Origin of the sequence: Fibrobacter sp., assembly GCF_017551775.1 — a bacterium.
GTDB lineage: Bacteria > Fibrobacterota > Fibrobacteria > Fibrobacterales > Fibrobacteraceae > Fibrobacter.
The window spans coordinates 1-57,671 of sequence record NZ_JAFZKX010000079.1; the positions used below are offsets into that span (position 1 = coordinate 1).

Sequence of the window (57,671 nt, forward strand, 5' to 3'; positions counted from 1 at the left end):
AGCGGCGGACTGAATCGTAATGCCGCGTTCGCGTTCAAGTTCCATGGAGTCCATCGTGGCACCGACGCCGTCTTTACCACGAACTTCGTGGATAGCGTGGATACGCTTTGTGAAGTAGAGGATACGTTCGGTAAGGGTAGTCTTACCGGAGTCGATGTGAGCAGAAATACCAATATTTCTGTGCTTTTCAATGTTTTTCATATTTTGTTCCACTAATGGAGTTGATGTTTTTTGAAGTTTGCGCCCAAATGTAGAAAATTTCAGGGGGTATTCAAGGGGCTATAGGCCGCTTTGGGGGCGTTTTGCCCGTCTGAAAACCACGTTTGTGACAATTATGGCGACAAAGGCTATGGCAATCCAGTAAAAATAGCTGGTGCTGGTCATCCAGGGGCCGTAATTCATAAAGAATCGTTGGGCTACCGGAGTGAAAAACTCCCCTTGTTCGAGATTCTCGGCGAAGCCCTCCACGTTGACGGGCATGTAGAAATGCGAAAGGATGAGCTGCGAGATTACGGTAAAGATTGCCGCCTTGGGGGCGAGGTTGGCCTTGTCGAGGGAAAAACCGAGCGGGACAAGCAGGAGCGGCAGGAAGGGGGCTATATGCCTTCCCTCGCTGTCCAGCGCAAGAAATATGAAAAAGAGCAGCACCAGGGCGTGTCCTGGCGATCTTCCCATGAATTCCTTGACGAAATCCCTGGCGAAAATGAGGATAAGTACGGGCAGGAGCCCCCAGTAGACGATATGGCCGGCGAGCGTGATGAGGGGGTACTTGAGGGGTCTTGCGATGACCTGGAACAGGAAGAGCTTCCCATCGAAGAAGAATTCCTCGTTCGCGAGCGTTCGCAGTACCGCGGAAATGGCTACGATGCAGAGGGCGATGCCGATGGCCGGCCGCAGGCGGAATGATTTAAAAAAGTCGGTTGGGGCGTAGGGGAATGGCGGCAATTTTTGTAGGGTGGCGACGGACCAGCCGCAGCCGACGATGGCGACTAGGCTGAAAATAATAAGACTGAGCCTGGGACTGGTGAGCAGGAGCCCGTTTAGACTTGCCTCTTTGTGCAGAATGAACGAAAAAGCGACGAGTGCGAGGGCGGGTATGACGTATGCGAAGGGGAGCAGCCCGAAAAATCTTGCCCTGAAAGGTCCGGGCGCACTTGCCACATTGCCTTTGTGCTGGAAGAGGATTAGCGGAACCATCACGTAGGTGACGGTGGGCCAGGTTACAAGGCCGAGGAGGGAGATGGCGAAGGCCGTGGCGTTTTTCCCGGTTAGTAGGGCGTAATACGATACTAAGGCGATGGTGACGGCGAAGGCATCTGTCTGGAAAGCCTCGAAACTGTAGTCCTTGAGAACAGAAAAGTTGAAAAAGAACAGCGAAAAGAGGATGGCCTTCGTGACTGGATTCCATTCTTGCAACTTGGCCAACTTGAAGAAAAATAGAATCTGGATGGCGAGGTTCAAGAAATGGAGGATTATCATCCCGGCCATCATGTGGGCGTTGGTGAGCGGGACGCCAGCCAGCTTATATACCAGGTTCATGAGGCAGAACGGGAAGATGCGCTGAATGCGGAAGCTGTCGTAGCCGACGGTGAAGAACTCTGTAGAGAAGTTCCGGAATACCTCGCGGTAGAATACACCGTCGAAACCGGCCCCGTCGTTTACGGGAATCTGCTCCATGTAAAACGAGAAGGCGAATAATGCCAATAACAAAAGCACCAGAAACGTGGGAACGCGCTGGCGAAGAACTTGTTTTGACAGGGGAATTAGGAAGTTCACTTAGTCGTTTGTGGATGTGGTATTGCTGCCGGCATCGACATTTTCGGCTTCGCTGGCTTCGGGGGTGGAGTCCTGGTCTACGAGCGCCTTGAAGTAGGTAATCGCGGTCTTGCCGACTTCGGTCGTGTCGTAGTAGGCGTAGGCCCCGTTCCCGATGGCCCCGATGGCGGGGATGGCCCGCAGGAGCGTCTTGCTCACGAAGGTGGACGAAATCTTGATGCCGATTTTCTCGACAATCTTCCGGAGGGCGGTCGTCGACAGCTTCTGGACGGCGATTCGGCTCCCGGTGCGGACGGCGAGGTCCCTCAGGAGCGATGCCGCGCTGTGCCGGAACAGGCACCAGACCATGGCTTCACGACTAAGCAGCGCGAGCTTGCCGTAAGTGGCGGCGATGTCGGCGACGAGCTGCGCCTGGATGCGCCAGATGGCTGCAATGTCGGGAATGGCGGTGAGGATGCCCGTGAAACCCGCCGGGATGGACAGCGTGGCGCTGACCGCGGCCGACTTGAGCGATGCCTGCTGGACAAGCAACTTCACCCTGTCTTCGGGGGTGTTCGTCGGGTTGTGGAGCGAGTCCGGAATATCCGTGATGAGGTCGAAAATGATGTTTACGGCCTTATCCTTCAGTTTTTCCATGTTTTCGTTCTTGCAATCGGACATACGCGACTCCTTGTTTCGGTGGCCGTAGGGCTACCTTTTAGAATATAATAAATCGGATTAGCAAAAAAACAGTCCTATTGGAGTATGTTTTATATATTCCGAAAGTATTCGGTAGCCTACGTGGAATAATCCCCATTCCGATAATCCGGTTTGGAATACGTATTTTGACTACATGCGCAAGAATTAGAACAAAATCTTGGCGAACTTGCCGGTGATGCCTGCGAAGGCTTCTCCGCTGTAATCGGCGATGGGGAAGTTGAGCCGACGCCCGTCCATGAACATCTTGAGCGCTTCGTTTATCCAGGTTCTGTCGCAGGTGAGTTTGTCGAAAACGAGCTCGGTCCCCTTGTCGCCGTCCTCGAAACTGTAGTAGGCCCTGAACAGGGTATCCTGCGATTCCCCGCGGAGGAGAATCTTCACGTTCGCGATCCGGGATTCGGAGTCGATGAATACGTCCTGAATGGAACCGAAACGCTGGACGGTCTCGTTCTTGCGAATGACGGATTCTACGACCCTGTCCCGGATGTTGCCTAGAAGCGACATGAGCCTTCGTTACCTCGGAAGAGTCAGGATTTCGATGCCTTCCTTGGTCTTCACGACGGTGTGTTCCCACTGAGCGGAGAGGCTACCGTCGCGGGTCACGGCGGTCCATCCGTCGCTGAGCGTCTTGGTGCCCGGACGGCCCACGTTGATCATGGGTTCGACCGTAAAGACGTTGCCGACTTCGATGAACGGGCAGCGCTCGCTGTTGCGGAAGTGGAGAACCGTAGGCTCCTCGTGGAACCCGCGCCCGATGCCGTGGCCGCAGTAGTCTTCCACGACGCTGAAACCGTGTTCGTCGGCGATATCCTGGATGGCGCAGCCGATGTCGCTCCAACGTGCACCGCGTTCACCGGCGGCGCGAATGCCTTCTTCCATGCAGAACTTGGCTGTGTCGACGAGCTCCTGCGCTATGTCAGAAACCTTGCCTACGCAGAACATGGCGGATGTGTCGCCGTGGTAGCCCGACAGGATGGTCGTGATGTCGATGTTCACGATATCGCCGTCCTTGAGGACCGTCTTAGCATTGGGGATGCCGTGGCACACGACTTCGTTGATGCTGATGCAGGCGTACCGCGGGTAGCCGTGGTAGCCCATGCAGGCGGAGATACCCTTGTGGTTGCGGGTGTAGTCGCCGATGAATTCGTCAATTTCGAGTGTCGAGACACCGGGCTTGCACATTTCGCCTGCACGGATGAGAGTTTCGGCGGCAAGTGCGCCGGCGTCGCGTATAAGTTCGATTTCCTTAGCGGATTTTACTTTGATCTTTGCCATTTTATGCCTTCTTCCAAGCGTAGCGGTCGATGAGGTATGCGAGCAGCATCTGGTCTTCGACCGGGCCGTTCGCGAGTTCCTTCACGAGCGGGAGCATGCGGCTGATGCGTTCGGTGGCCTTCTGCCCGCCGAAGTGGTTCCTTTCCTGTTCGAGGCTCACGCGGGTGCGTTCGCTAACCTTCTTCGCAATTTCTTCGTTCGTGAGCGGATCCATCTTGATGAAGTTGATGCCGAAGTCCGCGGCTGTCTGGCGGATTTCGATTTCTTCGACCGGCGTGATGAGCGAAATGCAGAGGCCGCTCCTGCCCGCACGTGCGGTACGTCCGCTGCGGTGCACATAGACTTCGTGGTCGGCCGGGTGGTCGTAGACGATCACGTGGGTCACGTGGTCCACGTCGATACCGCGGGCTGCGACGTCGGTGCAGATGAGGATGCGGAGCTTCTTTTCGCGGAAGGCGTTGAGCGTCTTCTCGCGCATGGACTGCGCCACGTCTCCGGAGAGGGCGCCGACCTTGAAGCCGTAACCCGAAAGCACCTGCTCGAGGTAGCTCACGTCGCTTTTCTTGTTGCAGAAAATCATGCAGCTGTCGGGATTGTAGTACTCGAGTACCTTGATGGTCATGGAATCCTTGTCCATCACGTCGCAGGGGTACCAGCGGTGTTCCAGGTTGTTCGCGATGACCTTGTCGTAGCTCAGCGAGAGGAATTCTGCGCTCGGGCGCTGGAATTCGCGGGCGAGGCTCTTCACCGTCTGCGGAATGGTCGCGCTGAACATCGTGCACGAAATCATTTTCGGCAGGTACTTGCGGATTTTCTGCATGTCGGGATAGAAGCCCATCGAGAGCATTTCGTCTGCTTCGTCGAGCACGAGGTCGCGGATGTCGAGGAAGTCGACGTTGCCACGCTGTACGTGGTCCATGAGGCGACCCGGGGTAGCGACGATGATGTGGACGCCGTTCTTGAGCGCCTTGAGCTGCGGTTCGTAACTCACGCCACCGAAGATGGCGACCGAGCGGATGCCAGTGCCCTTCGAAAGCTTTTCAATTTCGTCTTGCACCTGAATGCAGAGCTCGCGGGTGGGGACCAGAATGAGCGCCTGCGGGTAGATGTGGTCGCGCACGATGACCTGCAGGAGCGGGAGAACGTATGCGCCTGTCTTGCCCGAGCCCGTCTTGGACTGCACCAGCATATCGCGGGCGGCAAGCATGTAGGGGATGGTTTTCCTCTGGACCGGCATCAGCTGGGTCCAGCCGTGTTCCGCGAGAACCTTCTTCTGTTCTTCGGGGAGCATGTCGAATGTGTAGTCAGGAAGCTTGTGTTCCGGTTCTATAATATGGACCGGTGTGAGAAACGGATTTACTTCTTCTTTCTTCTCTTCAATATTATTTTCACTCATAGTGCGTGCAAATTTAGAAAAATGGTGAGAGCCGCGATAAAACAATTTATTGTTTTAGCATGGCCGAGCCTAGCTAAATGCGTGCAAATTGAGTGCCGCAGGTAATGTTTACATTATCTATGGCCGAAATGCAGCCGCATGGCATCGTAGATGCCCAATGCACTCCAAAGGAGTGCCATTTAGAAAAAAAAACGGCCTTGACGGCCGTGCGATGCTAGAGGGTCCAGTGGTATTCCAGGCCGACACTGGCGAACCAGTCGATGGTGGAACCGCCGATAATTGATGGGGCTGCGGCCGCATCGGGGGTCGGGTCTACGTACATGTCGCGCCCGCGGCTCGATATGCCCGTGCGCAAGGCTATGCCGTAGTGCTTGAGGAATACGAACTGCGCGCCTCCGCCGATAAGCCCGCCCTTGTAGGCGCTTTCGAAACGGATGCGCACATTGTAGGCTTTCGATGGCTTTTCGACTTCATCCTTCAGCGCGATGTCTTCGACGTAGAAACTGTATTGGAATCCGAGGAATGCGAACAGGTCGATGTCGAGCCATTTCGTGATGGTGTACGACCTTGCGAACATAGCGTTGAGTCCGACTTCATGCTGGTAGAAGTTCCAGTGGTCGAGTTCCTCGTACACGGTGTCGGTTTCGTCCGTCTTTACGCGGTGCTTGGCAAAGCGGTAGATGAGTTCGAGTCCGATGAACCCGTACCAGATTCCGCCCAGGTGGACGGAGAGAAGCGGGTCTTCGTCTTCGATGAAGTTCCAGAGGCTCACAGAGTCCTTCGTAATCCTGTAGTTCCTCACCTTGCTTTTGGTGTGGCTCTCGGTCCAGTCGTCGGGCGTGAGCGGAATGTGCGCTTGCGAGTATCCGATTGAAACTCCAGCCCAAGCACGGAAATTCGGGACTTCCTGGTAGAACTCGTCGGGCTCGTCGAGCTGCTTCTTGCGTTCTTCCTTCGAAAGCCTGCGCTTTGTTTTTCCCGAGAAGAATGTCGATGCGATTTCGTCACCGAGGGCGATCTTGTCGTTCGTCTTGGTAACGCGTCCCGTGACTTTCGGATTGGTGGAGGTCTCGTCGAATATCGCTACGTTTACCGTGTTCCCGTTGTCGGCGAGGTAGAGCACGATGTTGTCTTCGAGCTGCTGCACTTTCGCCATGAGCGCGGGGTGGCGGATGTGCAGGTGTTCTTCGTCCAGTTCCGGGTCGATGTTCCTCTGCAGCCATTTCGCATAGTGCATGGCGGTCGTATCGCGTTCCCATTCACCGAAAACGCGGCACCTTGGGGTTCCTATTCCCGAATTCGTCCTCTTGAGCGAAAGGCAGAGCTCTTTCGGGTCAATCGGATTCTCGCCGTCCGGTGTCCAGATGAGGATGTCTGGGTTTTCCCACAAAACAGGATGCTTGTTGAAATAGATGTCGCCAGCAAGGACGCTCACCGCAAGCGAAATAATCAGGAGTATCGCGAAGGAGGCTCGATTCATCAGCGGACTCCTTCGTAGAGGTGAATGCGGATTTTCTTTGCCGCCTCGGTCACTGCGGCCTTCAAGTCATCCATCGTGATTTTCGTAATCGGATGCTGGATTTCGTCTACGGCGCTGAACAGCGGTCGCTGGTTGACATTGTCCCAGAGCGTGTACGAAAGCACGATGCTCAGGTTGTTCGACGTCTTTTTCGCGGAACTTTCCTGGCGGATGAGTTCGTAGTCGTAGAACACCTCGCGGTTGATGTCGGTGCCGAGGATGAATTCGTGCAGGATGAGTATGTGCGGGGGAACGTTTCCTCCGTCCGTGACGCTCACGCCCTGCTCGGGGAAGTGCCCCTTGATGAACACGCGGTCGTCTATTTTCTGGCTTTCTTCCGGAAAGCGCAGAATGGCGGCGTCGGGAATCTTTCGGAGTCCGGGATAGGCGCGTTTCATCTCGTCCAGGAATACCTGTTCGCAGAACTTAGTCGCTTCGTTCTGTACATTCAGCGAGTCGAAGCCGAGCTTCTTCGCGAACCATTTCGATCGGGTCAAAACGAATGCGTTTTCCGTGCCGGTAATGGACAACGAACTGTAGGGGACCTGCTTGTAGAGCGGATGGCTTTTCGTCCAATGGTACGAAGGCCCGCATCCGGTAAGAATGCAGGCAATCGCGCAGACGATGCCAATCTTCCTGAACAATGTGTCCCCTTTTTGGCCTAGGTTACTGGGCGCCCCATTTTTCGCGGTAGGCGTACACCTTCTCGAGGATGCCTTCGGGCGCGTTGATTGCCTTGCGGTTTTCTTCGCTCTCGAGGAACGCGATGATGTCGTTGATATTAATGATGGAGTGGGCCTCGATGCCGTATTCGTCCTGCACGGTCTGGAGCGCGGACTTGCCGTTCTCGAGCTTTTCCTTGCGGTCGACCGAGATGAGCAACCCGATGACATTCGCGTTTTCGATCTGGGAAAGCGCCTGCATCGTTTCGTTCACGCTGGTACCCGCGGTAATCACGTCCTCGATAATCACGACGTTAGTCTTTTCGGAATACTTGTAGCCGACAAGCGAGCCGCCTTCGCCGTGGTCCTTCACTTCCTTGCGGTTGTAGGTGAACGTAAGGTTCTGGGCGTACACGTCGGAAAGCTTCATCGCGGTGGCGGCGCAGAGCGGAATGCCCTTGTAGGCCGGACCGTAGAGGTTCTGGGCCTTGCCGTCGAAATGTTCCATGAAGGCGCTCGCGTAATATTCGGCGAGCTTGGAAAGCGTGGCGCCCGTGCGGAACTCTCCGGTATTGATGAAGTACGGGGTTTCGCGACCGCTCTTGGTCACGAAGTTGCCGAACTTGAGGGCGCCTGCCTCGACAAGAAAATGCACGAAAGATTCTTTTGCGTTCATATTGATTAAAAACTTGAGGTTGTGGGTTGTTGCCTGGATGCTTTCGGGCTCGTTACGATGCTCCGAACAGCATGGCGAAGATGTTCGAGAACAGGTTGTAGTTCTCGGTCAGCACTTCGATGGCAAGGAGGATGGCGAAGACTGCGACACACAGTCCGATGTAGAAGAAGAACGACTTCTTGAAGCCCTTGATCTTGATTTTGAAGATGACCCAGGCGATGACGCTCAGCAGTGCGCTGAAAGTCCATGCGGCAACAGCGCCGAGGGAAATACCCGGAATCAGGCTGATGGCGAACGTGAGGGCGATACCCGGCAGGAAGTAGAAGATGATGCACAGCACGCACAGGAGCGCGAACCCGACATAGTGGGCAAACCCGCGTTCCTTCTGGATGATGATTTGCGGCTCCTCGCTTTCCTGCGTCGCATAATCCATTTGAACCCTAGCCGCTTCTTCTGCTGCAGCGTTTGCGGCGTTCTGGGCCTCTTCGGCTGCGGCATCTGCTGCGGTCATGGGTTGCTCGATGGGTGTGTTATCCGGAGTGGGGATAAAGTCGTTGCCGTTCTGGAATTCGTCGTTCATGGTTACTCCTACAAGATAAATGTTCTACCGGCGTAAACGAATACGCGGTGTTCAAGCCACAGCTTGAGCGCCTGCGAAAGCGTCCTCTTCTCGATGTCCTTGCCGAGTTCTACGAGTTCGTCGATGCTCGCCGTTTCGGGCACGCGCTGGATATCCTGGCAGATGATGGGCCCCTGGTCCAGGTCCTCGGTGGCGAAATGCGCAGTTGCGCCGATAATCTTCACACCCTTGTGCCATGCCTGGTGGTAGGGCTTTGCGCCCTTGAACGCGGGGAGGAACCCGTGGTGGATATTGATGATGCGGTACTTGAATTCCTCGGTGAAGGATTCGCTCAGAATCTGCATGTAGCGGGCGAGGACGACCGTGTCGGTGCGGGTTTCGGCGATGATTTCGCGGAAACGGTTCTCGGGAATGCTCTTGTCGGGGTTGCTCGGCACGTAGTAGAACGGCACGCCGAAGGTGCCGCCCACGGGGCCCAGGTCGGGGTGGTTGCCCACGATGCAGCTGAATTCGCAGGGGAGGTCTCCGTCACGGCGCTTCAGCAGCAGGTCGTACAGGCAGTGGTCCGTCTTCGATACGAAAATAGCCACGCGTTCAGTCTTGGAGGTGTCAAAAAGTTTCCAGTTCAACTGAAGGTGCGGTGCAAGCGTCTCGAGGTGCTTGTTGACCTCGCCGATGTCACTTGCTTCAAGTTCAAAAACAGCGCGGAGGAAAAATGTCTCGATGTCCTTGGCCGTATGCTGCTGGAGGTCGACGATATTTGCGCCAGCCTTCGCGAGCACCTGGGTCGTACCGGCGATAAGCCCTTTCTGGTCGGGGCAGTGAATTTGCAGTATGTAACGTGTTGTTGCCATGCTTAAAATGTAGATAATTGTGATGGACGGGCTTTGTCGTGTAATGAAAAAATGCTAACATTGTTCGTGATATCAACAAAGGAAGGCTGAGAATGATCTGTTCCAAGAAGAAGGTTTTTGCGTTTGTCGCTCTTGTGGGAGTGGCCGCTTTTGCCGCCCCGCCCAAGACGTGGGATGCTATTTACAAGGCCGAGGGTGAAGGCGATTACACGTCGGTCAAGGTTGTCGGTAACATCCGCATGGGCAAGTACACCAACTATAAAGAAATACAGCCCGTATCGTTCAAGGTGGACGATGGCTTGTTCTCGTTCTCCGCATCGGGAAACATGGTGGTGCCCGCCGAAAAGATTGAGAAGGAACACTTCTATAGTCAGTGCAATACCACGAAGGAAGCTTGGGTTTCGTACTTCAACAAGCCCATGACATTCGGGAAGGAAGAAAAAATCGTGAACATCGCGGGTGTCGACCTTGCCTGCGGTGACGATGTCTATGCGCTTTCCGACCTGCGCATCAAGTTCACCAACCCGAAGGCGCAGGAGTACTGGGCCGCGAATCTCGAAGGGTACGAAAAGTACAAGCGCCAGCAGGTGGCGGAACTCCGCCGTGCCGAGCAGCAGCATCATGCCGAAATCCGCAGCATGTCGAGTTCGTTTACCGACCCGCGCGACGGCCAGGTGTACCGTACCATCAAGGTGGAGGGCCGCGAATGGTTTGCCCAGAACGTGAACTACAATGTGCCGGGTCATTCCTGGTGCTATGAAGACAAGGAAAATTACTGCACTCGTAGCGGAAAGCTCTATGACCTCGAAGGCGCCCGCCAGGCTTGCCCCGAGGGTTGGCACCTTCCGCGTGACCGCGAATGGATGGACATGCTTGTCGGGCTTACCAAGTGCTACGAGGGCGTGGACAAGTGCGGCAAGTTTGCCGAGAAAATGAAGGCCACGACTGGTTGGCATGGCGGAGGCGGTACCGATGAATACGGATTCTCCGTCTATTCTTCGGGCTATCGCAAGGTTATCGGAAAATCCACCGTTCGTTACGAGGACATGGGCGAGTACGCCGGTTTCTGGAGCGCGCAGAATGGCCGCAACGAAACCATCTGGCTCTGGTCCATGGGCCGCATGAGCGACCAGATGGTGCGCCAGCTCGTGCCGAACAATTCGAAGAACAACGCCTATTCCGTCCGTTGCATCAACGGAAACTAATTTGTACTGATTATGATTATCCGTCCCCGTCGCCTGCGCAAGAATGAAACCATCCGCGACATGGTTGCCGAAACAGCAGTGAATCCCGATTCCCTCGTGTACCCGATGTTCGTGGTCGAGGGGGAGGGCATCAAGGAAGAAATTCCGTCGATGCCCGGGCAGTACCGTTTCAGCATAGACGAAATCCTTAAGGAACTCGAATCTTGCGTCACTTTGGGAATCAAGTCCATCCTCCTGTTCGGTATACCCGATTCCAAGGACGATATGGCGACATCCGCTTACGACGACGATGGCATCGTGCAGCGTGCGGTTCGTTCCATAAAGGCGAAATTCCCTGCGCTTTGCGTGATTACCGATGTCTGCCTCTGTGAATACATGAGCCACGGACATTGCGGCATCGTGAAGGATGGCGACGTGGATAACGACCCGACGCTCGAACTCCTCGCGCTGGCCGCACTTTCGCATGCGCGCGCGGGTGCCGACATGGTGGCGCCTTCCGACATGATGGATGGCCGCGTGGCTGCGATCCGTACCAAGCTGGATGCGAACGGGTTCTCGAATACGCCCATCATGGCGTACAGCGCGAAGTATGCAAGCGCCTATTACGGGCCGTTCCGCGATGCGGCCGATTCCGCACCGCATTTCGGAAACCGCAAAACCTACCAGATGGACGTTCGAAACGCACGCGAGGCTCAGCGCGAGGTGGAACTCGACATCGAAGAAGGTGCCGATATCGTGATGGTGAAGCCTGGGCTTGCTTTCCTCGACATCTTGCGTCAGACCGCGGAAATCAGCAGTGTTCCTGTGGCTGTCTATAATGTCAGTGGGGAATATTCCATGGTGAAGGCCGCCGCAAAAATGGGCTGGATTGACGAAAACGCCATTATTCGCGAAAATCTGCTGGCGATGAAACGTGCCGGAGCCGATATCATCATCACCTACCACGCGAAAGAAGTTCTGGAGAAAGGCCTGCTGAAATAAATCAGCATGTTTGTTTTATAATAATACAATACAAAAGCAAAACACTGTATTGCGAAACGCAATACAGTGTTTTTATATTGTGTGTTTGTTAATTTGTTTTTACGTATAAGTGAAGTCTTTTTGTAAGAATTAAAACTATTATAGACAAAGTTTATTGATAATGGTTTGAATTTATACGATTTTCGCAATATAATGAACATCCAACTAAGTATAACCGAACAATGCAACCTCCGCTGTAGTTATTGCTATTACAAAGAATCGCATGCGAAACGCAATGCCGTAATGAGCGATGATGTCATGGAGGCGACCGTTTCGTTGGCGGTACAAAGGTGCGTTGAACAGAAACAGACGACTTTTAATATCACTTTTTTTGGTGGCGAACCGCTTTTGCGGGTGGATTTCATCAAGAAGACGGTAAAATTTGCAAAGGACCTGATTAAGAGCCGTAGGGCGGAACTGCCGCGAGATTTTGCACTAACCTTTGCCGTCAACACGAATGGAACCCTCTTTACCGATGAAATCGTGAGGTTCCTGAAAAGGGAGAAGTTCACCATCTATCTTTCTGTTGATGGCCCGGAAAAGAAACACAATATATCACGGAAAACTGTGGACGGGAAGGGGAGTTTCAAGGCGATAAAGCCCTTCATCCCTGCTATGGCGGATTTGAACGCTGTCGTGTTGATGGTCGTTACGCGCTTGCACGTTCGCGGATTGGCGAATTCCGTAAAGTGGATGTTCGGGCAGGGCTTCAAGCGTGTTTCGACATGCGTGGATTTCGACGGCTCCTGGAGCAGCGAAGATTTCGATGCGCTTGTAGTTGAATACGAAAAGCTGGCGAGATTCTGGTACAATGCCAAAAGGAAGGGCTCGGATATTTATTTGGGCACCATTCAGGACAAGGTCACGATGTGTTTTATGGGTATACGCCAAAAGCTTTATACGTGTTATATGAACCCAGATTCGCTTGCTGTTGCTGCTAATGGGAATACCTTCCCTTGTACTCGGTTTATCTCCAGCCAGAACGGCGCTCCGTATATTACGGGAAACGTGTTCGATATGCGTAGCGGAATCTACAAGGGCGTTTTGCCGAGAGATGTTCGCCGTTTCATGGAAAAAGACAGGAAAGAATGTGACGGGTGCGCGATTCGTCAACGTTGCCTTGCGCATGAATGCGGGTGCACCTCCTTTTATACGACAGGAACGTTGGACAAGGTTTCTCCGGAAGTCTGTACCCACGAACGGATCTTGTGCGCAATTTGCGATGAATATGCGGCAAGGCTGCAACGGATTTATGGTCCGGAAAGTGTTCTTTAATTAACCGTAAACCTAAACAAAGAGGAAAGAATGGCAAAAATACATGAAAAAACACTGTTGAAAAAGAGCCGTGTGGCTAAGAGAATCGTTACCGATCCGGCAAAGATGATTACAGCTGCTGAAGCCGAAAAGGTTCGTCATATAATCATAATCATCGATGATTTTTATGAATTGCTGAAAAAGAAGAAAGGCTGGCCTGGTGATCCGGTGCAGCCGGGTACGGTCATGAACAAGGCCAGAAGGCAGATGGTTACGTCGATGAAGCAGCTCAGGAAGGCTTCTGTGAGGATGGAGGCTGTAATCAATAGGGATATCAATAGAAGAAAGTAGAAGATACTTTCTCTTCTGAAAACCTGATAAAGATCCTTCCTTCGGGAAGGATTTATTTTGCATGAAAGAATTCTTGTGTAAAATTTTGATTGTAAAGTGGACGGAAAAGTATTGAAAAGAATACATATACAACGCAATGTATTGTTATCTCTTACTTGTTAATTTGTTTTTACAGATAAAATAAAATGTTTTATAATAATTAAATGTATTATAAATAAAGTTTCCAACAATATCTAAAGTTATTCGATTTTTTGCATAATGAATGTTGAATTGAGTATTACCGAACAATGCAACCTCCGTTGCAGCTATTGCTATTATAGAGAAACCCATGCGAAGCGCTGTGCCGTAATGAGCGATGAAGTTATGGAAGCGACTGTTCGGCTTGCTGTGAAAAGGTCTATAGAACAACAAGATTCATTCCTCAACATTACTTTTTTTGGTGGCGAACCCCTTCTGCGAATGGATTTCATCAAGAAATCCGTAAAATTTGCAAAAGAGTTGGTCAAGCAGAATGCGGGAAAACTGAAAAAAAAGTTCATGCTTCATTTTACTGTCAATACGAATGGCACCTTGTTGACGGATGAAATTATAAAATACTTGAAAAAAGAACGATTTGGGGTGTCTTTATCCTTGGATGGTCCCGAAAAGAAGCATAATATTTCGAGAGTGACCAAAGACGGCAAGGGAAGCTTTGGGGCTATCAAGCCTTTTATTCCGACGTTGGTGGAAATGGGGGCTCAGGTTATAAGTGTTGTGACTCAACAACACATTAAAGGTCTGGCTAATTCTATTAAGTGGCTTTTTAAGCAGGGGTTTAAGGATGTGGGCGTAGCCCAAGATTTTAACGGCAAATGGACTGGTGAAAATTTTGACGATTTGATTGTGGAATACGAAAAATTGGCACGTTTTTGGTATCGTTCTAAGAAAGAGGGATCTAGCATTCATTTAAGCTTGATTCAGGACAAAGTGTTGATGAATGTCATGGGAATGCGTCAAAAGGAATTCGGATGCTTTATAAATTCTCGTACTCTCGTTGTGGCTGCTGATGGAAATGTATTCCCCTGTACGCGCTTTATTTCTACCCAGAAGAACGCTCCCTATGTTATTGGAAACATTTTTGATGAAGAGAGCGATGTTTATAAGGGCGTATTTCCACCGAAAATCAATCGTTTTGTAAAGAACGATAGGAAGGAATGTGATGGCTGCGCAATTCAATACCGCTGTCTTGCGCATGAATGCGGGTGTACTGCGTTCTATTCAACAGGATCGCTTGATAAAATTTCCCCAGAAGTTTGTACGCATGAAAGGATTCTTTGTGCAATTTGTGACGAGTATGCCTCAAAGCTTCTTCGTGAGACTTCTCTAGAGTATTTGCTTTAATCAACCCCAAATAAACCCTAAACAAAGAGGATAAAATGGCTAAAACAACCCCCAAAAAAAGTGAAACAAAGATTGCTGTAGAACGTCAGAAAGCAGCGTCAGCAATCTTTACTAAAAAAGAATATCTCTGGATTAGAGACTTCGGCGAAATTTTGCCCCCTTGGTTTATTCGTGGTATTCCTGCTCCTGAAATTATTACGAATTTCCAAATGACCGCAGTTCAAAGGAAGCAGTTTAAGACCATGAGTGCCAATATCAAGAAACAAGCCAAGGCACTCACCCAAAACATTCAGAGGGTTGCCACTCTTGCAGCGAAAGTTGAAAAAAATGCGGCAAAAGTTTCTAATGCAAAAGTTGCTAAGAAGTAATTTTTTCCTTGAAACAACAAAAGGTCTTTCCTTAGGGGAGGGCCTTTTTTTTATTTTTTAGTCATGAATCATTCTGTTAGCGAAAAACTTTTTGCAGAAGCCAAGAACTTGATGCCGGGTGGCGTGAATAGCCCGGTGCGCGCCTACGGCAATGTCGGTGCGACTCCTCCGTTTATAGCCCGCGCGAAGGGCTGCCACATATATGATGTGGATGGCAACGATTATATCGATTACGTGGGCAGCTGGGGCCCGATGCTCCTGGGTCATGCCCACGATGCGGTTATCAACGCCGTTGCCGAAACGGCGAAGAACGGCCTTAGCTTTGGCGCTCCGTGCGGACTTGAATCGGAACTTGCAAAACTCGTGATGAGCCTTGTGCCGAGCGTGGAGATGATTCGCATGGTGAACAGCGGCACCGAGGCGACGATGAGCGCCATCCGTGCGGCCCGCGGGTTTACCGGTCGCGACAAGATTGTGAAATTCGAGGGTTGCTATCACGGCCATAGCGATAGCCTGCTCATCAAGGCGGGCTCGGGAATGCTCACTACGGGCAAGCCGAGCAGCAAGGGCGTTCCGGCGGACCTTGCGAAGTACACGCTCACGCTCCAGTACAACGACGTGGCGGGCGTGAAGGAGCTCTTCGACAAGATTGGCGACGAGATTGCCGGTGTCATCGTGGAACCGGTGGCGGGGAATATGGGCGTCGTGCCCGCGAAACCCGAATTCCTGCAAACGCTTTCTGCGGAAACCAAGAAGCACGGTGCGCTCCTGATCGTGGACGAGGTCATGACGGGCTTCCGCGTGGGTATCCACTGCGCGCAGGGCCTGTACGGCATCAAGCCCGACCTCACGACCTTCGGGAAGATTATCGGCGGCGGCATGCCCGTCGGTGCGTACGGCGGTCGTCTTGACGTTATGCAACAGATTGCGCCGCTCGGCGGTATTTACCAGGCGGGGACGCTTTCCGGTAACCCGGTCGCTATGGCGGCGGGGTTAACGACGATGCGTGAACTGGGCGCGCATCCCGAATACTACGTGCATGCGGAAGCGATGACCACGCGCCTGCTCGATGGCCTCAAGGATGCGGCCGCCTCCGCGGGTATCGCGATTTCTACGAACCAGGTGGGCTCCATGGGCTGCATCTTCTTTACCGAAGGCCCTGTGGAATGCTTCGCCGATGTGCAGAAGTCCGACCTGGAACTGTTCCGCAGGTATTTACTCGGGATGCTCGACGAGGGCATCTATCTGGCACCGAGCCAGTTCGAGGCAATCTTCGTGAGTGCCGCACATACGGAAAGCGACATCGACCGTACCGTCGATGCCGCCAGGAAAGTTTTCAAGACGCTTTAATTACCAACGTCACCCTGAACTTGTTACCGGGATGTCACCCTGACGCAGGTCAGGGTCAGCAGTTCTCTTCTGGCTAAGAATGCCGATCTTGACTTTCGTCAGGATGACTCTGGGCAGGGGCAGTCGAAGTTTCTGCATTCTCGGCATTCTCCGCTTTCTGCGCTTCGGCATCCTTGTCGCGGATGGTGGCGCGGCGAATCTTTCCGCTGATGGTCTTGGGCAGTTCCGAAACGAAGTCGATGATGCGCGGGCTCTTGTAAGAGGCCGCGACCTTCTTCGTGAACAGCTGGATTTCCTTCGCCAATTCCTTGGACGCTTCGTAGCCCTTCTGCAACACGATGGTCGCCTTCACGGCCTGCCCGCGGTCCTTGTCCTCGACGCCCGTAACCGCCACTTCAAGGACGGCGGGGTGCTTGTGGAGCACTTCTTCCACTTCGAAGGGGCTGATGCGGTAACCCGAACTCTTGATGAGGTCGTCGGTGCGGCCTACGAACCAGTAGTAACCGTCCTTGTCGCGAGTGGCCGTATCGCCCGTATGGTAGACTCCGCCCTCGAAAACCTTCTCGGTGCGTTCTTCGTCGCGGTAGTATCCGCCGAACATTCCGAAGGGCTTGCCTTGGTCAATCTTGATGATGAGTTCACCGACCTCGTCGACTCCGCACGGTTCTCCGTCGGCGTTCACGATTTCCATGCTGTATCCCGGGGAGGGCTTTCCCATGGAACCCGGTCGCGGCTCGGTGTACCCGAAGTTGCCCGTAGTGAGCGTAAGTTCTGTCTGGCCGTAACCTTCCTGCATGCGCAGGCCCGTCTGTTCGTAGAACCTATTGTAGATGTCCAGGTTCAGGGCTTCGCCTGCCGTGGTGCAGTGCTTGAGGTTCGAAAGGTCGTACTTGCTGATTCCGTGCTGCAGAATGTAGCGGTACACGGTGGGCGGGGCGCAGAATGTGGTCACCTTGTATTCGGCCATCTTCTCCAGGAGCTTGCCCGGGATGAACACCTTCATGTCGTAGGTGAACACGGCAGAACCGGCAATCCACTGCCCGTAAATCTTTCCCCACAGGGCCTTGGCCCATCCGGTCTCGGCGACGGTGAGGTGCCTGCCGCCGTCCACCACGTGCTGCCAGTACTTGGCGGTGACGATGTGACCGAGCGGGTAGGTGAATGTGTGGGCCACCATCTTCGGGTTCGAACTCGTGCCGCTCGTGAAGTAGACGACCATGATGTCGTCGTTCGAGATGGCGTCTTCGCCGGAGGGGCGTTCGAACTTGGCGGGGTAGATTTCGTAGTCGTCGTAGAAGCTAATCCAATTCTGGCGTGCGGTCAGGCCGACGGTCACGAGCTTTTCGACGGAGGGGCTCTTCGTCTTGGCCTTGTCCACTTCCTTCTGGAGGGCGGGCTCGTCGTAGGTCACGACCATTTTCACGTCGGCGGCCTTGAATCGGTATTCCAGGTCTTCGGCGGCGAGCATGTTCGTTGCCGGGATGGCGATAGCGCCTATGCGGTGGAGTGCCAGCAAGAAGAACCAGAATTCGTAGCGGCGGCGCAAAATGAGCATCACGCGGTCGCCCTTCTTGATTCCCTGGTCCTTGAGGAAGTTCGCCGTGCGCTGGGAAGCGAGCGAGAGGTCCTTAAAGGTGAAGATATGGCTTTCGTCGTTGTCGTCGCACCAGACCAGAGCTTCGCGCTTGGGTTCGTTCTTGGCGTATTCGTCAACGACGTCGTAAGCGAAGTTGAAGTTGTCCGGGATAGAAATCTTGAAGTTCTGGTAGAGATCTTCGTAAGATTCGTAATCGGTGCGGGCTAGAAACTTGTTCAGCAGCATGTGTCAATCCGGTTGTTTCGGGGCTTACAGATCCCGGTACATGATTTTTTCGCGCATGGTAGATGTGTAGCGTACCATGTTCAAAATGCGCTTTTCTCCGATGGTCCTGAAGTCCTTGTCGTGGAATACCAGACGATGGACTCCGCCCGGGAGGAGCATCCTGAGGCAAGCGTAGGTCTGCGCGATTCCGAGCAACGCTGCCGGGATGATGGAAAAACTGTGCGTGCCGGAATTCGTCTTCTTGATTTTCCCGTTGACCTTCTGATAAATGCCGTGGTAGTCTTCGTAGTAATCGAAGATTTCGAGCGCCTGCTTTTTCAGGTGCTTGTTTCCGAACCAAATCGGGGGGATGAATCCGGAGGGCTCTCCGGTCCCGTGCGCCTTCCAGAGGGCGAGGCTCCTCTTGAGGAGAGCCTGCGTGAAGCGCTCGTTGAGGCCGGCGAATTCAGCCTCGTTGTTAGAAATCCACAGGGCGATTTTGCCGAAGATGTTGCGCTTGATGGTAAGGTCCGCGCGGTGGCGTGCGCCGTGGAGCATGATTTCGTAGCCGTCCTGCACAAACTTTTCGAGTTCTTCGCGGAACTGTTCCGCCTCGGATTCCGGTGCGGCACCGAACGAGGGGATCACGGCGATACTGATGGGGGAGCCGGCGGCTTCCGCAATCTTGCGGATTTGCACGCTGGCGCGCTTGTAGTTCAGAACGCTAAAGCTGTGGTAGCAGATGATGAATTTTTTCTTTTTCTGGAAAGAAGCCTCGGCTGCCTGGATGTCTGCAATGTCCTTGTTGTGTTCCATAAGGGCCTACTTGTTGTCGCGGTTAGAGATGTAGCACTCTTCCTCGAGTTTCTGTGAGATGAAAAGATGATAGAAGAAAAAGAGGATTACCGTGAGGACGGAAATCCTTATCCACGATTTGAACAGCCAGTCGGACATATGGAACTCCTTGGTTCGGTGCGGTACAACGCCCGCACTCTACCCGAAAAATACAATAATTGCCCCGAAAAGGGCAAAAGAATTACGCTAAACCCCGTATTTCTTTATGACGACCACGCCGTTGTGCCCGCCAAAACCGAGGGAGGCAGAGACGGCCACGTCGATATTGCCTTCGATACCCTTGTTCGGCACGTAGTCGAGGTCGCATTCCTCGTCTGGGTTGTCGAGGTTGATGGTGGCGGGGTAGAACGAGTTCTTTACGGCGAGAGTGCTGATGATGGCCTCAATGACGCCCGCGGCGCCGACGCAGTGGCCGGTCATGCTCTTGGTGCTCGATACCTTGATCTTGTAGGCGTGTTCGCCGAGCGCAATCTTGAGCATCTGGGTCTCGGTAAGGTCGTTCAGGTGCGTGGAGGTGCCATGCGCATTGTAATAGTCCACGTCGGTGGGGGCGATGCCGGCATCCTTCATGGCGCGGACCATGGCCTTTGCGCAGGTCTCTCCACCCGGGCGCGGGCTCGTGATGTGGTAGGCGTCGGCGGATGCGCCGTAACCGGCCAGTTCCGCATAGATCTTGGCGCCGCGGGCCTTCGCGTGCTCGAGTTCCTCGAGGACGAGTACGGCACCGCCTTCGCCCATGACAAAGCCGCTACGGTCTTTGTCGAACGGGCGCGACGCCTTCTCGGGGGCGTCGTTGAACTTGTCGGTGAGGGCGTGCATGCCCGCAAAGCTCTTGATGGAGTATTCGGTAATCCCGCTTTCGGAACCGCCGGCGAGGCACACGTCGATTCTGCCCGAGCGGATGGCGTCCAGGGCGACCCCGATGGCGTCGGTGCCGGAGGCACAGGCGGTGCAGATGGTGTGGGCGAGTCCCGTAATCCCGAGGGCGATGGAGACGTTCGCGCAGGCCTCGTTCGGGATGAGTTCCGGCATGGCGAGCGGGGAAACCCTGCGCTTGCCGCCTTCTATATATTTATTGTAGGTCTCGTCGAGGATATCCATGCCTGCAAGGCCGTTTCCGGCGACGATGCCGGTGGTGTCTTCGGCGAGCTGTTCGCGGGTGAGGTTCGCATCCTTGACGGCTTCGTTTGCTGCGGCCACCAGGAATTGCGTGAAACGGGCCATGCGGCGGGCTTCCTTCGGGTCGATTCCGTGCTCTTCGGGCTTGAAGTCCTTGACTTCGGCCGCAATCTTTACCGGGCAGTTGCTCGCGTCGAACTGCGTGATGGGGCCGATGCCGCATTTGCCCTGCTGGATGGCTGCCCACAGTTCGGGGACGGACTTGCCTACGGGGCTTACGGCGCCCATGCCGGTGATGACGACTCTTCTTGCATTCATGTTGGCCTCAGTGTTTTTGGTGCCAAAGATAGATTTTTTATCTGCTTTTATCTACAGAATCGTAAAGTTGACAAAGATAATTGTAATGTAAGAAATAAAAAAACATTTGTGAAATACTATAATTTAGTATAGTCCCGTTTGTATTTTTCGAATTATTTTATTATATTTCGTTCTATACGAAACACAAATTAATCACTCTTATACTTCATAAAGGAGAAAACAATGAAAAAGATTCTGCTTGCCTCTATGGTTGGTGCTGTGGCACTTCTCGCGGGCTGCGAAATTGAAGTTCTTGATCCGTCTTGCGAAATCAAGGCTTTGGGCTCGACCGCTATGTGCGTTACCTCCGAGAACAAGAGCTATATCCACGAAGCATGTGAAGATGCCCAGAAGGGCTATCCTCTGAGCGATGGTTATGAAGACTATGGCTGTGCTGGTGGTGCAAAGCAGGTTTGCTCCGGCTACGATAATGGCACTTACTTCACAGTGAACTTCTACTATGAAACCAGGCTTTCTTGTGACGAAGTTCTCCAAGATTTTTTGGATGGTGAAGATGAGTACGGTTTTGATGAGGATGATCCGTACTACATGAAGGCTTTGAAGTTTACTCAGAAGAAGCTCGAAGCCAAGAAGTAATCGAATCTGAATGGTAGTTGGTATGAAAAAAATCGTTCTCGCATCCGTATTTGTCGCCGCGGCGCTTTTTACAGCCTGCGGTGAGGATTCTTCTAGTACGGCTCCGGCCGTAAAGAAATACTCCTGCGACATCAACATCGATGCGGGTATTATTGCCGTGCGCACATGCGTCGAAGCGGAAGACCAAGCCAAGATCAACACTGTTTGCGACGGAGTGAACGCTTTGTTCGCCGATGCAGGCAAGGCTGGCTCGGAATGCTCAGGCAAATCGGTCAAGAAATGTGATGCTGAAAAGGATGGCGTATCCTTTACCGCATATTTCTATGATGATACCTTTGCAGAAGAGTCTTGCGACGACCTCGTCGACCAGGCTACGGCTTTCGGTTTCTAATCAATACCTTGAAAGCGAAAAATTTGACCCGGCTCTGCCGGGTCTTTTTCTTTTTGTATGAACCGAAAAACCACCAGCTAGGTGGTGGTTCTTTTTTTTACGCTTTTCGAATTACTTCAAAATCACGTTCTTTGCACTGAATTTGCCGTTTTGCTTTACGGCCACGACATACCGGCCGTTGGGCACAGCGCCAGAATTCCAATTCACCATATGGATTCCCGGCTGCATGTTGTCCTGGGAAACGGTCGCGACCACATCACCGCGGATGTTCATGATAGAAATGACAACCTTCCCGGCAGACTTGAGTTCAACGGTAACAGCGGAGTGATCAAATCCCTTGATTTCCGGAGTAAGGATCGATCCGGCTGCAACAGGAGCGATTTCGCCAACTGCCGGAGCGGCAACAATGGCTTCAGCACTCTTGGAGAGGGCCTTGCCATTCCAGTGGATATAGCTGAAGTAGGTATCTTCCTTCTTTTCATACATGATGTTAAAATAACGAGAGCGACCTAAAGCGGGAACTTTCCAAGCATTTTTATTATGCTCTTCTATACAATCGTAATGACTCATATTTACTGTTTTGTCTTCAAATACTAGAAATCCATCATTATCTGTAACAGGAGTTCCATTATCATCATATTTCGGGTTGGACTCTATCTGAAATTCGACAACCCATTCTTCTTTATAACACTTTTTGTCATCCTCATCATCTACACGGAATTCGGTATAAACAATATTGTTTATTTTCGGATTGTCGGCAAAGATTCCATAGCTTGCCGAGAACGGATACGCCACGCCACCAGCTCCCCCCTGCACCAAGCAATATTCCAATTTTGCGTCATCATCTATGACACTCGGCCATACCGCTGACGATCCTTTAGGAGCATTTTTATTATTCTTATTTTCCGTATCATGATAACGGGTAAACGGCTTTGATCCCAACGGACAATATCGGCTTGTCCTCAACACAACGTAATCGTAGCGGGCCCTCGGTAGTCGTCCATTGCTAGGAGTCTCAATAACGCAGTATTTAAAATCGACAAAATTGTTAGAGCGAAAGTCTATTCCCGGATGATTATCCTCGCCGCGTGTGACTCCTGAATTATTGTTATGGTCCTCCACATCGAGGGTTATGGTAAACTCTTTTTGACAGCTAGCCTTGTTATCCACCTTTATAACGCCGACAGTAGTCCTCCATAACGAACTCATTGGCGGCAATCCATTTTCAGCTCCCTTCCATTTAATCGTATGGTAAACCACGTCTTTTCCATCTTCGACGATTTTCATAATTCGGTTCTTGATTGATTGATCCTTGATATCATGCCAGTCCCAACCATTTTCATTATTGCTGTCTTCATCGTCTATTTTGACCTGGTTTCGCACAATAGAGCTAGAGGACGAGGGATTGGCGAAAACACCGAATTGTTTCTTGAACGGATACTGGTATTTCGCATTTTTATCCGCAGGCACAAAACAGTATTCTAACTTGGCGTCCTTATTAATAACACTTGGCCAAACATCGAAAGAATTCTTTGGCCTATTTATGTTATTCTTATCCTCCGTATCGTGATAACGGGCAAAAGCCATAGCTCCATTTGGGCATTTGTCGTCCAATCTCAGCACCACGTAATCATAGGGCACCTTGACGAGTTCATCGTAATCAAAGACGCAATAGAAGAAATCTACCTCTTTTTCACCTTTTATCCCTATGGGTTTCTTGTCGTCTCCGGAATATTTCGTAGCGTTGTTGTGGTCTTCCGCATCAAGAGTGAATCTTGCTAGCGGATGCTGATTAGGACATGCTTCAATATCATCGAGCAGAACACCAATTTTTGCAGCAAAACTCATTGATGCCGCCAAAGCGATTAGTAGATATGTTTTTTTCATTTTTTTCCCGTTAAAAAAGAGACATATAATGTAAAAATAAAAATTTAACTATTCATACAATAAGAACAATATATTTGTACTATAAATTTACCGTAAATTAACATTACTTTAAATAAGTTTGCGCAAGAAAACACGTTTTATCTCACGAAACGAAAAAAGTGCCCCGCTGGCAACGTGGGGTCTTTTTTATATTTTAATTGAAACAAAAAGGATTTGTATATGAAAAAATTATTTGGTGTTGTTGCCGTTGCGATGATTCTTTCGGCGTGCAGTGATGGCGATAGCGGTCTCTATTCCTGCGAGACCCGTGCCGAAGGTCATGACGAGCATTTGTGTTATGAATCGACTGAAGAAGACTTTATGGATTGTCGTGAAGATGAAAACATGCATACTTCCTATAAGTACATCTACACGCCTGGTCGGGGATGTCCCAATGGCGCTTTGCGTGTTTGCGATGCTGAATTGGTTCCGGGACATCCTTATACGGTTTATGTTTACAGCAAGGATATTGCCGATATGGGTTGCAGACGGGTTGTTCCGTTTTAATCTGGATTGAGCCTTTAGTGTAGCCCGGCCTTAGTGTTGGGCTTTTTCTATATTTGGGAAAAAAATGAGGTCTATGGCATGATTGTCTCTTGGATGACGACGAATAAGTGTAACTTGACGTGCAAGCACTGCTACCAGGATGCGGGTGAGAACAAGGCGGCTGAACTCACGACCGCCGAGGCGCTCAAGCTCATTGACGAGATTGCCAAGGCCGGATTCAAGATCATGATTTTCAGCGGCGGCGAGCCCATGACCCGCCCCGATATCGTGGAACTGGTGGCGCATGCCTCTAGCAAGGGGCTCCGTCCGGTGTTCGGCACCAACGGCACGCTCATCACGCACGATTTGGCCTTTGAACTCAAGAAGGCGGGCGCCATGGCGATGGGCATCAGCATCGACAGTATCGATCACGACCGCCACAACGATTTCCGCGGTCTCCCGAACGCTTTCGAACTCACGATGATGGGCATCGAGAACTGCAAGGCGGCGGGCCTCCCGTTCCAGATTCATACGACCATCATGGATTGGAACCAGAACGAAATTTTCGACATCATGGACTGGGTCAAGGAAATCGGCGCGGTGAACCACCAGATTTTCTTCCTGATTCCCGTGGGCCGCGGCAAGGAAATTGAAGGTCACGCATTGCGCGTCGCCGAATACGAGGGCCTGCTCCGCAAGATCATGGAAAAGAGCCGCACGCTCGGCATCCCCGTGAAGCCCACCTGCGCCCCGCAGTTCCTCCGCATCGCGGACCAGCTGGATATCAAGACGCGTTACAGCCGCGGTTGCCTCGCCGGTCTCGACTACTGCATCGTGAGCCCCATCGGGAAGGTGCGCCCCTGCGCCTACATGATGGAAGAGGCGGGCGACGTGCACGACACTCCGTTCGACGAAATCTGGGCGAACGCCGAAGTGTTCAAGAAGCTCCGCACCAAGGCCTACGCCGGTGCCTGCGGCAAGTGCAAGTTCAACGACCGCTGCGGCGGTTGCCGCGCCCGTGCCGCCTACTACCACGACGGCGACTTTATGCAAGAAGACTCCTACTGCGCTTACGGACGCGGGCTTAAGTAATTATGTTGTCTTGTCTATTGATTTTTTTGATTTATGTTCTAGTTCCTTATCTGCTTAAATCAAAGAAATTTGTTGAACGGGACAATCTTAAGTGGATTGTTTGGTTAGGATCTTTCCCTGTTTTTGGTGTTATAATTTTTTTTGATTTTTTTGTTGGTGAGAAAGCCTATTGTTATATCAATTTGCCTAATATCTTTGGCTGGCTTGGAATTACGCTAATGTTTTGGCTTATAATGATTCCAATCGTTTTTCTAGGACGGTCTTTTGGAAAACATGTTCCACCTTGGGAAGTTTCGCCAAGTGAAGCTAGTGATAATGCGGGTGACCTTTTCGAGATGGCTTTGAAAATTGGCAAGGAAAAACGTGAAGGGAAGGATACTTCGGAATTGCTGGCCGAATACGAACAAAAGGTGAAAAATTTCGAAGAAACTGGCAGTTTGGTTTCATCGGATGACGCTCAATTTTATGCGGACGATCTTTTCGACATGGCAATGAAAATAGGCAAGGAAAAACGCGAAGGAAAAGATACCTCGAAACAGGAAGCTGAGTATAATCGAAAAGTTGAATCTCTTGAGAAAAATGGCTATCTAGACGAGCATTAGGATTTTTGATTTATGGATAACACGAACGAAGACGAAAAATTCATGCGCATGGCGCTCCGCGAGGCGGAAAAGGCCTTCGATGAGAAGGAAATCCCCATTGGCTGCGTCATCGTGAAGGATGGCGTGGTGCTCGGGAAGGGCCACAATCAAATCGAGATGCTCAAGGACGCCACCGCCCATGCCGAGATTCTGGCTATCGGGACGGCTGCCGGCAAACTTGAAAACTGGCGCCTGGACGGTTGTACTTTGTATGTAACGCTCGAACCATGCCCCATGTGCGCAGGAGCCATCCTCAACAGCCGTGTCTCCCGTGTTGTCTACGGTTCGCCGGATACCCGCTTCGGTGGCTGCGGCACGACTATCGACGTGATTACGAATAACGCCCTCAAGCGCGATGTCGAGGTAGTGGGTGGATTGCTCGCCGACGAGTGCCTGGGCATCTTGAAGGCGTTCTTCCAGCGTATGCGTCTCGAAAAAGGTGACTCGGGTGCAAAAGCCTAGTTTTTTGCCTTAAAAAGCCATTTTTGCCTGCTCAAATCCTTTCTTTTTACTTAAATTTCCAGTATGAGTTTTACCAAGTTTTGCGCCGCCTCTGCCGCGCTGATTTTCCTGTGTTCTTGCGAAAGCAATGACGTTTCCTTGGCATTCAACACCCAGTCTGCCCCCGTTCAAAAATATTTCCTGGAATCGTCCATCGACGCCATGCTCCCGAGCGATTCCGGCGTCACCGTCCCCGAGGCGATGGAGACCCACCTCAAGGTGCAGGCCACGCTTTCTGAACTGGTGGCCTACGACAACGGTTCCGGCCGTTTCGAGATGAAGATTGACTCGGTCGACTACAAGAGCGACAAGCGTACGGTCGAAGATTACCTCTATATTGAGAAGTACCTGCTGACGCAGCACTTCCAGTACAAGATGGCCCCCGATGGCTCCGTGAGCGAACCTGCTGTGGAAGATGTCGCCTTGCAGCCGGGTTCCGAGGAACTCAACCTGCTCAAGCTGTTCATGAAGGTCCAGCCGATTCTCCCCGGCAATCCGGTGAAGGTGGGTGAAACCTGGGAACGCTCGGTCGAAATTCCCGAGACCAACAAGACGACTACGGTCTACAAGTCGTTTACGCTGGAAGAGGTCTATCTGCATGACGGTGTCCAGATGGCGAAGATTGGGATGAACGTCAAGTACCGCGAGGTGGCCGATTCTACCGCCAACGTGCAGATGGAAAGCAAGGGCTTTGTTGTCGGTACGGGTTCCATCCTGTTCGATATGACCCATGGCGTGGTTTCGTCGGTGACGCTCGATCTTTCGGGCCATGTCGATGTGAATGATCTTGTCGCGAACAACGTGATTCCCGATATGCATGTGCTCCAGAAAATCAAGTTACGGAGTGAGTTCTAATGTTCACGCGCGGTTTGAAATTTGCACTTTGCACGACGCTGCTGTTTGCTGCTGCGGCGTTTGCAAGCGAGATGCCGTTCCCGCATCCAGAAAACGGCAGCATCCGCCTTACGGAAAAGGATAGTCCGTATATCCTTGAACAGGGGGTCGTGGTTTCCTCTTCCGATACGCTCTATGTTGAACCCGGCGTTACCGTGCTCATGGGGGAATACGCGAAACTCACGCTTCGCGGCTCCATCCATATCTTGGGTACGGAAGCGAAGCCGGTCGTATTCCGCAGCGCCGATTCAAGCGGCAGCTGGAACGGTCTCCATCTGGTGTCCACGAACCGTCCCTTCGAAATAAAGAACTTTGTCGTGCAGAATGCGTTCCGCAATACGGTGTTCCGCTCGCGCGGAATCTTCGAGAACGTGAATTTCGTGAACAACTACTACGGCCTCTGGGTCGATGATGTCCCCGAGGTTTTCCTTGCGCGTTGCGACTTCGTGCGCAACCGTTTTGCGCTTTCCATCCGCGCGGGCAAGGTCATTTCTGCCGATACCAAGATTTCCGAGAACGTCTACGGGCTCTATCTTGAAGCGGGCGGCGATTACAACGGCGATATTTCTGCTATCAAGGGAAACCTGGAATCGGATGTCCGCAAGGAAGCCGACGAAATGGCGGGTGCAGGCAAGCGCGTGAGCCGGAGTATCTGGCAGCGTATTGAGACTGGTTTCTAAGAGGTTGATGTGGAAGAATCATTCCGTCGATCCATAAGAAAGATGACTGGTGCAAGCATTCGCCTGAATGCCTGCCCGAACAGGTCGTCCATGGTGGCGGATCTTTCCCAGTCCATGATGGTCACCTGGTCTATCGCCTTGTACGAACATCTCGACGCTTTGCTCAACAATCTCGATCCGTCGGTAAGCAATTCGGAACAGATTTCTTATAGCGAGACCGCCTGGAAACTTGCCGATGCGAGTTTCCCGCAGATTATTGCCGACGCGAACAAACTGTATGACGAGTTCCGCGCCAAGTGGATGCAGCGTTTCTCGACGGAAGAGGTCTTGCGGCTTTTGTTGGAAGGCGGTGACTTCTTGGTCCATGACGAAGAGAAGGGCTGGATGCTTGCCGTGAAGAACAACAAGCAGGATGTGAACGCGTTCTATTCCGCGACAATCCACCTGCTGGTTAGCGATGCCGAGCCGCTGTTTGTGCGCATGCATGGCCGCGTAATGCAGTTGCAGGAAAAACTCTGCAAGTACTGGCATGGCGAAAGTGCCGTCGATGCGGTTTCGAAACTGTTGCCCTGCCTGGAATCGTCGCTGCGCGAAAAGGAAAACGCGATGGTCGTTTCCCTGCGCAGTTCCCTGAACGTTCTTGCGAAGAAGCGCTTTGCGGCGGCATTCAATACCAAGGCGCCTGCCCGCTATTACCGCTCTGCGGCTTCCTGCGCAAGGAACGTGGGCCGCTTCTGGAACCCGCACTATGCTTACGAGAACGGGTTCCTTGCCTTCACGGACGATTTCTGCGATTATGCCCGCGACTTGACGCTCCACGTGATTGAATGGTACCACAGCAAGTGGTCGGTTTTTCTCCGCGGGTTCTCCCGTGGTCAGTTGAATTTGTTTGAAACAACGGCCTCTGCCGAGGCTAAAAATTAAGGATAAAAATGAAGAACGCATTTAACTCGATTCTGGTTCTCTCCGTTGTCGGATTGCTCGTATTGATTGCGGGCGCCATCTACTTCGGGGCTCCGCTCTTCGGCTGGATCATCATGGCGGCGATTTTCGCCGTGTTCATCGTTGAACAGTTCAAGCTCCTCGCGAGCCTCAAGCGCATCGCCGAAGAGGACAGCGTTATCGAATCGTGCGAAAGCAGCCGTAAGTTCTCGGTCTCCGGTGACGGCATTGTGGCAAAGCGCCTGAAGCAGGCGCACGAGATGCTCTCGAAGGGAGTGAGGCTCGATTCCCCGATTGCGTTCGAGGTCCTTTCCAACAGTTCCACGGTGGCGGTTCCCCGCAGCTCGGGCGGAACGGTGATTCTGCTCGGCCTTATGGGTACGTTCTTCGGCCTCATGTATTCTGTCGCGACGGCCGGTGTCGCTATCGACAATTCTACGACGCAGGGTACGCTCGATACCATCCAGGTGCTTTTTGGCAACATGAAGGGTATCTTCGGTACTAGCCTCTGTGGCCTTTTCGCGGCTCTCGTGCTCAATGCTTCCCGCGGCATGTTCCTTTCTCGCCGTGACGCCTTTGTCGTCCGTCTCGACGCCCTCACTCTGAGCATGCAGGGTGAATCTGCCGGCGAAAACGAGAAGAGCAGGGATGAACTCGGACGCCTCTTCGATTCCGTCGAAGAAAATCTTCGCAAGGTCGCTGAATCTGTGCAGGCCTCCCTCAACGGTATTGTATCCGAGGTGGGTGAAAAGCTTTCCGGCACTCTTGACAATATGAACGGCTCTGTCGACAAGCTGGGTGATTCCATCGGCGGCAGCATCTCGGATGCATTCAATCCGATGAAGAAGGAAATTGCGTCGCTCGCCGGTTCCGTGGAATCTATTCCGGGCAAGCTCGACGAACGCCTGAATGCTATTTCTGCGGGCTTGAATTCCGGCCTGGAGGGAATCTCTTCCGGCGTGAAGGAAGGCCTTTCGGGTGTTGCCTCGGCTACCGAGAAGGCGATGGAAAGCGCTACGAAAAATGTCGCCGCCGCGGTTTCCGATCAGGTCAGGCAGTCCGACGAACAGTGGAAAAACTTTATGGACAAGCTTGCCGCCGAGACGAGCTCGAACGTGGATGCCCAGAGGGAAGGTCTCGAGACCCTCAAGAATGTGGCGCTCCAGGTGGCGGAGAAGGCGCAGGCGGGTTCCGCGGAGCTTTCGCAGTCCGTTGCCGAAAAACTCAATACGCTTTCTTCCGATATCCTTGCCGCTTTCCAGAAGCTTTCCGATACCTCGGCGGTACTGCTCGAAGCGCAGAAGGCGCTTACCGAAAGCATCGACAACCGTGTGGTGAAGGAGAAGGAAGCGACCGACGCCCTGGGCGGAAACATCGTGCAGACGGCCGAACTCATGCGCGTGAACCAGAGCGAACTCAGTGCGAACCTCGAAATGCTTCGCAGTGCGCTCGAGACCATTCTCGAGAAACTCAGCGGCGATACTTCGGAACACGACGACGAAGAGAATTTTGTCGAGCGCCTCAACCAGTCGCTCGAAGCGTTCCACGAGCGTGCGAGCGAAGTGCTCCTCGAAAATGCGGTCAAGACCCAGGAAATCCTCCTCGAAGTGCTGGAGCAGACGCAGCGTGCCGCCCAGCTCTCCAATCCCAAGGCAGAGGGCTAGTCTATGCGTTTGCGTCGCGAAGAAGGCAGCAATCCGTGGATGGCCTATACCGACCTCGGTATAGCCCTCGTATCGCTGTTCATATTGGCGTTCGTTGCAATGGCGACCTTGAAGGAGCAGAAGGCGGAAGACCTTACCCGAACCGAGGAAGAGGTGCTGAACTGCCAAGAAGAAATGCGCAAGATTGCTACGGAACGCAATGCCCTTTTGGCGAAGAGCCTGCAGACCTCCATCGAAGCGGGCCTTATCGCTCTTGAAGACGGCAAAATCCAGATCCAGGCTTCGTTCCTTTTCCCGACGAACGGCGCAAACCTCACTAAGGAAGGTGTCGGCGTTATCAAGGGAATCAGCAAGGGCTTGCTGGATGCGCTCGATACCGGTGACGTCGTCATGGTGAGCGGCTTTACCGACGATATTCCTTTCAGCTCTTCAACGAATTATACGAACTGGAATCTTTCTACCGAACGCGCCGTGAACGTGGTGAAGACCCTCATCAACCAGGGCTTCCCATCCGACCGCATCTTTGCGGCTGGTTTCGGTGAATTCAGGCCCAAGTATCCCAATGACACCGAGGAACACCGCCGTCTCAACCGCCGCGTGGAAATTGGTGTGACTCCGCTTCGCCTGGGGAGTACCCGCTGATGCAGGAACGCATAGAATCAGTTCACCGTTCGATAGATTCCATACGCAAGTCGGGAACGCTCCCGCATTGGCGCATGGTCTATGCCGAGACGCTCCTGGAGCGTGCGGAGGACTATATCGCGATTGACCGCGAGCCCGAGGCGAACATGGTTCTCGACAAGCTATCCCGCTGGATTGCGACGCATGAACCGCCCGCATCGTCGGGTGCTGTTTCTGACGCCGCGCCCATGGTGTTTTGGAATGCCGAAATGCTCCGGAATGTCGTGGAGCAGGTGCGCGCGACTCTTTCGAAGAAGAAGATGCTTGTCCCCTCGACGGAACGCGAGGCCATCTCGCGCCGTATCGACGAGGTGGAAAAATGGCTGGACGAATCCAAGTTCCAGGAGGCGCACGAGGAACTTCTTTCGCTTCGCAGCGCCCTGATTGCGCGACTCCGCCGTTCTTACAGGGCTCGCATCGCCTCGACCGATTACCGTCACGGCTCGTTTGTACAGCCTGCGGGTACGCTTGTGGGCCCGTACAATTCCCGTCACACGCTCGAAGAGACGTTCCAGGTGATTGGCGAACGCGACCCGATTTGGATTGAAGACTTCCTGGATATTTACAACGACTTGTTCCGTATAGTCGAGCGCCTTGTCCCGCAAGACAAGAAGTGATAACCGAAGTAGATTGGGGTACGTATGGCTTACCGGATGCTGATGCGTTTTATCGGGGAATACGATGATCTCGCTTCCCTGTGGGATGATTTTGTATGCAAGTTCCCGGATGCGGAACTGCCCGATGCCGATTCTGGCGAGTGGTATAGCGTTACCGACGTCATGACCGACGAGTACGAGTGCCGTTTTGAGGAACTCCCTGAGACGGAGCTGCTTGCCATGGATGGCAGCATCTATATCGAAGAGGATTTCCCTGAAGAATACATGGAAGAACTCATGGAAAGGTTCGAACGCGTCTACGGCGTGTTCAAGTGGTCTTCTATGGATGTCGGGGTAGGGTGCGGTGAAAGCGAGGCCTGGGGCGAATTTACCGCGGACTTTGCCGACGATTACTCTGACGAGGCGAACGAAATCTCTGAAGCTGTTCTCGGGTTTTAGTATCGCCCGTCGTCATCTTTGACCGTGCTTGCTCATCTTGCAATGTCATCTCGAACTGCAGTAGTCAAGCAATTTAGCTATTCACATATCGCGGAATCGCAAATCTCCGTGAGCATGCGTTCGTGCGTGCAGACTTCTGCGGATACGCCTTCAAGGCGCCCTGTGGTATAGAACGACGTGCAGGCGCATTCGTGCATGCTGCAGCGGTAACGGATGTCACAGCCTTCGCATTCTGCCTTGTCGCGGGTGAAAAATTCGCGCACCTCGTTACAGGCAATCTCGTCAAATCCGGTAAAAACGTTCCCCTGCAGGTAGGGCGCATTCTCCTTACTGGTTATAAACCGCGAGCAGGGGAAAATGTTCCCGTTGGTCGCCACCCCGATGTTCCCGTCGTACACGTGACAGGAATATTGCCGGAGCCTCTTGCCCGAAAGCAATAGCTTCACCTTGTCTTGGATTGTCCCGAGGAAGAACTTTTCGCCCGCCTTGCGGCATTCAAGCCAGTACTGCGCCATCTCGCGGTATTGTTCGGCAAGCCTTTCGAAATCATCTCCGGTCCATTTGCCGTCGAAGTCTACGGCGGTCGCAATGCTTTTGAAACCTTGTGCGTGCAGCCACTTGATGCTTTCGGCAATCGTGCCGACATGTGCCCGCGTGATGGTGCTGAGGGCGGTGGCTCCGAGTTTCACGAGTCTTGGAATATTCTTTTCGATATCCTTGAAGCTGCCGGTGCCGTTTACAGTACGGCGCGCAATATCCTGGTGGTGTGCGGGGCCGTCGAGCGAAAGGAAAATGGTGAATTTTTCCCTTTCGCAAAAGTCTAGGAATTCTTTGTCGAAAAGCGTGCCGTTTGTGTTGACTACGAAGTCAAGCCGGAAGTCGCGACTGGCGCGCCCCTGCTCAATCGCATCGGCAACCAGCGCCTTCGCGAAGCCGACGGCGTTGTAGATGGCGTCTTTGCGCAACAGCGGTTCTCCGCCGAAAAACGAAACGATGAGGTGCTTTTGCCCGAAGGCAAGCGTGCGCTCGAGTCCCGTACGGATTGCCTGCTCAAGTGTCGCGTCGTCCATGACCGCATGGCGGCTGCCCTGCGTTTTTTTATAATAGCAATAGGAACAGCGCAGGTTGCACTGTTCCGTAAGGCAAAGGATCAGGTTCATGCTTCGATGTCGTCGCGCTCGAAGGTGGTGACCATGCTTGCGCCGTAGCAACCGTTCGGGTTGTCGCACATGTGTATATGGAAGCACCGCGCATCGTTAGGCGGACAGACTTCTTCGAGGTTTTCCGATGAACTGGAGGGATCCCCCCAATCGGTCCATCCGTTGCGCGATGAACTTGACGGCGGAACGATATTGCTGGAGGATTCCGGCGCAATAGCGGAACTCGTCGGGGCTGTCTCCGAACTGCTCGATTCCATAAGGGAAGATATGGCTTCGGCGACGGAGCTGCTGACGGGTTCATGGCTTAGCGGGATATCCACGATCTTGCTGGAACTGCTCGGCGTAACCGTCTCGCTGGACGTTTCGGGGCCGGCAGTTTCGCTTGATGTCGCAGGGGAGGCCGCTTCGCTGGAACTGGTTCCCGTATCCGGCGAGTCGGAGGAAGCGGGAGGAATTACATCTTCGGGGGGCATGTCGCCGCCCAGAGGTTCTTCGCGGCCTGCCGAAGCGGTGTCGTCACAGGCGTTTAGCGAAAATAAAGCCGCCATGCCGAGAGTTGCCGCTATGGCGCTCTTGGTTGCGACGGAAAACTTCTGTTCTCCGGTGATTTTCCTTTTTTCGATTTTCATTGCCACGCTCCTTTAAACTTCCACGTCCGTCCTTTCAAAGGTGGATATCATGCTGAACATCATTCCGCCGCCCGTATCGGGGCAGAGATACATTTGGCCGCCAATGTCCACGGAAGTGCCTCCCGGAGCTCCATGGCATGCATCTTTGAGTTCTTGCTCGGTGGGCTGGCTGGCCGAACTTGCGGGAACGGATTCTGAACTTGTCGGTGCAATTGCAGAACTTTCGGGCGCAATTGTTGAACTTGTCGGTTCTGCGGCGGAGCTGCTTGACTCTAGCGCAGATGAAATGGCTTCCATAAGGGAACTGCTTACGGGTTCGTGGCTCAGCGGAATATCGATGGTCTGGCTGGAACTTGCTGGCCCTTCCGTGAGGCTCGAACTGCTCGGTGCAGTTTCTGCCTGGCTTGAACTGCTAGCTGCTTCAGATGAATTGTTTAAATCGGGAGGGATGTAATCGGGCACGACAATTCCCCCGAGAGGTTCGGGTGAGTCATCTTTTGCCGATGTGCTGTCGTCGCAGGCGTTTAATGTGAATGCTGCCGTTATGCCGAGCGTAGCGGCGATGGCTCTCTTAGCGGCCGTAGAAAGCGGCTTGTTGCCGAAAACCCCTTTTTTTTCGATTTTCATTTTATTTCTCCTTTGCAATAAATATAGGTGTTTTTTTCTTGTAGAGGATAACAAAAAAATGGGCGGCTCCGGTGCGCAAGGCTTTTTTGTTAAATAACCGCTAATGGTTGTGATTTTTTTACAAAGAGCGAGTTTGTTTTATGGGTGTTCTATATGTAAGAGGCAAAAAAGCCTCTTTTTTTGGCCTGATTTGTACCACATCTAAAATGACAAATTATGACTAATAAAAATACAAATGTGTTTGATTGCTTGATTGTTGTAATACATTCGAGACGTGTTTCTTATGCGTTTTTTCAAAATACGAATAACATAATAAAAACATTTATGTAAGCTTGAGGGGTGGTAGGGCGATATAAATTTGAAACAAACTTTATTTGTAAGATATAAGGAGTAAAAATGAATAAGAAAACAACGTTGTGCGTGGCGCTTGGATGTGCGACTGCCTTTGCTGCGACAAATTATGACCTTCTTGGCCGTAGCGGTAGCAAGATGAATTCGCCGATGGTTTACAAGGATGCGAACTATCACAAGGTGAAAAAGAATGGACAGGAAGAGGTCGCTTCGCAGCAGGAAAAGAAGGCTCTGATGAAACTTCCTTCGGGCGTGGTTAACGTTGCTGCTATTGAGGGCGCTTTTAATACAAGGGGTTTTGAGTTTGAGAATGGGTATCCCTTGTGTTATTATTTTAGCACGCATACTTCAAGCGGAATTACCAATTATGGTAATTATAAAACGTTAAACGGTAATGATGGTGGGTCGTATCTCTATGCTTCGAATCCATTCTTTATTCCTATCAATGTAGTGCAAAATTATACACCGAGTGGCTTGCATACTGATGGCAATGCTTCTAACGTATATGGTTGGGACCTTACGGAGCAATATACCAACCCGTCTAATGCGGTGCATTTTTCGAATGTAGAAAGCAATGCCAAGAGATGGGGGATATCGTGGTTTGACGCCTCGGGCTACAGCCAGTGCCAGGAATGTGGCGATGTCGGCATTTATATGGACGTTGATGCTTTCCCTGTCCGAATGGATCCTACAAAGACAGTGAAATATTACGTATATGACGCTAATGATCACATTTTCCCCAACCATGGAACGGAAGTACTCTCGTCAAAGGCGTACAGCATTTTGCAGGCGACTACTAAAAATGCTTCGATTTACATTACGAACACTTTGCCTGCCAATCCGGCTTCCAGGACCCCGCAGGTGTATGTGGGTCTCCATAACCGGAAAAATTCCGCTAATGTAGATCATAATGCGGCGGAATTTTATGGAGCCGAAGCGAGAGACTTGGATAACTACATCTACAATAATCGAACAGTAGAAGTTGTGGCCGCCGGTGATTACTGGATTCGAAACAACAATGGTCAGCTTAATGCGCAGGCTCATGCTGCCAATGCCATTACCGTTGGCGCAATCGATGCCACCAACGGAACCATTGCTAGCTATACGTCGAATAAATCCAAATATTGTATGGCTGGCTTGGGCAATTGCGCTAATGGCTATAATGTAGCGACGGCCTCCGATAAACCGGAAATTTTCAATTACTCTCATTTCTATATGGGAAATGACCGTAAGAGGACTTATACCAATTGGTTTACGCAGGAGCAGGTCCCGTATGAGCGTACTTATGAAGGGACTGAAACTGCTGCTGCCTATACGGCGAACATGGTCGCGGATCTTCTTCGTGCGAATCCGTTCTATCGTTGGCATCCCGAAGTTGTCAAGGCTATGATGATCGCTTCTGGCGATGTCAATATAAACCAGCCGTATCCAAGCCATCTGTCTCCGGTAACGACAAAGATCCCGACTTACAAAAGCGTCGTCTTCAACCGGTTCTCTTACCAGGCGAATCCCTACGACCAGTTCTTCCATGAGTCGCACTATTGGGTTGGCAAAGTAAGTAAGCTGTCGACTCATCGCATAAATAAACGATACGAATTACGATTCTCAGTCCAACGTCCTACGAACAAGAGCAATTTCTCTGCTGCGATTGCGTGGTTGAGCAGTGGAAATGATATTGCCAATTTGGGCAAGATTCCTCAGGATTTTGACCTCTATGTTTATGAAAATACCTCTGCAGATGTGGATGCTATCAATGTGGACGCGCCCGTGGCGAGATCTACTACCGGTTACAGAGCCTTCGAGAAAGTTTCCTTCACGTCAAGCGCTCCGTATTTGACTTTCCGCATTGTGCTGTTCGGTGATGATGACAGATCTGAGAATAATGGACAGATGGTCCTCGGCTTTGATTTGGCTGCGGCTAACTAATTTTTCTGATGTTCCCCTGCTTGCGTAGCGTATTCATCCTTGTGATGATTACCCTTGAGTGGGGGATTTTTTTATTCATACATCATAAAAGATAAAAGTGTTTTTTTGTTGGGTGGGAACAAAAAACAAACTTTGTTTGTATAATACAAGGAGTAATAAATGAAAAAGAAAATAACAGTGTGCGTGGCGCTCGGATGCGCAGCAGCCTTTGCCGCGACAAACTATGACCTTCTTGGCCGTAACGGTAGCAAGATGAATTCACCGATGGTTTACAAGAATGTAGACTATCACAAGGTGAAAAAGAATGAGCAGCAGGAACTTGCGTCTCCGCAAGGGAAAAAAGCGCTGATGAGAAGCCCGACGGGCTTAAACGGGCCCATCGCCATATCGGGCGTTTTCGATACAGAAGGGCTGGCTTATGGCAGGGACGGATCGCCGTATTGTTTTTCTCTGAAAAGATATTATTCCGATCAGTCCCTTGAGTCTATAGATGCATCGGTTAATGCCTATTTGGATATGGCCAACAGCGTCTTTATCCCTGTTAATATGGCAAAAAATGTAACGCCGGCTAATTTGTTTAGTGGTTCCACCCCAATTTCTTACGTAACGCACTATGACGTTTCGGAACAATATGATGGCAGCGCATTCGCTCCCACATCTTATTGGGATGTAGAGTTTGATAATCTACCTAATTCTGCTGGACTTAAGAGAGGGGATATTAGCTGGTGGTTCGACGCCAATTATAACCAGTGTCAGGAATGTGGTGATGTCGGCCTCTATATGGATATCGGTGCGAAGCCTGTCCGGTTGGATCCCTCGAAGACGTTGCAGTATGCCCTATATGAAAGTAATCCTTCTTTTGTCCCCAATCCTGAAAGGGAAGTGATTTCTTCAAAGGCGTATAGCATATTACGTGAGACGACTAAGAATACGGCAATCTATATTACGGGTCAGTTGCCCGAAGGCCCGAAATATAAGAATCCGCAGGTGTATGTTGGCCTTCATAACCGAAAAGATGATTCCGGCATGTCCCAAGAGGCCGCGACCTACTATACTGCCGAGGCTCGGGATCTTGACAACTATATCTATGCGAATCGAACTGTAGATGTGGTGGCTGCCGGTAATCGCAGGATTCGGAACAATCTCGGCCAGCTCACTCCGCAGGGTCATGCGGCCAATGCCATTACGGTCGGGGCTGTTGATGCTGCTAATGGGCAGATTGCAAGCTATACCTCGAATAAATCGAATTATTGCGCCATGGGTATTGGCCATTGCTCCAATGGCCAGTATACAATTGAAGGATCCAGCAAGCCTGAAATTTTCAATTATTCCGAATTCAAGATGCCGGGTGATATGAAGAGAACGTATAACCACTGGTATTCGAATAATTCGCATAATCCGTCCCCGAATTATGACGGAACTGAAGCGGCGGCGACCTATACTGCAAATATGGTGGCGGGACTCCTGAGAGTTAATCCGTTCTACCGTTGGCACCCTGAGGTGGTCAAGGCGTTGTTGCTTAATGCTGGCGAAATCAATATAAATAATCCATATTATTTGTACGATTTCACTCCGGTGACGACGAAAATCCCCTCTTATAAGAGCACCGTCTTTAACCGTTTCCATCATGGAGAATATTTCCACGATTCGCGTTATTGGATTGGCGATTGGCCGAGACTGAGCACGCATATTGTCGCGATGAAATCTGAACTCAGGTTTAGCGTCAAGCGTCCTTCGAATAAGCACAATTTCTCTGCCGCAATCGCATGGTTGAGCAGCGGTAATGATATCGCCTCCATTGGAATGCTTCCGCAGAATTTTGACCTGTACGTCTATGACAATAATTCAAGCGATGTGAATAACATCGATATCAATAACTACAGGGCAATCTCCAACAGCGAAAGAAACGCCTTCGAAAAGGTGACCTTCTGGTCGAACGCACAGTATCTTACGTTCCGTATCGTACTCAAGAGCGAACATACGCGCACCGAGAATCCCAGACAGGCTGTTCTCGGTTTCGACCTGGCTGCGGCCAACTAATATTTTTGATATTCCCCTGCTTATACTGTGTATTCTTCCTTGTGGTGAATGCCCTTGAGTGGGGGATTTTTTTTCAAAAAACTTTACTTGTTATAATATAAGGAGTGACAAATGAAAAAGAAAATAACAGTGTGCGTGGCGCTTGGATGTGTAGCAGCCTTTGCCGCGACAAATTATGACCTTCTTGGCCGTAACGGTAGCAAGATGAATTCACCGATGGTTTACAAGAATGTAGACTATCACAAGGTGAAAAAGAATGAGCAGCAGGAGCTTGCTTCTCCGCAAGAGAAAAAGGCACTGATGAAAAAAAGCCCGACGAGGTTGAATGGGCCCGCCGCTATCGAGGGGGCGTTCAATACAAGTGGACTCCAATATGGTAACGGATCAACTCAATATCCGTTTTATTTAAAAAGGTATTATTCAAATGGAATCACCAACTATGGCTACTATAAACAGCTTGAAGGTTCTAGTAGTGCGTATTTGCCGGTTTCCAACAACGTTTTTATTCCAACAAATATCGTGCGGAATTATACGCCGAGTGGCATGAATAATGATAATCCTGCTATGATTGCGTATGGTTACGACCTTGATGAACAATATTTTGGCAATTTCCAGAATTCCACCTCCTTCCCGGGATTGGAATACAATCTTGCCAAGAAGGGGGACGTTGAGTGGTGGCTTTATAGTTATAATTATAACCAGTGCCAGGAATGTGGAGATGTCGGTATCTATATGGACGTTGATGCATTCCCTGTTCGTCTGAACCCGTCTAAAGTTGTTCGCTATCTCAAAAACGAAAGTGACCATATTTTCGCGAATCAAGAAACAGAAGTGCGTTCGTCAAGGACTTATAGCATACTTCAGGCGACGACTACGACGAGTACTTCGAATAATGCCCCGATTCTTGTCACTAATACCTTGCCACAAAATCCGGCTTCCAGAAGTCCGCAGGTGTATTTGGGCGTCCATAATCGTCCGAACAGTCCCGATCTCTCCAGTGATGCGGCGAAGTATTATGGGGCCGAGGCGAGGGACTTGGATAATTACATCTACGAGAACCGTACTGTAGAAATCGTGGCTGCTGGCGATAACTGGCATTCGTCGACCAATGCTCCGCTTAATGCGCAGGCGCATGCGGTCAATGCCATTACGGTGGGAGCTGTGGATTCGAAGAGCAAGAGGATAACAGACAACACGTCGTATATTACCAAATATTGTAACAAAGGAATGGGAAATTGCCTCGGTTCTGAAAACTACTATGCCGTAGAAGGTGCCGAAAAACCTGAAATTTACAATTACACCAATTTCTATATGGATAATGATAGGAAGAGGACGTATTCTACCTGGTTCATGCACGTGCCCTATGTCTATGAACCCTATTATAGAGGGACGGAATCGGCGGCGACCTATACGGCGGGCATGGTTGCAGGACTCTTGAAGGCGAATCCTTTCTACCGCTGGCATCCCGAAGTTGTCAAGGCGGTGATGCTTAATGCTGGTGAAAACAATATCGCTACTCCGTATCCGCATAATCACACCCCGTTGACGACAAAGGTGCCGACATACAAAAGCGTCGTGTTCAACCGTTTCCACAATAATCAATGGAATGAGAATGGCCCGTTCCATGAATCGCGCTATTGGATAGGCGATTGGGATTGGATGTATACGCACGATAACGACTACCAGGGAGAAATCCGCTTTAGCATCAAGCGCCCGGACAACAAGTACAATTTTTCTGCGGCCCTTGCTTGGTTGGTTAGCGGTGATGACATTGCCCGTTTCGGGATTATCACGCAAGATTTTGATATGTTTGTGTATGAAAATACTTCTTCCGATGTGGATGCAATCAATGTCGATAACTATAAAGCAAACGCATATCCTATCGGAGAGCCTTATGGTAAGGTAGCGTTTACGTCTAGTGCGCCGTACTTTACGATTCGCATCGTGTTCAATTTTGATTACCAGTGGTCTGATAATTACAAACAGGTTGTTTTGGGCTTCGACTTGGCTTCGGTAAATTGATTGCCTTGACAACATGATAAAGAAAACCCCGGAAGCCCATCGGCTTTCGGGGTTTTAATTTTGTTGTGCGAACGGTCGCCCGTGAACGAAAAAAGGCCTCAAGAAACATCTTGAGACCTTTTTTTGGAACTAGTAACTCTGAACTAGTAACTGCGCCTTCGGCGCCTACGTCTTGTCTTCGCCGCGGAGCATGATGACCTTGCCCGTGCGGATGTATTCGACGATTTCGAACTTCTGCAGGAGGCTCTTGAGCGTGTCGACCTTCATGCTGTTTCCGGTAATCTGGATGATCATCGAAGTAGCGGTCATGTCCACGGTATTCGCGTGGAAGTGGTCGCACAGCTGCAGGATTTCGGTACGCTGGTCGGGAGTGCAACGCACCTTGATGAGGGCGAGTTCCTTCTCGACGGCGTCCGTTCCGGTATGGTCCTTCGCCTGCACCACGTCCACGAGCTTTTCGAGCTGCTTGATGATCTGCATCAAGATTTCGGGATTGCCGTGGGCGATGATGTTCATGCGGCTGAAGTTCGGGTCGAGCGTGGGGGAGACCACGAGCGAATCGATGTTGTAGCCACGGCGGGAGAACACGAGGGCGATACGCACGAGCACGCCCGGGCGGTTAGCCACCAACAGACTGATAGAATGAGCTATATCTTTAATCATGGTTATGTCCTCCTATTACGTCGATCCCGTGGGTTTTTCGAGCTGCGCCTTGGGCGGTTCGGTAATCATGGCGGTGAGCGGGGCACCGGCCGGGATCATCGGGAACACGTTGTCTTCCTTTTCGCATTCGCAGTGGATGAGAATCGGGCCTTCGTTGTATTCGAGAGCCTTCTGGATGACGCGTTCGGCATCGGCGGCGCGCTTAATGCGCAGGCCCGGAATGCCGTAGGCTTCGGCGAGCTTCACGAAGTCAGGGTTACCCACCATGTCGACGCTACTGTAGCGGTGGTCATAGAAGAGTTCCTGCCACTGGCGCACCATGCCGAGGTACTTGTTGTCCATCACGAAGATCTTGATGGGGAGCTTGTGGATGGCTGCGGTAGCGAGTTCCGCTTCCGTCATCTGGAAACCACCGTCACCGCTGAAGCTGAGCACCGGCCAGCCGGATTCGTTACCGAAGGCGGCACCGATAGCGGCGGGGAAGCCAAAGCCCATCGTGCCTGCGCCGCCACTGGAGTGGAGCTGGCGCGGGTAATTGATATGGAAGAACTGGGCAACCCACATCTGATGCTGGCCCACGTCGGTCGTGACGATGGCCTTGCCGTCGGTGAGCTTGCTGGCAGTCGCAATCACGTGCTGCATGCGGAGCCCGCCCTGCTTGGGGTAGGTGAGCGGGAAACGCTTCTTCCAGGTCTGGCAAGTCTTGACCCATTCGGCGGTGTCGAGCTTGTGGACCATCGGGAGGAGCTGTTCGAGCACGAGCTTCGCGTCGCCGCACATGAACACATCCGGCTGCAACACCTTGCCTTCTTCGGCGGGGTCGATGTCGATGTGCATCTTGATGGCGTCCTTGCAGAACACTTCGAGCTTACCGGTAATGCGGTCGTCCCAGCGGCTACCGATAGAAAGGATCAAATCGCAGTCGAGCACAGCCTTGTTGGCGTACACGGTGCCGTGCATGCCGAGCATGCCGAGAGAAAGTTCGTGGTCATCGGGGAAGGTGCCGAGGCCGAGCATGGTGCAGCACACCGGGGCGTTCAGCTTTTCAGCGAGTTCGCGCACCTGGCGGCTAGCGCCGCTAATCATGGCGCCGTGGCCCACGAGCAAAAGCGGCTTCTTGGAATTCTTGAGGTATTCGGCGGCCTTCTCGACGCTTTCGGTAGAGGCGTAGGTCGGAATCTTGTAGCCTGGCAAATCCATCTGGTCGGTGAACGGGGCGGTGCAGGGGCCTGCAGTCACGTCCTTCGGCAAGTCGATAAGCACCGGGCCCGGGCGGCCGCTGCGGGCGATGTGGAAGGCTTCCTTCATCACGCGCGGGAGGTCGTTGGAGTTCTTCACCAGGTAAGAGTGCTTGACGGCAGCGAAGGTCATGCCGCTTGTGTCGCATTCCTGGAAGGCATCCTTGCCGAGGTTCGGGGTGGTCGTCTGGGCGGCGAGCACCACGATCGGGCTCGAATCCATGAGGGCTGTATAAATACCGGTGAAAGTGTTGGTGGCGCCCGGACCGCTCGTCACGAGGGCGACGCCGACCTTGCCCGTCTGGCGGGCGTAGCCGTCGGCCATGTGGGTTGCACCCTGTTCGTGGCGGGAGAGGACTACTTTAATATTGGAATCGAGAATTGCGTCGAACATCGGGATGGCGGAACCACCCGGATAGCCGAAAATCGTGTCGATGCCTTCACGCTTGAGGCATTCGATAATCACTTCGGCACCGCTCAGAGTCTTGTTTGCCATAAGTTTTCCTGTTTGCTAATAGGTTGCTTTTTATTGTTTTGGTGAAAATATAGGTGCTTTTTGAAAAAGTGGCAAGATATTTTGTGGTAAAAAATGAAAAATCTTTTGAAAAATTGGATAAAATGTGATTGCAAATAAATTTTCTGCTTAAAAATGTATGACTTTTTGTGGTGTTCTTGATGTTTTTGATTGAAATTAGTTTAAAAAATTGCGATTTTTGACTTGAAGTTTGTGTGTTTTTGATTTCTTGCTTTAGAAAAATGATGGTTTTTAAGGCGGCGAACCCCTTTCGTACGCTTGTCTTGTGCGACTTTTACCTAAAAAGGTATAGTTTTGGCTGATTTTGACCGCTAAATCCGTATTATAGGTAGAAACATAAAAAGGATTGCCTATGCAGGAACATCTTCTTCCACGTGAAAAGCTACAGACCAAGGGCGCAAATGCGCTTTCCAACGAGGAACTCATCGCCCTGATTCTCGGGAGCGGAACCCGCGATTGCGGCGTGTTCGAACTTTCCCGCCACATATCTGATTACCTTTCCTCGGTAACGACGCTCCCTTCTATGGATTCCCTGCGCAAGATCCATGGCCTCGGAATCGTCAAGGCGACGCAGATTCTCGCCTGTCTCGAGCTTTCGAACCGCTATATCTTGAGCGCGAAGGCGGTTTCGGTCGTATCGCCGGAAGACCTGCTTTCACGCCTCGCGAGTCTCAAGTTCGAAGAACGCGAACGCTTTGTCGTGGTGACGCTCAATTCGGCGAATTACGTCATCGATGTTCATGAGGTGACGTCCGGGCTGGTGAACCAGGCCCCCATCCACCCGCGGGAGGCCTTCGTGCCGGCGATTAAGGACAATGCCGTTTCCGTAATCTTCGCGCACAACCATCCTTCGGGATCGACGGAGCCTAGCGAGCAGGACTATGCCATTACGCGTGTACTTTGCGCTGCGGGAAAGGTGCTCCAAATTCCGGTCATTGACCATATTATAGTGGGGAAGGGCGGCTATACCAGCCTGTGTCGCGAAAGTCCCGAGATTTTTGAGAGAAGTTTTTGACATTCTGTGGACTTTTTTAAGCCCGATGTAATGTAAAAAGATGGAAACATAACAAAAAAAAGGCGTTTTTTTGTGTTTTTCGTCGCTTTTTGAAATAATTTGCGAATATAAGCGTCAATATAACTTATATTATGCATAGTTTAGTTTAGGGAAAAACCCCTATTAATTAAGGAGTTCTCTATGAAGAGAGTAGTAACAGGGCTTGCGCTTGCTTTGGCCGTCCAGGCTTTTGCAGACCACCCACAGACCATCAACAAGACTGGTTTTGTTGGTGTTAATAAGACTCAGTCCGCCCAGTCTCTGGGACATTCTAAATTGTCTTTCTATGGATTGTTGGATGGGACGACGGATGTCGAAAATATCGCTCCGGAAGGTGTCACCGAAAGGTATAGAGGGTCTAACGACCAAATTGTGCCCGGAGCTATCCTCCGCAGGGGCATGGTTGAAGATTACATTGCCTTGGGTGCACAGGTCGGTTTTGGCATCGGTCTCTGGCACTACTTTGATTTGGGCGTGGGCATTCCTATCTACTACGACAAGTTCAAGGTGAAAAGCACCGCTTGTCCGCTTGTTATGGATGGGGACGGCAAGCCTATTCAGACAACCGATCCTGAAACTAACGAAACATATCTGTGCCAGAACAATCCTATTAACATTCCGGCCACGGATATCGGTTACATCGGTAATATCAAGGCTGACTTGAAGATTAGGCTTCCGCTTCCCGATGAACAGCCGGTGGACATCGCCGTGTTCGCCGAAGGTAACTTCGGTACGGTGAATACAGAGAAGGATGGTCTCTGGATTCGCGAACCTGAATTCATCAACAAGAATGCCGAAGATCCGGGCAAGCAGGCGGCTCAGGCCTACGGAACCCGTAATACGGTTGTCAAGGCCGGCGGTGCTTTGACCCTCGACTTCGACAAGATTGACGCTCTCCCGGTTCTTATCCATGGTAACGGTGGTTACGTCTACTCCACCAATAAGAACTACCTCTCTTATCCGTATGCATCGGGTGCCCTTGAAATTTACTTCATGGACTTCCTCTCGTTGTTTGCGGAATACTACATGATTTTCCAGTTGCAGGAATACGCCGACCAGGTCAAGCTTGACGTGAAGGATTTGACTGGCGCTATCGTGTTCCACCTGCCGATTGGTCTCGATATCCATCTCGGTGGTTCTTACTCTCTGGGTAGCACGGATCTCGCGAAGTTCACGACCGTGTACTCGATGGAAAACGAATCCCGCCTGTTGGAATACAAGACGACCGTTACTCCTAAGTACAAGGTTTACGGCGGTATCACTTGGAGCGGCTTCCTCCTGGCTCAGGACCGCGACGGTGACGGCGTGACCGACAAGGAAGACAACTGCCCGGACGATTTCGGCCACCGTTTGAACCAGGGCTGCCCGCTCGGCAATCCTGACGTCGACGAAGACGGTGTTTGCGACGCTTGGGTTTCCGAGAAGGGATTCGAAGCTGACTTCAGGGATGTCTGCGAAGGCGTCGATGCTTGCCCGAACGAACAGGGTGAAGGCGATGACGGCTGCCCGCTCGAAGATCCGGACCCGGATGGCGACCATGTGTGCGATCCGTGGGTTGCTAAGAAGAAACTCCAGAAGAAGTTCAAGGACGTGTGTGAAGGCATCGACAGCTGCCCGGCCGAAAAGGGGACTGTTGGCAACAAGGGCTGCCCCGAAGACAATCCGGACCCGGATGCTGACGGCATGTGCTCTCCGTGGGTGACCGACAAGAACAAGCTCGGTGACTACGCGAACGTCTGTAAGGGTTATGACATGTGTCCGGGTGAAGCGGGTCCGAAGGCCAATAAGGGCTGCCCGTGGGATGATCCGGATAGCGATGGCGACGGCCTCTGCGACGAATGGGTGACCCAGAAGAAGATGGGCTTCTACTTCGAAAAGGCTGCCGAAGACGTCAAGATCAAGAACGAATGGTTCATTGAAAAGACCTGTAAGGGTATCGACAAGTGCCCGACCGAATTCGGCCCGGCCAACAACGAAGGTTGCCCGCTCGGCGAACCCGATACCGACAAGGACGGCATCTGTGATGAATGGGTGACGCAGAAGAACATGCTCGACCAGTACGAAGGTATCTGCTCCGGCATCGACAAGTGCCCGACCGAACCTGGTGAAGCCTTCGCTCAGGGCTGCCCGATGGACAACCCGGATATCGACGGCGATAGCCTCTGCGCTCCGTGGGTCACCGAAAAGAAGATGCAGGATCAGTTCAAGGATGTCTGCCACGGCATCGACAAGTGCGCTTCCGAAGCAGGTCCTGAATGGAATAAGGGTTGCCCGGCTGAAAATCCGGACTCCGATGCTGACGGCATGTGCGACGCTTGGGTTGGCAAGCAGAAGATGTTCGACCAGTTCAAGGATGTCTGCACCGGTACTGATCGCTGCCCGGATGAACCCGGTCCGGATTGGAACAAGGGTTGCCCGGCTGAAAACCCGGATGGTGACGGCGACGGCATTTGCGACGCCTGGGTTGGCAAGCAGAAGATGTTCGACCAGTTCAAGGATGTCTGCACCGGTACTGACCGCTGCCCGGATGAACCCGGTCCGGATTGGAACAAGGGCTGCCCGGCCGAAAACCCGGATGGTGACGGCGACGGACTCTGCGACGCCTGGGTTGGCAAGCAGAAGATGTTCGACCAGTTCAAGGATGTATGTAAGGGCACTGACCGTTGCCCGGACGAAGCCGGTCCTGAATGGAACAAGGGCTGCCCGATGGACGACGATCCGGATGCCGATAAGGATGGCGTCTGCTCTGAATGGGTATCCACCAAGAAGCTCCTCGACCAGTTCAAGGATGTCTGCACCGGCCTCGACCGCTGCCCGGATGTTGCGGGTGACGATGGCCACGGCTGTCCGAAGAAGGCCGTCGAAAAGCTCACCGGCGTGACCTTCAAGCCGGGCAAGGCGACCCTCGAATCCAACGCGAAGAACATCCTCAAGGCTGTTGCCAAGAAGCTCAACGAAGACGACAGCTACAAGGAACTGAACATCGTTATCCAGGGCCACACCGACAACAAGGGTAAGGACAAGACGAACCAGAAGCTCTCTGAAAAGCGTGCTCAGGAAGTCATGAAGACCCTCGTGAAGTTCGGCGTGAAGAAGAGCCGTGTCAAGGCCGTTGGTCTCGGCGCTAGCTGCCCGGTCGACGACAACAGCACCGAAGATGGCCGCGAAATGAACCGCCGTATCGAAATGCACTTCGCTACGCCGGAGAACGATGGTACCAAGTGCGAATCTGAATTCGTGCCGTAGTCCTGAGTTAAACTAAAAATTGAATCCCTGCCCTTTGGGTGGGGATTTTTTATATTTGCTTCCATGACAAAACTTGACGAAATTTTGCAGTCCCTCGGGGCGTCGAACCACGACCTGGTCGAGAAACTTCCCGCAAACTTGAACCACAAGATGGTGCAGAAGGCTCGCCTTGGCAAGAAGCCCGTCCCCAAGCACACGCAGGACCTGATTTTGCAGGCGGTGAACATGCTTATGCGCGAAAAGGCTGTCGCCGAAGACAAGGCGGTTAAACAATACAAGCGGGTGGAACTGTTTGCTGATTAAACCCGCTTTGTCACCCTGACGCAGGTCAGGGTCAGCATCATTCTTTAGGCTATTTTATTAAATTACTCATATGCAGCAATACCTAGACTTACTTCGCGATATTCTTGAAAATGGCGTGGACCGTTCCGACCGCACGGGTACGGGAACGCGCTCCGTATTTGGCCGCCAGTGCCGTTACGACCTGTCGCAGGGGTTCCCTTGCCTCACCACAAAGAAACTGCATTTGCGCTCGATTATCCATGAGCTGCTGTGGTTCTTGAAGGGTGACACGAACATCAAGTATTTGCACGACAACAAGGTCACCATCTGGGATGAATGGGCCGACGAGAATGGCGACTTGGGCCCGGTTTATGGTCACCAGTGGCGCAGCTGGCCGACTCCCGACGGTGGCCACATCGACCAGATCCAGAATTTGATCAACAGCCTCAAGAACAATCCCGATTCCCGCAGGCACCTCGTGTGCGCTTGGAACGTTTCTGAAGTCGACAAGATGGCACTGCCGCCTTGTCACTGCCTGTTCCAGTTCTACGTGGGCGGGGTGGGGAAGTCCGGCAAACGCAAACTCAGCTGCCAGCTGTACCAGCGCAGTGCCGACACCTTCCTCGGGGTGCCGTTCAATATCGCGTCTTATGCGCTTTTGACGCTCATGCTCGCACAGGTCTGCGACTACGAACCGGGTGAATTCATCCATACGTTGGGCGATACGCACCTGTATTCAAACCACTTTGAGCAGGCGAAGGAACAGCTCACGCGCAAACCGCGCAAGCTCCCGACCATGAAGCTCAATCCCGAAATCAAGGACCTGTTCGAGTTCAAGTTCGAGGACTTCGAACTCGTGGATTACGACCCGTGGCCGACCATCAAGGCTCCGATCGCTGTTTGATGAACTTGTCATCCTGACGACCAAAGGAGGGATTCATATGACAAACTCAATAAAGGTCAATAAAAAACTAATCTCTGCTATCGTAGCAATTTCTAAGAACAATGTCATCGGGCGTGACGGGCATCTGCCGTGGCACCTGTCTGCGGACCTCAAGCGTTTCAAGGCCATCACGACGGGGCATTCCATAATCCTCGGACGCAAGAACTACGACGATATCGGACGTCCGCTCCCGAACCGCAAGAACTACGTGCTTACGCGCAATGTCGCTTTCAAGGCTCCGGGATGCGTTGTGTGCAACTCGCTCCAGCAGGCAATTAAAGGTGCGCAGGATGACGGCGAGACGGAATGCTTTATTGTTGGCGGTGCTGCCGTTTATCGCGAAGCCATGCCTCTCGTGAAAAAAATGTATGTGACACGCGTTCTTGCCGATGTGGATGGCGATGTGCATTTTCCAGAATGGGGCGAGGGCTGGCGCAAGGTGAGCGAAGAACGCTTTGAAGCCGACGAGAAAAACGACTTCCCGACGGTGTTCGAAGTCTGGGAACGCTAGCGGCGCGCCGCTGCTACAACTTGGAATAACTTTTCCGCAATTTGTAACCCCCGGTTTGCTCGGGGGCGTTTTTTTTGTATAGATTAAACACATGTTGGATTTTAATGTTTTTTACCGTTTGGCTGCTGCGATAGGCATTGGTCTTATCATAGGTATGCAGCGCGAGCACACGTATTCCGACCAGAAGGATAGGCATCCGGCCGGTGTTCGCTCGTTTACGCTTGTGGGCCTTGCCGGCGCCATGACGGCTATGCTTTCGGACCAGATGGGCGGAGTCGCTCCTTTCGTGACGGGTTTCATTGTAATCGGTCTGTTGCTGGTTGCGTCGCACATTTCTTTTGCCATCGCGCACAAGCCGCAGGAAGGCCGCCCCGCTGTCGGGAGTGACGGCGTTACGACGAGTGTCGCGGTGATAGTGGTGTACCTGCTGGGTGCGCTTTCGATGTATGGCCGGCTTCTGGAATCGTGCGTCGTGGTGGTGGTGATGCTCTGGGTGCTTTCGGCTAAGGAACAACTGCATGCCTTTGCGCAGAAACTTTCGAAAGAAGACATTCTTGCGACGGTGAAGTTCGCGGTGATTTCCGCGTTGATATTGCCCTTCTTGCCGAACCAGGCTTATGGCCCGCCCGGGCTGGAAGTCCTGAATCCGCATACGATATGGCTTTTCGTGGTGTTTATTTCGGGCATCGGCTTTGTGGGCTACGTGCTGATAAAACTTGTGGGGCCGGGCAAGGGAATTTGGCTTACCGGCCTTTTGGGCGGGCTTGCCAGCAGTACCGCCCTCACGCTCAACCTGGCGGGCCGCAGTCGCGAGAACGAGGACTACGCCTCGGACTTTACGCTCGGGATTGTGCTCAGTTGGGCGGTGATGTATGTGCGCCTTTATCTTATCTGCATTTTCCTGAGTGGAGCTCTTGCTAAACCTCTATTGCTGCCGCTCTTGCTTCCGGTCGTGCCGGCGCTCGGTTACGCGCTGTTCCTGAAGTTGAGAGAGTTTGGCGACCATCGGCAGAAATCCGCGGACTTCACGAACCCATTCAAGCTTTTGCCCGCCATCAAGTTCGGCGCGGTGTTCACTGGCGTAATGTTTGTCGCGAATGCGGCGCGCGTTTACCTGGGTTCGGGGGCGCTTCTTGCGTGCAGCTTCTTGGGCGGTGCCGCCGAGATGGATGCGGTCGCGTTCTCCGTCATCGACATGAACCTGAAATCGGGCCTCGGCGTGCGTGAACTTGTGCTTGCGCTCCTGTTTGCAAGCCTTGCGAATACGCTTACCAAGGGGGCCCTGGTGTGCTTCCTCGGTGCAAAGTCTATGCGCCGCCCGATAATTCCGGCGGTCGTGCTGATTTGCGCTGTGACTGGTGCCCTTATCGGGTATTACATTTAGGAAAAAACATTTTTTTTCTGCTTTTCTAGTAACTAGTAACTACTGACTAGTAACTCTATTTGCTATATTTACCACGCAAAAGAGGTACTTTATGAAACTTTTGCCAGAAGCTTTGACGTTTGATGACGTCCTACTCGTTCCCGCAGAATCTTCTGTCTTGCCGGCCCAGACCGACGTGAGCACACAGCTCGCCAGCAATATCAAGCTGAACATTCCTATTATCAGTGCCGCCATGGATACCGTTACGACGGCTCCTTTGGCTATTTCGCTTGCTCTGCAGGGCGGTCTCGGCATTATCCACAAGAATATGAGCGTTGAAGACCAAGCTGAAGAAGTCCGCAAGGTCAAGCGCTGGCAGTCCGGTATCGTCACCAATCCGGTGACCCTCGATGCCGATGAGCCGGTATCCGCTGCATTTGAACTCCGCGCCCGCAACAAGGTGAGCGGTTTCCCGATCCTCTCGAAGGGCAAGCTCGTCGGCATGCTCACGAGCCGTGACCTCCGCACCGTTAGCGACATGAACGTGAAGATCCGTTCCGTGATGACGAAGAACCCGGTGACGGCGAGCCCCAAGGTGAGCCTCGCCAAGGCTAAGGAAATTTTGGCCGAAAAGCGTATCGAAAAGCTCCCGCTGGTGGATGCTTCCGGTGCCCTGAAGGGCCTCATCACGATGACCGACATTTTGAAGCGCGAAAACAACCCGAACGCTAGCCTCGACAAGAATGGCCAGTTGCTCGTGGGTGCCGCGGTTAGCACGTCTGCCAATACGCTCGAACGCGTGGCGGCCCTTGTGGATGCCGGTGTGGACCTGTTGATTATCGATACGGCCCATGGTCATCACATTGGTGTGCGTAACATGGTGAAGACCGTTCGCAAGAAATACCCGAAGCTCACGATTTGCGCCGGTAACGTCTGCACGCCGGAAGCTGTTGAAGAACTCGCCAAGTGCGGTGCCAACATCGTCAAGGTGGGTATCGGTCCGGGTTCCATCTGCACGACTCGTATCGTGGCTGGAGTCGGTTATCCGCAGTTCTCCGCCGTGGTGGAATGCGGCAAGGCTGCCCGCAAGGTCGGCGTGAAGATTATTGCCGACGGTGGTCTCAAGTTCTCTGGCGACATCGTGAAGGCTCTCGCCGCCGGTGGTCACGCCGTGATGGTGGGCTCTCTCTTTGCCGGTACCGAAGAAGCTCCGGGTGAAGTCATTCTCGCCGATGGCCGTAGCTACAAGAGCTACCGCGGCATGGGCTCCCTCGGCGCCATGAAGGCCGGTTCTGCTGACCGTTACTTCCAGGGTGGCGTTCAGGAACCGCGCAAGTTCGTTCCGGAAGGCATCGAAGGCCGCGTCCCGTACAAGGGACCGCTCCGCGACACCGTTTACCAGCTCATTGGCGGTATCCATTCTGCAATGGGTTATGCCGGTGCTGCGAACCTCGAAGAACTCTACAAGAAGGCAACGTTCGTCCGCATCACGGGCGCAGGCCTCCGCGAATCGCACCCGCACGACGTGACGATCACGAAGGAAGCCCCGAACTACCGCACGGGCGACTAAGGTCCCTGAGCTTGCCGAAGGGCCGCAAGTAGAATCCTTGTAAAGAAAAGCCCGCGATTCAAGTCGCGGGTTTTCTTGTGGGGTGTTTTTACAGGGAACGTTTGGAACGTGAAATATTAAAAGGAGATTATATGAAGATTGTTAATTTATTTGCAATATCCGTTGTTACATTTTTCTTGATGAATTTTGCCGGTTGTTCTGCCAACCGCCAGTTCCTTGATTCGACGTGGACGCAGAAACCGGCGAAGATGAAGATTCTTTTTACGAAGCCTACCGTTTTGGTTGGAGATGAAAAGATCAATACACCGGAACCGGCTTTGGATTATTTTTGGAGGAATAACGGAGATCCCGAGATACCCGCATCGATGGAAGCAATTTCGGACTGGTTCAAGGTTAAGGTCGACAATGTAATGCAGTTCAATTCGAATGTCCCGAGCGTGGTGGAGAAGGTTTCGAAAAAGAAAATCTCACGTGATACCGAGAATATGGATGGGGTCGAGGTCAATATTCCCAAGGTGGAATCGATGTCAGATAGCTTTGATGTTTATTTGATTCTAGACGAGATTCAGATGAAGGTTTCGAAGGTTGTAAACACGATGACTGTGGGGCCTACCGTAAATCCGGCTACCGGCATGCCTGGGGCTGGAAGCTATCTGACGTTCAAGGGCGAATCTACTAGAATTGATGCGAATTATGTCATTTATGATGTGAAGACAGGAAAACGCCTAGCATACGGGCACCTAGAAGACGATATGTACCATGAAGATGTTGCCGCTGAAACGGGTTGGTACGATAACGTTCGTGATTTGATGCTGAAAATACTGGTCCAGACTCCGGTAACCCGGTTCAAGTAAATTGAAAAGGCCTGTCCATGTGGACGGGCCTTTTGCGTAAGTTTTATGTGCGTTTAGAAGTCCCAGCAATCTTCGTACAGGGGCGTACTGAGGATGCCGAGGGAATCGGCTTCTTTGGCTTTTTCTTCGGCGACGGCCTTGTCCAGGTCGCATTTCCTTTGATTGGGAGCATCTGTTGTCTTGTAGCAATATGCGGGCTTTACGCAGGCTTTCTGCGAGCCGCCTCCGTCACAGCCTATTAGGCAGAAAGCTGCGGCTAAAAAAACGATAGAAAGAATCTTGTCCATGAACATCCTCCTTTTTTCCTATAATCTATAATTATTAAGGGATAAAGCAATACTTTGGACAAAAAAAATTTTCTACATTGTGTATGATGTTTAAGTTTTTGACAAAATGGCTTTTTCTTCCGGCGCTGATAGCCTTGTTTGCGTCTTGCGCCGATGACGAAGAAGGTACTGAGTTCCTGTTCAACCGCGAGGTCATGGAATTGAGCGTCATTCGCGGTTGTGCCGACCAAAATGATACTTCTGCTTGTTATCGCGTGCGTTTCAGCCTGCCTATCAAGAAGGATGACTTGGCCTGTATCCGTGTATGGCTCGATACCACAGTGGTGGACGATACCTCGAAGGCAGTTTCTTCGAAGCAGATAGACAATTCGACGATGTGTCTCGAGTACGATGAGGAGTCGAACAAGCAGGCAGACACGTTAGACCTTACCAAGGAAGTCAAGGAGTTCCTCGACAAGGATTATGACAGTCTCCAGGTTGCGTTCTTCTGTGAATATTCCGATGACGGAGATCCGGGTGCAGTTCAGCGCGTATTCCTGCATTTTAAGGACGACCTGCCGCCTTCGAGCGTGAACATTCCCGATCCCATCACGTGGACTGACGGGGCCGAATTCGAATGGCACCGTTCAACTGACCAGACTGATTTTTACAAACCCGCTGAACTTTCCGGAATTATTTTCGGCTACAACGTCGTCATCTATGCGGAAGACAGCGAGGAAGACTTGAGCAATATCAAGGTTATCCTGACTACGCCGGAAGGTGTCGATTCTACGGGTAAAAAGCTTTACCATCGCCACGCTCGTATAAGGTCTGACAAGGATTCCGTGTGGCTTGATTCTGTACCGCGGAGCGAAAAGAAGAAGAACGTATTGCGCATCGCCGTACTCGACGGCAAGGGGTTCGATTTTGATAACGATTCCTTGAACCGTTACAGCATGGTTATACGTGGACTTCACCCGATGTCGGTGTACACGATTGGCATTGCCGCTTGGGATGCCGTCGGAAACAAGTCGTGCACTGAGTGCCTTTCGGAACCGAAGAACAACAAGCGCTTCGATACGACTGATTCTGTCGCACCTGTCATGGCCACAAAGCTTTACTTTGTCGAGGACACGCTGTTCCCGGGAATGGCCCGCCTCGACAGCAACAACAGGCTCCGCATCTTTTGGAACATAAGCGTGGATCCGTTCGTGGTCGACCATCCGATTAAGTCCGATACGGTGCTCCTCGTCCCGGATACGTGCAAATTCTCCCTGTGCTACGATACGGTCGCCACCTACGTGATTGAGCATTACGATGAGAATGCGAAGGAATGGAAAAAGTTCGATTATGTTATTGGGGATTCTGCGCGTTACGGGAAAAAGTACGAACTCCAGAAAGGAGTCATGACGGAGACGACGAGAGCCGTGACTAGGGATGGCTCGGCTACGGGACTTTTCGTTACGGATACAGTCCGTTGGGTTTCTCCGGGCGATACGATTATTTTCCGCATCCGTTCTAGGGACAAGTCCGGCTATTACTCGACCGCGTTGATCGATACGGTTCGCGTGTCGCCCGGTTCTGCTGCCGCCGATTTGGAATGCCCCGAAGGCTTTGTTCCCGTGTCGCTGAACGATACCACGAAGTTCTGCATGGAACGTTACGAGCACAGGAACGATTCCGGAGAATTTGTCTATAACGTGCTCCATTCCGAAGCTGTAGCCGCTTGTGAGGCTGTATCTGCTTCTGGATTCAAGGTGAGCCTTTGCAAGGAACGCGACTGGGAACTCGTCTGCCTTTCGGGCGGAACGCTTTCGAACGGCGTGCTTGTCGAAGAGTCCGTGAATTCAGCCAAGTCGCTGTTCAGCTACTGCAACGTCGGGACGAACGATTCCGCTTCTGCTGCGGATATTTCCAAGCGCGATTACCGTTGCACGAATACGATGGGTGTGAAGGACCTGCCTGGCCAGTATCAGGAATGGGTTATCGGCAAGTCCGAAGATACGGTGGCCGTGGTGAAGGGGTCTAGCTACAAGGTGTTCAGCGGGCTCGACCGCGAATCGCTCATGCTTTGTACGAACCGCTCGTATCCGTACTTTACGCGTCCTGGTTACACGACGGATTCCGTCTTTATTTACCGCGAAGGAGCGAAGGTCGATACCGCCTTTAAAGCCGATACCTCGCGTACGCTCTACAAGGTCTTGACCAAGAAGGATTTCAAGGACAGCTTGCAGTTCTTCGAAGTTCAGGATGCTTCGGGCAATACCATCGGCGAGGATTATGCGCTCTATTCCGAATATAAGAAGGGTGGAGACGAATGGCTCGATACGCTTTCGAACGGGCTTGTCTACGTGCCGAGTGAAGTCAAGGTCGTGTTCCTCACGGGAAGCAAGGTGGCATACCGCGGCGCTACGGCGTTCTACAAGTCGCCGGCAATATCGTTCCGCTGCTGCGCTTACCCTGAGTAAAGCGCTTACGGCGCAGTTCAAACCGTTTAAACCGGAGTTGCTAGGTACTAGTAACTAAAACCAAAATGCTTGATACCAGAAATTTTTTGTCTGTCGCCGAAACGCTTGCCAAGCAAGCGGGCGACCTCTGTCTTGAAATCCAGAACGATCTGGGCGAGGTGCATTACAAGTCCAAGAAGGATGTGGTGACCCGCGCCGACATTGCGAGCGAAAAACTCATTGTGGAAGGCATCCGCAAGGCTTTTCCGGAACATTCCATCCGTACCGAGGAAGCGGGAATTATCGAGGGTTCCGACCCGCGGTTCCGCTGGATAATCGACCCGGTGGACGGGACCGTGAACTTCAGCCGCGGGATTCCGCTGTGGGGCATCTCCATCGCGCTCCATTTCGAGGGAAAGCCCCTGGTGGCGGCGATCAACCTGCCGAAGCTCGGGGAACTCTATACGGCGGCCCGCGGGCTTGGCGCCTTCATGAACGGGAAGGCGATACATGTGAGTTCCGAATCGGAGTCCGTGCACGCCATCGTCTCGAACGGAGACTTCAATGTGGGCGATGCCGAGAAAATCAATGCGCAGAATTCGCGCAATTTTGCCCGTGAGGCGGTCGCCTTCGAGCGGGTCAAGTGCCTGGGTTCGGCCGTAATCGAGGGCTGTTTTACCGCCTGCGGGCGCATAGACTGCTTTGTGATGACGATGAGCTACCCGTGGGATATCGCCGCCATAGCCCTGATGGTGGAGGAGGCGGGCGGGAAGGCTACCCGCATAGACGGCGCCCCCCTGCAGTTCGTGGATGCGGAACAGGCCGTTTTCAGCAACGGCACGCTTCATGACACCTTGATTGGAACGCTTTCCATGTAAATATTCTTTTCGTGTGCAAACGCGATAAAAGATTTTATATTGTTCCGCGGTGGGATTGTGTGCAAACACACGGAGGTGTTCATGAATTTTAAAAAGAGTTTGATTGCCGCGGTTTCGCTGCTGAGTGTCGTCCCTATGGCCTCTTTTGCGGCCCTTAGCGAGGACGACTTTGTCGAAGCGGCATGGATGACGACCCGTTTTTTTGGTGCACAGCGTTCCGGCCAGGGCCCCAACTGGGTTCTGGATGGCACCAAGCACACGACTAGCTTTACGAAGGACAGCTACAACGGCAAGGATGTTTCCGGTGGCTGGTTCGACTGCGGCGACCACGTGATGTACGGGCAGTCCCAGGGGTACGCCTCTTACATTTTGGCGCTGGGCTATGCCGAATTCCGACAGGGCTTTTACGACCTCTATACCGGTGACTACACCGACTACAAGGAAAGCAATGACTACACCCGAAAGGGCGGCAAGCCCAACGGTGTGCGTGACTTGCTCGAAGAACTCCGCTACGAGGCTGATTTCTGGGCGAAGGCAGCCATCAGCAGTTCCGCGTTTGTCACGGTGAAGGGTGACGGCAATTCCGACCACAAGAAGTGGGTTACGGCGGGCATGATGAGCACGCTCGGTTCGGGCGATGGCGGCGAGCCTCGTTCTATTACCGGCAATGCGAACGACGCTTTTACTCCGGGCATGGCTTCGGCAATGCTTGCCGTGATGGCTCGTGTCGATCCTGATTCTGCGAACAGGAAGAAGTACCTGGAAGCGGCCAAGACGGCCTATGCTTACGCCAAGTCGCACAAGGGCGTGACGACCTCCGGCGGCTTCTACGAATCCACCTGGTGGGACGGCCGCTGGAAGGATGGTCCGTTCCTTGCCGCTCTCGAACTTTACCGTACGACGAAGGACAATACCTACAAGACCGAAGCGGATGAATGGTATTTCGACCTTCAGTTTGTTTCGGGCAGCTATACGCGTCTCAACTATTCCAACGCGGTCCCGCTCTCCGTGGTGATGGC

At 52.2% G+C, this 57,671-nt stretch carries 56 protein-coding genes (1 of these 56 running past the window's edge); 34 read left to right on the top strand and 22 right to left on the bottom strand.

The window, feature by feature from the left end; genetic code table 11:
* The 11 genes from IK012_RS09355 to purU form a co-directional block, all read right to left on the bottom strand.
* The coding region (locus IK012_RS09355; protein WP_290953577.1) for a GTP-binding protein at window positions 1-201 on the bottom strand (201 nt) is incomplete at its 3' end.
* A gap of 78 nt (window positions 202-279) precedes the next feature.
* A complete protein-coding gene (locus IK012_RS09360; protein ID WP_290953579.1) occupies window positions 280-1,704 on the bottom strand; it encodes a hypothetical protein in 1,425 nt (474 codons plus the stop codon).
* A 72-nt stretch (window positions 1,705-1,776) separates the two neighbouring features.
* Window positions 1,777-2,436, bottom strand: coding sequence for an EcsC family protein (locus tag IK012_RS09365; RefSeq protein ID WP_290953581.1), 660 nt, complete (start codon window positions 2,434-2,436; stop codon window positions 1,777-1,779).
* Window positions 2,437-2,619: 183 nt separating this feature from the next.
* Window positions 2,620-2,979 (bottom strand): hypothetical protein, encoded by a 360-nt coding sequence (locus IK012_RS09370; protein WP_290953584.1) that lies wholly within the window; start codon window positions 2,977-2,979, stop codon window positions 2,620-2,622.
* A gap of 9 nt (window positions 2,980-2,988) precedes the next feature.
* The gene (gene map, locus IK012_RS09375) at window positions 2,989-3,750 is read right to left on the bottom strand and encodes a type I methionyl aminopeptidase (RefSeq protein WP_173378371.1); all 762 of its coding nucleotides are present in this window, start codon (window positions 3,748-3,750) and stop codon (window positions 2,989-2,991) included.
* A 1-nt stretch (window position 3,751) separates the two neighbouring features.
* Window positions 3,752-5,146 carry a DEAD/DEAH box helicase gene (locus IK012_RS09380; protein ID WP_290953588.1) on the bottom strand — a complete coding sequence of 465 codons (1,395 nt, stop codon included), beginning with the start codon at window positions 5,144-5,146 and terminating at the stop codon, window positions 3,752-3,754.
* 214 nt (window positions 5,147-5,360) lie between these two features.
* Window positions 5,361-6,626, bottom strand: coding sequence for a hypothetical protein (locus IK012_RS09385; protein ID WP_290953590.1), 1,266 nt, complete (start codon window positions 6,624-6,626; stop codon window positions 5,361-5,363).
* Window positions 6,626-7,309 (bottom strand): hypothetical protein, encoded by a 684-nt coding sequence (locus tag IK012_RS09390; protein ID WP_290953593.1) that lies wholly within the window; start codon window positions 7,307-7,309, stop codon window positions 6,626-6,628. The genes IK012_RS09385 and IK012_RS09390 overlap by 1 nt, the downstream gene beginning before the upstream one ends.
* 22 nt (window positions 7,310-7,331) lie before the next feature.
* Window positions 7,332-8,003 (bottom strand): orotate phosphoribosyltransferase, encoded by a 672-nt coding sequence (pyrE, locus tag IK012_RS09395; RefSeq protein ID WP_173378367.1) that lies wholly within the window; start codon window positions 8,001-8,003, stop codon window positions 7,332-7,334.
* 52 nt (window positions 8,004-8,055) lie between these two features.
* Window positions 8,056-8,583, bottom strand: coding sequence for a hypothetical protein (locus IK012_RS09400; RefSeq protein ID WP_290953597.1), 528 nt, complete (start codon window positions 8,581-8,583; stop codon window positions 8,056-8,058).
* 8 nt (window positions 8,584-8,591) lie between these two features.
* Complete coding sequence (gene purU / locus IK012_RS09405; RefSeq protein WP_173378365.1) at window positions 8,592-9,437, bottom strand: formyltetrahydrofolate deformylase; 846 nt, start codon at window positions 9,435-9,437, stop codon at window positions 8,592-8,594.
* Between the two features lie 92 nt (window positions 9,438-9,529).
* Here purU and IK012_RS09410 point away from each other — a divergent pair, with 92 nt between their 5' ends.
* The 7 genes from IK012_RS09410 (at window position 9,530) to hemL (ending at window position 16,365) form a co-directional block, all read left to right on the top strand.
* Complete coding sequence (locus tag IK012_RS09410) at window positions 9,530-10,642, top strand: fibrobacter succinogenes major paralogous domain-containing protein (RefSeq protein ID WP_290953600.1); 1,113 nt, start codon at window positions 9,530-9,532, stop codon at window positions 10,640-10,642.
* 12 nt (window positions 10,643-10,654) lie between these two features.
* Window positions 10,655-11,623, top strand: a complete 969-nt coding sequence (hemB, locus tag IK012_RS09415; protein ID WP_290953603.1) for a porphobilinogen synthase — start codon at window positions 10,655-10,657, stop codon at window positions 11,621-11,623.
* A gap of 192 nt (window positions 11,624-11,815) precedes the next feature.
* The gene (locus tag IK012_RS09420; RefSeq protein ID WP_290953604.1) at window positions 11,816-12,937 is read left to right on the top strand and encodes a radical SAM protein; all 1,122 of its coding nucleotides are present in this window, start codon (window positions 11,816-11,818) and stop codon (window positions 12,935-12,937) included.
* A 30-nt stretch (window positions 12,938-12,967) separates the two neighbouring features.
* Window positions 12,968-13,267, top strand: a complete 300-nt coding sequence (locus tag IK012_RS09425) for a hypothetical protein (RefSeq protein WP_290953607.1) — start codon at window positions 12,968-12,970, stop codon at window positions 13,265-13,267.
* A gap of 258 nt (window positions 13,268-13,525) precedes the next feature.
* Window positions 13,526-14,647, top strand: a complete 1,122-nt coding sequence (locus tag IK012_RS09430; protein ID WP_290953609.1) for a radical SAM protein — start codon at window positions 13,526-13,528, stop codon at window positions 14,645-14,647.
* 35 nt (window positions 14,648-14,682) lie between these two features.
* Complete coding sequence (locus tag IK012_RS09435) at window positions 14,683-15,015, top strand: hypothetical protein (RefSeq protein WP_290953613.1); 333 nt, start codon at window positions 14,683-14,685, stop codon at window positions 15,013-15,015.
* Between the two features lie 63 nt (window positions 15,016-15,078).
* A complete protein-coding gene (gene hemL, locus IK012_RS09440) occupies window positions 15,079-16,365 on the top strand; it encodes a glutamate-1-semialdehyde 2,1-aminomutase (protein WP_290953615.1) in 1,287 nt (428 codons plus the stop codon).
* A gap of 73 nt (window positions 16,366-16,438) precedes the next feature.
* On the opposite strand, the gene IK012_RS09445 is transcribed toward hemL, so the two are convergent.
* The 4 genes from IK012_RS09445 to fabF all read right to left on the bottom strand — a co-directional run bounded on the left by IK012_RS09445 (window position 16,439) and on the right by fabF (window position 20,458).
* The gene (locus IK012_RS09445; RefSeq protein WP_290953617.1) at window positions 16,439-18,187 is read right to left on the bottom strand and encodes an AMP-binding protein; all 1,749 of its coding nucleotides are present in this window, start codon (window positions 18,185-18,187) and stop codon (window positions 16,439-16,441) included.
* 24 nt (window positions 18,188-18,211) lie between these two features.
* Window positions 18,212-18,982, bottom strand: coding sequence for a polysaccharide deacetylase family protein (locus tag IK012_RS09450; RefSeq protein ID WP_290953619.1), 771 nt, complete (start codon window positions 18,980-18,982; stop codon window positions 18,212-18,214).
* Between the two features lie 6 nt (window positions 18,983-18,988).
* A complete protein-coding gene (locus tag IK012_RS09455; protein WP_290953622.1) occupies window positions 18,989-19,120 on the bottom strand; it encodes a hypothetical protein in 132 nt (43 codons plus the stop codon).
* 87 nt (window positions 19,121-19,207) lie between these two features.
* Window positions 19,208-20,458 carry a beta-ketoacyl-ACP synthase II gene (fabF, locus tag IK012_RS09460; protein WP_173378357.1) on the bottom strand — a complete coding sequence of 417 codons (1,251 nt, stop codon included), beginning with the start codon at window positions 20,456-20,458 and terminating at the stop codon, window positions 19,208-19,210.
* 222 nt (window positions 20,459-20,680) lie between these two features.
* Between fabF and IK012_RS09465 the strand changes: the two genes are divergently transcribed.
* Both IK012_RS09465 and IK012_RS09470 read left to right on the top strand, forming a co-directional pair.
* Complete coding sequence (locus IK012_RS09465) at window positions 20,681-21,094, top strand: hypothetical protein (protein WP_290953625.1); 414 nt, start codon at window positions 20,681-20,683, stop codon at window positions 21,092-21,094.
* A 22-nt stretch (window positions 21,095-21,116) separates the two neighbouring features.
* On the top strand, window positions 21,117-21,485 hold the full coding sequence (locus tag IK012_RS09470) for a hypothetical protein (RefSeq protein WP_290953628.1): 369 nt from the start codon (window positions 21,117-21,119) through the stop codon (window positions 21,483-21,485).
* A gap of 111 nt (window positions 21,486-21,596) precedes the next feature.
* Here IK012_RS09470 and IK012_RS09475 read toward each other — a convergent pair whose 3' ends face one another.
* Window positions 21,597-23,372 (bottom strand): FlgD immunoglobulin-like domain containing protein, encoded by a 1,776-nt coding sequence (locus IK012_RS09475; RefSeq protein WP_290953631.1) that lies wholly within the window; start codon window positions 23,370-23,372, stop codon window positions 21,597-21,599.
* A 219-nt stretch (window positions 23,373-23,591) separates the two neighbouring features.
* On the opposite strand from IK012_RS09475, the gene IK012_RS09480 reads away from it, so the two are divergent.
* The 11 genes from IK012_RS09480 to IK012_RS09530 all read left to right on the top strand — a co-directional run bounded on the left by IK012_RS09480 (window position 23,592) and on the right by IK012_RS09530 (window position 32,047).
* A complete protein-coding gene (locus IK012_RS09480) occupies window positions 23,592-23,918 on the top strand; it encodes a hypothetical protein (protein WP_290953633.1) in 327 nt (108 codons plus the stop codon).
* 78 nt (window positions 23,919-23,996) lie between these two features.
* Window positions 23,997-24,989: a putative heme d1 biosynthesis radical SAM protein NirJ2 gene (nirJ2, locus tag IK012_RS09485; RefSeq protein ID WP_290953636.1), complete on the top strand. Its 993-nt coding sequence runs from the start codon at window positions 23,997-23,999 to the stop codon at window positions 24,987-24,989.
* A gap of 26 nt (window positions 24,990-25,015) precedes the next feature.
* Entirely contained in the window at window positions 25,016-25,591 is a 576-nt protein-coding gene (locus IK012_RS09490) for a hypothetical protein (protein WP_290953637.1), read from the top strand.
* A 12-nt stretch (window positions 25,592-25,603) separates the two neighbouring features.
* Window positions 25,604-26,092: a tRNA adenosine(34) deaminase TadA gene (gene tadA / locus IK012_RS09495; RefSeq protein WP_290953638.1), complete on the top strand. Its 489-nt coding sequence runs from the start codon at window positions 25,604-25,606 to the stop codon at window positions 26,090-26,092.
* 63 nt (window positions 26,093-26,155) lie between these two features.
* Window positions 26,156-26,986, top strand: coding sequence for a hypothetical protein (locus IK012_RS09500; protein ID WP_290953639.1), 831 nt, complete (start codon window positions 26,156-26,158; stop codon window positions 26,984-26,986).
* A gap of 14 nt (window positions 26,987-27,000) precedes the next feature.
* On the top strand, window positions 27,001-27,705 hold the full coding sequence (locus IK012_RS09505; RefSeq protein WP_290953640.1) for a hypothetical protein: 705 nt from the start codon (window positions 27,001-27,003) through the stop codon (window positions 27,703-27,705).
* Window positions 27,706-27,714: 9 nt separating this feature from the next.
* Entirely contained in the window at window positions 27,715-28,629 is a 915-nt protein-coding gene (locus tag IK012_RS09510) for a hypothetical protein (RefSeq protein WP_173384653.1), read from the top strand.
* Between the two features lie 8 nt (window positions 28,630-28,637).
* A complete protein-coding gene (locus tag IK012_RS09515; RefSeq protein WP_290953644.1) occupies window positions 28,638-30,311 on the top strand; it encodes a fimbrial protein in 1,674 nt (557 codons plus the stop codon).
* Window positions 30,312-30,314: 3 nt separating this feature from the next.
* Window positions 30,315-30,953, top strand: coding sequence for an OmpA family protein (locus IK012_RS09520; protein WP_173378346.1), 639 nt, complete (start codon window positions 30,315-30,317; stop codon window positions 30,951-30,953).
* On the top strand, window positions 30,953-31,609 hold the full coding sequence (locus tag IK012_RS09525) for a hypothetical protein (protein ID WP_290953646.1): 657 nt from the start codon (window positions 30,953-30,955) through the stop codon (window positions 31,607-31,609). Before IK012_RS09520 ends, IK012_RS09525 begins: the two co-directional genes overlap by 1 nt.
* 24 nt (window positions 31,610-31,633) lie before the next feature.
* Window positions 31,634-32,047, top strand: a complete 414-nt coding sequence (locus tag IK012_RS09530; protein WP_173378344.1) for a hypothetical protein — start codon at window positions 31,634-31,636, stop codon at window positions 32,045-32,047.
* A gap of 77 nt (window positions 32,048-32,124) precedes the next feature.
* On the opposite strand, the gene IK012_RS09535 is transcribed toward IK012_RS09530, so the two are convergent.
* Genes IK012_RS09535 through IK012_RS09545 form a run of 3 tightly spaced genes read right to left on the bottom strand, consistent with a single transcriptional unit; the run spans window position 32,125 to window position 34,463 of the window.
* Complete coding sequence (locus tag IK012_RS09535; RefSeq protein ID WP_290953651.1) at window positions 32,125-33,207, bottom strand: radical SAM protein; 1,083 nt, start codon at window positions 33,205-33,207, stop codon at window positions 32,125-32,127.
* Window positions 33,204-33,836 carry a hypothetical protein gene (locus tag IK012_RS09540; RefSeq protein WP_290953654.1) on the bottom strand — a complete coding sequence of 211 codons (633 nt, stop codon included), beginning with the start codon at window positions 33,834-33,836 and terminating at the stop codon, window positions 33,204-33,206. The genes IK012_RS09535 and IK012_RS09540 overlap by 4 nt, the downstream gene beginning before the upstream one ends.
* A 12-nt stretch (window positions 33,837-33,848) precedes the next feature.
* Window positions 33,849-34,463 carry a hypothetical protein gene (locus tag IK012_RS09545; protein ID WP_290953656.1) on the bottom strand — a complete coding sequence of 205 codons (615 nt, stop codon included), beginning with the start codon at window positions 34,461-34,463 and terminating at the stop codon, window positions 33,849-33,851.
* A gap of 396 nt (window positions 34,464-34,859) precedes the next feature.
* Between IK012_RS09545 and IK012_RS09550 the strand changes: the two genes are divergently transcribed.
* The 3 genes from IK012_RS09550 (at window position 34,860) to IK012_RS09560 (ending at window position 40,802) form a co-directional block, all read left to right on the top strand.
* Entirely contained in the window at window positions 34,860-36,740 is a 1,881-nt protein-coding gene (locus IK012_RS09550) for a S8 family serine peptidase (protein WP_290953659.1), read from the top strand.
* A 159-nt stretch (window positions 36,741-36,899) separates the two neighbouring features.
* Entirely contained in the window at window positions 36,900-38,780 is a 1,881-nt protein-coding gene (locus tag IK012_RS09555; RefSeq protein WP_290953662.1) for a S8 family serine peptidase, read from the top strand.
* Window positions 38,781-38,891: 111 nt separating this feature from the next.
* Window positions 38,892-40,802, top strand: a complete 1,911-nt coding sequence (locus tag IK012_RS09560) for a S8 family serine peptidase (RefSeq protein ID WP_290953665.1) — start codon at window positions 38,892-38,894, stop codon at window positions 40,800-40,802.
* Window positions 40,803-40,967: 165 nt separating this feature from the next.
* On the opposite strand, the gene ilvN is transcribed toward IK012_RS09560, so the two are convergent.
* Together ilvN and ilvB are read right to left on the bottom strand one after the other, a co-directional pair.
* Window positions 40,968-41,465 (bottom strand): acetolactate synthase small subunit, encoded by a 498-nt coding sequence (gene ilvN / locus IK012_RS09565; protein ID WP_290953668.1) that lies wholly within the window; start codon window positions 41,463-41,465, stop codon window positions 40,968-40,970.
* A 15-nt stretch (window positions 41,466-41,480) separates the two neighbouring features.
* Window positions 41,481-43,199 (bottom strand): biosynthetic-type acetolactate synthase large subunit, encoded by a 1,719-nt coding sequence (ilvB, locus tag IK012_RS09570; RefSeq protein WP_290953671.1) that lies wholly within the window; start codon window positions 43,197-43,199, stop codon window positions 41,481-41,483.
* A 391-nt stretch (window positions 43,200-43,590) separates the two neighbouring features.
* Here ilvB and radC point away from each other — a divergent pair, with 391 nt between their 5' ends.
* From radC to IK012_RS09610, 8 genes are all read left to right on the top strand, one after another.
* Window positions 43,591-44,253, top strand: a complete 663-nt coding sequence (radC, locus tag IK012_RS09575) for a DNA repair protein RadC (RefSeq protein WP_290953674.1) — start codon at window positions 43,591-43,593, stop codon at window positions 44,251-44,253.
* A 180-nt stretch (window positions 44,254-44,433) separates the two neighbouring features.
* Entirely contained in the window at window positions 44,434-47,538 is a 3,105-nt protein-coding gene (locus tag IK012_RS09580) for an OmpA family protein (protein WP_290953677.1), read from the top strand.
* 63 nt (window positions 47,539-47,601) lie between these two features.
* Complete coding sequence (locus IK012_RS09585) at window positions 47,602-47,841, top strand: hypothetical protein (protein WP_290953678.1); 240 nt, start codon at window positions 47,602-47,604, stop codon at window positions 47,839-47,841.
* 70 nt (window positions 47,842-47,911) lie between these two features.
* The gene (locus IK012_RS09590; RefSeq protein WP_290953681.1) at window positions 47,912-48,724 is read left to right on the top strand and encodes a thymidylate synthase; all 813 of its coding nucleotides are present in this window, start codon (window positions 47,912-47,914) and stop codon (window positions 48,722-48,724) included.
* 37 nt (window positions 48,725-48,761) lie between these two features.
* Window positions 48,762-49,274 (top strand): dihydrofolate reductase, encoded by a 513-nt coding sequence (locus IK012_RS09595; RefSeq protein WP_290953684.1) that lies wholly within the window; start codon window positions 48,762-48,764, stop codon window positions 49,272-49,274.
* Window positions 49,275-49,392: 118 nt separating this feature from the next.
* Complete coding sequence (locus IK012_RS09600) at window positions 49,393-50,658, top strand: MgtC/SapB family protein (RefSeq protein WP_290953687.1); 1,266 nt, start codon at window positions 49,393-49,395, stop codon at window positions 50,656-50,658.
* 91 nt (window positions 50,659-50,749) lie between these two features.
* Window positions 50,750-52,207, top strand: a complete 1,458-nt coding sequence (gene guaB, locus IK012_RS09605; protein WP_290953690.1) for an IMP dehydrogenase — start codon at window positions 50,750-50,752, stop codon at window positions 52,205-52,207.
* Window positions 52,208-52,386: 179 nt separating this feature from the next.
* Window positions 52,387-53,061, top strand: a complete 675-nt coding sequence (locus IK012_RS09610) for a hypothetical protein (protein ID WP_290953693.1) — start codon at window positions 52,387-52,389, stop codon at window positions 53,059-53,061.
* A gap of 53 nt (window positions 53,062-53,114) precedes the next feature.
* Here the strand turns inward: IK012_RS09610 and IK012_RS09615 are convergent, their stop codons facing one another.
* Window positions 53,115-53,348: a hypothetical protein gene (locus tag IK012_RS09615; RefSeq protein ID WP_290953696.1), complete on the bottom strand. Its 234-nt coding sequence runs from the start codon at window positions 53,346-53,348 to the stop codon at window positions 53,115-53,117.
* Window positions 53,349-53,431: 83 nt separating this feature from the next.
* On the opposite strand from IK012_RS09615, the gene IK012_RS09620 reads away from it, so the two are divergent.
* From IK012_RS09620 to IK012_RS09630, 3 genes are all read left to right on the top strand, one after another.
* The gene (locus IK012_RS09620) at window positions 53,432-55,795 is read left to right on the top strand and encodes a hypothetical protein (RefSeq protein WP_290953699.1); all 2,364 of its coding nucleotides are present in this window, start codon (window positions 53,432-53,434) and stop codon (window positions 55,793-55,795) included.
* A 65-nt stretch (window positions 55,796-55,860) separates the two neighbouring features.
* Window positions 55,861-56,652, top strand: a complete 792-nt coding sequence (locus tag IK012_RS09625) for an inositol monophosphatase family protein (protein WP_290953702.1) — start codon at window positions 55,861-55,863, stop codon at window positions 56,650-56,652.
* Between the two features lie 81 nt (window positions 56,653-56,733).
* Window positions 56,734-57,671: the 5' portion of a glycoside hydrolase family 9 protein gene (locus IK012_RS09630; protein WP_290953705.1), read on the top strand. 832 nt of this gene lie beyond the right edge of the window; 938 of the gene's 1,770 nt are visible here — the first part of the coding sequence; it begins with the start codon at window positions 56,734-56,736; the stop codon falls past the right edge of the window.

Coding starts and splice junctions, on each gene's coding strand:
- map (WP_173378371.1), bottom strand. CDS start 3,750: ATGGCAAAGATCAAAGTAAAATCCGCTAAGGAAATCGAACTTATACGC.
- ilvB (WP_290953671.1), bottom strand. CDS start 43,199: ATGGCAAACAAGACTCTGAGCGGTGCCGAAGTGATTATCGAATGCCTC.
- IK012_RS09595 (WP_290953684.1), top strand. CDS start 48,762: ATGACAAACTCAATAAAGGTCAATAAAAAACTAATCTCTGCTATCGTA.
- IK012_RS09480 (WP_290953633.1), top strand. CDS start 23,592: ATGAAAAAATTATTTGGTGTTGTTGCCGTTGCGATGATTCTTTCGGCG.
- IK012_RS09420 (WP_290953604.1), top strand. CDS start 11,816: ATGAACATCCAACTAAGTATAACCGAACAATGCAACCTCCGCTGTAGT.
- IK012_RS09615 (WP_290953696.1), bottom strand. CDS start 53,348: ATGGACAAGATTCTTTCTATCGTTTTTTTAGCCGCAGCTTTCTGCCTA.
- IK012_RS09470 (WP_290953628.1), top strand. CDS start 21,117: ATGAAAAAAATCGTTCTCGCATCCGTATTTGTCGCCGCGGCGCTTTTT.
- IK012_RS09385 (WP_290953590.1), bottom strand. CDS start 6,626: ATGAATCGAGCCTCCTTCGCGATACTCCTGATTATTTCGCTTGCGGTG.
- IK012_RS09515 (WP_290953644.1), top strand. CDS start 28,638: ATGAAGAACGCATTTAACTCGATTCTGGTTCTCTCCGTTGTCGGATTG.
- hemL (WP_290953615.1), top strand. CDS start 15,079: ATGAATCATTCTGTTAGCGAAAAACTTTTTGCAGAAGCCAAGAACTTG.
- IK012_RS09530 (WP_173378344.1), top strand. CDS start 31,634: ATGGCTTACCGGATGCTGATGCGTTTTATCGGGGAATACGATGATCTC.
- IK012_RS09455 (WP_290953622.1), bottom strand. CDS start 19,120: ATGTCCGACTGGCTGTTCAAATCGTGGATAAGGATTTCCGTCCTCACG.
- IK012_RS09380 (WP_290953588.1), bottom strand. CDS start 5,146: ATGAGTGAAAATAATATTGAAGAGAAGAAAGAAGAAGTAAATCCGTTT.
- IK012_RS09555 (WP_290953662.1), top strand. CDS start 36,900: ATGAAAAAGAAAATAACAGTGTGCGTGGCGCTCGGATGCGCAGCAGCC.
- ilvN (WP_290953668.1), bottom strand. CDS start 41,465: ATGATTAAAGATATAGCTCATTCTATCAGTCTGTTGGTGGCTAACCGC.
- IK012_RS09450 (WP_290953619.1), bottom strand. CDS start 18,982: ATGGAACACAACAAGGACATTGCAGACATCCAGGCAGCCGAGGCTTCT.
- IK012_RS09535 (WP_290953651.1), bottom strand. CDS start 33,207: ATGAACCTGATCCTTTGCCTTACGGAACAGTGCAACCTGCGCTGTTCC.
- tadA (WP_290953638.1), top strand. CDS start 25,604: ATGGATAACACGAACGAAGACGAAAAATTCATGCGCATGGCGCTCCGC.
- IK012_RS09400 (WP_290953597.1), bottom strand. CDS start 8,583: ATGAACGACGAATTCCAGAACGGCAACGACTTTATCCCCACTCCGGAT.
- IK012_RS09580 (WP_290953677.1), top strand. CDS start 44,434: ATGAAGAGAGTAGTAACAGGGCTTGCGCTTGCTTTGGCCGTCCAGGCT.
- IK012_RS09435 (WP_290953613.1), top strand. CDS start 14,683: ATGGCTAAAACAACCCCCAAAAAAAGTGAAACAAAGATTGCTGTAGAA.
- IK012_RS09465 (WP_290953625.1), top strand. CDS start 20,681: ATGAAAAAGATTCTGCTTGCCTCTATGGTTGGTGCTGTGGCACTTCTC.
- IK012_RS09585 (WP_290953678.1), top strand. CDS start 47,602: ATGACAAAACTTGACGAAATTTTGCAGTCCCTCGGGGCGTCGAACCAC.
- IK012_RS09625 (WP_290953702.1), top strand. CDS start 55,861: ATGCTTGATACCAGAAATTTTTTGTCTGTCGCCGAAACGCTTGCCAAG.
- IK012_RS09500 (WP_290953639.1), top strand. CDS start 26,156: ATGAGTTTTACCAAGTTTTGCGCCGCCTCTGCCGCGCTGATTTTCCTG.
- radC (WP_290953674.1), top strand. CDS start 43,591: ATGCAGGAACATCTTCTTCCACGTGAAAAGCTACAGACCAAGGGCGCA.
- IK012_RS09475 (WP_290953631.1), bottom strand. CDS start 23,372: ATGAAAAAAACATATCTACTAATCGCTTTGGCGGCATCAATGAGTTTT.
- fabF (WP_173378357.1), bottom strand. CDS start 20,458: ATGAATGCAAGAAGAGTCGTCATCACCGGCATGGGCGCCGTAAGCCCC.
- IK012_RS09550 (WP_290953659.1), top strand. CDS start 34,860: ATGAATAAGAAAACAACGTTGTGCGTGGCGCTTGGATGTGCGACTGCC.
- IK012_RS09590 (WP_290953681.1), top strand. CDS start 47,912: ATGCAGCAATACCTAGACTTACTTCGCGATATTCTTGAAAATGGCGTG.
- pyrE (WP_173378367.1), bottom strand. CDS start 8,003: ATGAACGCAAAAGAATCTTTCGTGCATTTTCTTGTCGAGGCAGGCGCC.
- IK012_RS09610 (WP_290953693.1), top strand. CDS start 52,387: ATGAATTTTGCCGGTTGTTCTGCCAACCGCCAGTTCCTTGATTCGACG.
- IK012_RS09620 (WP_290953699.1), top strand. CDS start 53,432: ATGATGTTTAAGTTTTTGACAAAATGGCTTTTTCTTCCGGCGCTGATA.
- IK012_RS09520 (WP_173378346.1), top strand. CDS start 30,315: ATGCGTTTGCGTCGCGAAGAAGGCAGCAATCCGTGGATGGCCTATACC.
- guaB (WP_290953690.1), top strand. CDS start 50,750: ATGAAACTTTTGCCAGAAGCTTTGACGTTTGATGACGTCCTACTCGTT.
- IK012_RS09370 (WP_290953584.1), bottom strand. CDS start 2,979: ATGTCGCTTCTAGGCAACATCCGGGACAGGGTCGTAGAATCCGTCATT.
- IK012_RS09410 (WP_290953600.1), top strand. CDS start 9,530: ATGATCTGTTCCAAGAAGAAGGTTTTTGCGTTTGTCGCTCTTGTGGGA.
- IK012_RS09545 (WP_290953656.1), bottom strand. CDS start 34,463: ATGAAAATCGAAAAAAAAGGGGTTTTCGGCAACAAGCCGCTTTCTACG.
- nirJ2 (WP_290953636.1), top strand. CDS start 23,997: ATGATTGTCTCTTGGATGACGACGAATAAGTGTAACTTGACGTGCAAG.
- IK012_RS09560 (WP_290953665.1), top strand. CDS start 38,892: ATGAAAAAGAAAATAACAGTGTGCGTGGCGCTTGGATGTGTAGCAGCC.
- hemB (WP_290953603.1), top strand. CDS start 10,655: ATGATTATCCGTCCCCGTCGCCTGCGCAAGAATGAAACCATCCGCGAC.
- IK012_RS09540 (WP_290953654.1), bottom strand. CDS start 33,836: ATGAAAATCGAAAAAAGGAAAATCACCGGAGAACAGAAGTTTTCCGTC.
- IK012_RS09445 (WP_290953617.1), bottom strand. CDS start 18,187: ATGCTGCTGAACAAGTTTCTAGCCCGCACCGATTACGAATCTTACGAA.
- IK012_RS09365 (WP_290953581.1), bottom strand. CDS start 2,436: ATGTCCGATTGCAAGAACGAAAACATGGAAAAACTGAAGGATAAGGCC.
- purU (WP_173378365.1), bottom strand. CDS start 9,437: ATGGCAACAACACGTTACATACTGCAAATTCACTGCCCCGACCAGAAA.
- IK012_RS09525 (WP_290953646.1), top strand. CDS start 30,953: ATGCAGGAACGCATAGAATCAGTTCACCGTTCGATAGATTCCATACGC.
- IK012_RS09425 (WP_290953607.1), top strand. CDS start 12,968: ATGGCAAAAATACATGAAAAAACACTGTTGAAAAAGAGCCGTGTGGCT.
- IK012_RS09430 (WP_290953609.1), top strand. CDS start 13,526: ATGAATGTTGAATTGAGTATTACCGAACAATGCAACCTCCGTTGCAGC.